We start from the raw sequence: 56826 nt of genomic DNA, 5'->3' as shown, positions 1-56826 counted from the left end.
TATGTGGCGAACTGGTTCTACCTCTCCTTCATTATCACCATCGCCATGCTGCATATCGTCAACAATCTGGCGATCCCTGTTTCCTTTCTTGGCGTCAAAAGCTATTCCGCATTTGCGGGCGTGCAGGATGCGGTGACGCAATGGTGGTACGGGCATAACGCGGTCGCCTTTTTCCTGACCGTGCCCTTCCTTGCGATGATGTATTATTTCGTGCCCAAACAGGCCGAACGTCCGATCTATTCGTATCGTCTCTCCATCGTGCACTTCTGGTCGATCATCTTCCTTTATATCTGGGCTGGTCCCCACCATCTGCATTACACGGCTGTTCCCGACTGGGCGCAGACGCTCGGCATGGTGTTCTCGATCATGCTGTGGATGCCGTCCTGGGGCGGTATGATCAACGGTCTGATGACGCTTTCGGGCGCATGGGACAAGGTGCGCACCGATCCGATCATCCGCCTGATGGTTGCAGCCATCGCCTTTTACGGCATGGCGACGTTTGAAGGTCCGATGCTCTCGATCAAGGCGGTCAATTCGCTCTCGCACTATACGGACTGGACCATCGGCCACGTTCACGCGGGCGCGCTTGGCTGGAACGGCATGATCTCGTTTGCCGCTGTCTACTATCTGGCACCTAAACTGTGGAACCGCCAGCGGCTCTATTCGATCCGCATGGTCAACTGGCACTTCTGGCTCGCAACGCTCGGCATCGTGCTCTACGCCGCCGCAATGTGGGTCGCCGGTATCCAGCAGGGTCTGATGTGGCGCGAATACGACGATCAGGGTTTCCTCGTCTATTCCTTCGTGGAAACCGTGGCTGCGATGTTCCCTTATTACGTCATCCGGACGCTGGGCGGTGTGCTTTATCTCGCTGGCGGACTGGTGATGGCCTGGAACGTCTATCAGACCATTCGCGGAAACCTGCGTCTCGAAGCGCCTATGGACGGACGCAAGACTGCCGCCCCACAGCTGCAGCCCGCCGAATAAGGAGCGTGTGATTTATGTCTATCTTGAAGAAACACTCCAAACTGGAGAAAAACGCAACGCTCCTGCTGATCGCCTCGCTTGCCGTGGTGACCGTTGGCGGTATCGTTGAAATCGCACCGCTCTTCTATCTCGAAAATACCATCGAGAAAGTTGAAGGCATGCGCCCCTATTCGCCGCTGGAACTGGCGGGCCGTGACGTCTATGTGCGCGAAGGCTGCTACCTTTGCCACAGCCAGATGATCCGCCCGTTCCGCGACGAGGTGGAACGCTATGGTCATTACAGCCTCGCAGCCGAATCCATGTATGACCATTCGTTCCAGTGGGGTTCCAAGCGCACAGGGCCGGACCTTGCACGTGTTGGTGGCCGCTATTCCAATGAATGGCACGTGCAGCATCTGGTGCGCCCGCGCGACGTGGTCCCGGAATCGGTCATGCCGAACTACGGCTTCCTGCGTGATCGCCCGCTTGAAGCCAGCAATATTGCGGCAAACCTCAAGGCCAATGTAGCGGTGGGCGTACCCTATACGCAGGAAATGATCGACAATGCTCTTGCCGATCTCCAGGCTCAGGCAACGCCGGATGCCGATACATCGGGCATTGAGGAGCGTTATCCCAAAGCGCGTACAGGCGACTTCGACGGCAACCCGCATATGATCTCGGAGATGGACGCACTGATCGCCTATCTCCAGATGCTCGGCACGCTGGTCGACTTCTCCACCTATGACCAGTCGCCCAAGGCGCGTTAAAGCGGAGGAAAAGCAATGGATTACACGACCTTGCGCACTTTCGCCGATAGCTGGGGCCTCCTGGCCATGGTGATCTTCGTCATCGCAGCAGTCCTTTATGCTTTCCGTCCGGGAAGCAAAGGACTGGCCGATGATGCCAAGAACATCCCATTCAAGGACGAAGAAAATGACTGACAAGCAAATTGATGAAGTCAGCGGCGTTGCCACAACCGGCCACGAATGGGACGGCATCAAGGAACTCGACAATCCCATGCCGCGTTGGTGGTTATGGACCTATTACGCTACCGTTTTCTGGGCGCTCGCCTATGTGATTGCCTATCCGGCGTGGCCGCTGATCTCCAGCTCCACGGCAGGTCTCCTCGGCTGGTCGAGCCGCGGCGAATTCTGGCAGGAGAACTCTGAGATCGCCGCCGGACGCCAGAATATTCTCGACCAGATCAAGGCAAAAGACGTGCATCAGATCATGGCCGATGAAAATCTGCGCCAATATGCGATCGCAGGCGGCGCGGCTGCCTTCCGCGTCAATTGCGTCCAGTGCCACGGCGTTGGTGCACAAGGCGCTCCCGGCTATCCGAACCTCAATGATGACGACTGGCTGTGGGGCGGTTCGGTTGACGACATCCTCCTGACGATCCAGCACGGCGTGCGCTCCAATGACGACGCTGACACGCGCGTTTCCGAAATGCCGGCTTTTGCCGATGTACTGGAACCGCAGGAGATACGCGACGTGAGCGCCTATGTGGTGAGCCTTTCGGGCACACCACGCGATGCAGCGATGGTACCGGCGGGCAAGCAGGTTTTTGCTGAAAACTGCGCGGTCTGCCACGGCGAGGATGCCAAGGGGCTGCGTGAGTTCGGCGCACCTAACCTCACCGACGCCATCTGGTTCTACGGTTCGGGCGAAGATGCCATTGCGCGTCAGGTGGCCCACCCAAAACACGGCGTGATGCCCGCATGGGAAACGCGGCTGGGTGACACAACCGTCAAGCAGCTCGCGATCTTCGTCCACTCTCTGGGCGGCGGTGAATAAAGCCAAGTTGAGATGAGCATGTCTCATTTCAACTTGGTTTAAGTCCATGTGGCGACTGAACATTTTCAAGGTGTGATGCAATAGCATCGGAGCCGCCTTGATATAAAAAGTCCCTGGCCCCTTTATCGGGGCCGGGGTTTACGGCAGCCGGTCACGGCCGATCGGCGACCCATCAGGCCGTGCGTTTAACGCAAGGCTCAGGAGCAAGACTATGTCAGACGATGTCGAGCGCATTGATGCTCAGGCAGTCAATTCCCCCAAGACCCGGCAAGCGCTCTACGCGGCACGGGTAAAAATCTTTCCCAAGCGTGTGCAGGGCGAATTTCGCCGCTTCAAATGGCTCATCATGGCAATCACGCTGGGCATCTATTATCTCACGCCATGGCTGCGCTGGGATCGCGGTCCCTATGCGCCCGATCAGGCAGTGCTGATTGATCTGGCCAACCGCCGCTTCTACTTCTTCTTCATCGAAATCTGGCCGCAGGAATTCTATTACGTCGCGGGTCTTCTGATCATGGCAGGTCTCGGGCTGTTTCTCGCCACTTCGGTGGCGGGCCGGGCATGGTGCGGCTATACCTGCCCACAGACCGTCTGGGTCGATCTTTATCTGGTTGTCGAGCGCGCCATCGAAGGCGACCGCAACGCACGCATGAAGCTCGACAAGGCACCCTATACCTTCGACAAAATCTGGAAACGCGTGACAAAGCACTCGATCTGGGTGGTGATCGGCGTACTGACCGGCGGCGCGTGGATTTTCTATTTTGCCGATGCGCCCAGCCTGCTCATGGATTTCGTCACCGGACAGGCGCCGACGATTGCCTATATGACGGTCGCGATCCTCACCGCCACGACCTACACATTCGGCGGGCTGATGCGCGAACAGGTCTGCACTTATATGTGTCCGTGGCCGCGCATTCAGGCAGCCATGCTCGATGAAAACTCGCTGACCGTGACCTATAATGACTGGCGCGGTGAGCCGCGTTCGCGTCACGCCAAGAAGGCAGCGGCTCTTGGTGAAACCGTGGGCGATTGCGTGGATTGCAATGCCTGCGTTGCCGCATGCCCGATGGGCATCGACATTCGCGATGGCCAGCAGCTTGAATGCATCACCTGTGCGTTGTGCATCGATGCTTGCAACTCGGTGATGGACAAGATCGGAAAGCCGCGTGGCCTCATCTCCTATGCGACGCTCGCCGATTATAACGCCAATATGGCGCTCGCCACCGATAATGGCGCGACGTCAATCCAGCCCTCCCGTGTCTATGAAGCGCCCAATAAGTTCTCCGACAAGGTCGAAAACCTTCAGTGGAAAAAGGTACTGCGCCCACGCAGCCTGTTCTATTTCATCGTCTGGGCGCTGATCGGTGTCACACTGGTGATTTCAGTCTCGACGCGCCAGCGCATCGGCATCAATGTGCTGCATGACCGCACACCGCAATATGTGCTTTTGTCGGACGGTTCGATCCGCAACGGCTATACGGTCAAGCTGTTGAACATGATCCCCGAACCGCGTACCTTCCGTCTGTCGATTGAAGGCCTGCCGGGTGCAAAGCTGACCGTGCAGGATGAAGCATCGGAAGCCGACGGCGATTACGATGTTCCGGTTGAGCCTGACCGGCTCAAGACCTTGCGCGTCTTCGTCACATTGCCGCGTGATGCCATTGCCGAACCGCGCAGAGATTACGAAATAGAAGTTCGCGACGCCAATGGTTCGGAACATGCCCGCTACAAGGCCACCTTCATGGCCCCTGAACGTCGATAAGAGAAGGTGAAAGCTATGACAGTTAAATCGAAAACCGCAGGCACCTTCACCGGCTGGCACATGCTGGCCATCATGGTGGTCTTCTTCGGCATTATCATCACCGTCAACCTGATCATGGCCTATAATGCGGTCAGTACCTGGAGCGGCTTCGTGGTGAAGAACACCTATGTCGCCAGTCAGGAATTCAACGAAAAGGCCGAGACCGGCAAAGAGCAGGCCGCACTCAACTGGCAGTCGAAGCCGACGCTTGCACAAGGCGTCTTCGTCTGGCGGTTGCATGACAGCGATGGTAAGCCGGTGGCTGTCACCGGCGGCACGGTCGAATTCAAGCGCCCGGTCGGCGACGCCCATGACACGAAGGCAACACTTGTAACCGGCGAACCCGGCATGCTGACCGCACCGCTTCAACTGGGCGAAGGCGCATGGATCATGGAAGTGAATGCTGATATCGGGGCTGCCGCCGGTCTTGATGATCCTTATCGCCACATCATCCGCGTTCTGGTCAAGGACGGGAGGATTTTATGAGCTGCTGCGTTGAAAGTGCCCAGATCGCTACAGTTCTCGGCACTGTTTCATCCGACGAGATGCTAATCGCCAGCCGTAGCCTTGGGGATGGTCTGCGACAGCTCGATCTCTCCGTTCCTGCCGTGCATTGCGGCTTGTGCATCAAGACCATCGAGGATGGGTTGAGCCAGATTGCAGGCGTTGCGTACGTCCGCGTCAATCTCACGGCACGCCGTGTCACCATCCGCTGGAAGGACGGTGAAACGCCGCCCGATGTCATCGACCCGCTGCGTAGGCTCGGCTATGAGGCGCATATTTTCGACAATCTACAGGAAAAAGACCCCGCCTTCACGCGACTTCTGATTGCGCTTGGCGTTGCAGCCTTCGCATCCAGCAATGTGATGCTGCTTTCGGTGGCCGTCTGGTCCGGTGCTGATGCTGCGACCCGCGACATGTTCCACTGGATTTCCGGCCTGATCGCACTACCCACGCTGATCTATTCGGGCCGCATTTTTTATGTCTCGGCATGGAATGCGCTGCGCGCGCGCCGCGTCAATATGGATGTGCCGATTGCGCTCGCAATTTCGCTGGCCTTTGCGATGAGCGTCTATGAGACGCTGAACCATGGCGAGCATGCCTATTTCGATGCTTCCGTGTCGCTTCTGTTCTTCCTGCTGATTGGACGCACGCTCGATTACCTGATGCGTGCGCGTGCCCGCTCCGCCGTGCGCGGACTTGCTCAATTAAGCCCCCGCGGTGCCGTTGTGATTGGCGAGGATGACGAGCGCAATTATCTGCCGGTCAATGAAATTCGTCCCGGCATGCGCATCATTCTAGCAGCAGGCGAGCGCGTGCCAGTCGATGCCAAGGTCGAGGACGGCCGCTCGGAACTCGATTGCGCCATAGCCTCGGGCGAAAGCGATGCCGTGCCAGTCGGTCCCGGTTCGGATATTCGCGCCGGAACGCTCAATCTCTCCACACCGCTCGTCATTCGCGCTGCCGCCGAAGCAAAGGATTCTTTCCTTGCTGAAATGGTGCGTCTCATGGATGTCGCGGAAAGCGGACGCGCCTATCATCAGCGCATTGCCGACCGCGCATCGGAGCTCTATGTGCCGATGGTGCATTCAATGGCGTTTCTCGCCTTTATCGGCTGGATGGTCTATACGGGCGGCGACTGGTATCGCTCGATCTATATCGCGATCTGTACGCTGATCATCACCTGCCCCTGTGCGCTGGCACTGGCTGTTCCAATCGTTCAGGTGGTCGCCGCGCGCCGCCTGTTTGAAAACGGCATTATGATCAAGGACGGCTCGGCCATGGAACGCATGTCCGAAATCGACACCGCCATTTTTGACAAGACCGGAACGCTGACGCTCGGCCAGCCGCGTCTTATCGATACGGACCACATCGACCCGCATCATCTCGAAATCGCCGCCGAACTCTCGCTTTATTCGCGCCATCCGCTTTCTCGTGCGCTCGCATTTTTTTCCGGCACCAAGCCGATGACCGCTTTCACCCGCATCGAGGAAATCCCCGGAGCAGGTATCGAGGCGGAATTTTCGGGCCAAGTCTATCGGCTGGGCAAGCGCGACTGGGCGACAACCACCGGGGCTCAGCCAACCGATGGTCCTGAAACGTGCCTGTCGCTTGACGGGCAATTGCTTGAAACCTTCCGTTTCGAGGACAGCCCGCGCGAAGATGCCGCCAACGCCATTGCCAGCCTGAAGAAAGACGGCATCAAGCTCAGCATTATTTCCGGCGACAAAAAGCCTGCGGTGGCAAAACTCGCAGATTACCTTGGTGTTGCGGATTATCGCAGCGAGGTTCTGCCTGCCGACAAATCGCAACTGGTGCAGGAATTGACAAGTGAAGGCCGCAAGGTGCTGATGGTCGGTGACGGCCTGAATGACGCGCCTGCGCTCGTTGCAGCCCATGTCTCCATGGCACCGGCAACGGCCGCCGATATCGGGCGCAATGCCGCCGATTTCGTCTTCCTGCGCACAAGCCTTTCGGCCGTACCGCTCGCCTTTGCCGTCTCCAAAGAGGCCGGCAAGCTCATTCGGCAGAATTTCGCGCTCTCCATTGGTTATAACATTATCGCCGTGCCGATTGCGATTTTTGGCTATGTGACGCCGCTGGTTGCTGCCCTTTCAATGTCGCTGTCCTCCATTGTGGTGGTAAGCAACGCTCTAAGGCTCAAGGCCGGAAAGCAGAACAAGCAGCAGGCCGTAATTAACGCGACATCCATTGGCGTCATGAAAGAAGCGCATAAATGAGTGGGCTTCTGTTCCTCATTCCCATAGCGCTTGGGCTTGGCGTACTTGGACTGGCCGGTTTTCTGTGGTCACTGAAAAACGGGCAGTATGACGATCTCGACGGGGCCGCGAACCGTATCCTGCTCGATGACGAGGCGCGACCGATTTCCGACGCTACTCCGTCACAAGAACAGCCCGCAGATCGTTGACATTGGTGCCGGTCGGACCCGGCACGAACAGATCACCGATGGCCGCAAATGCCGTCCACGCGTCATTGGCATTGAGCCGCGCCGCGCCATCCTCGCCCGCCTGTTGCAGCCGAAAAACGCTGCTGCCATCGGCAAACGCCCCGGCATTGTCTTCCGACCCGTCAATGCCGTCAGTGTCGGCAGCGAGCGCATGAATATTGTCATAGCCATCAATATCGAGCGCAAAGGACAGCAAAAACTCGCTGTTGCGCCCGCCCTTGCCGCCTTTCGCCTTGATCGTGACGGTGGTTTCGCCGCCCGACAGGATCACCACGGGCTTTTTAAATGGACGGTTACGGCTTGCCACTTCGCGGGCAATGGCCGCATGAACATGCGCAACTTCGCGTGCTTCGCCTTCGATTGCATCCGACAGGATTATGGCCTCCACACCGTGGGCGCTTGCTGCACGCGCAGCTGCCTCCAGCGATACGGCAGCGGAGGCAATCACCCGCACTTCATTGTTGACAAAAACAGTATCACCCGGCTTTGGCGCGTGCGCGCTCTCGCTTTTGATATGGGCGAGTACGCCTTGCGGCAATTCCAGCCGATAGCGTTCGATGATTTTCAGCGCATCGTCGCGGCTGGTCGCATCCGGCACGGTCGGACCGGAAGCGACAAAGGCCGGATTGTCACCGGGAATATCCGACACCACCAGCGAAAACACTTTTGCGGGATAAGCACTTGCTGCAAGCCTGCCGCCCTTGATGGTGGAAAGATGTTTTCGCACCGCATTCATTGCCGAGATGGGAGCGCCAGAAGCCAATAGCGCCTTGTTGACGGCAATCTCATCGTCGAGCGTCAGCCCTTCGGGCGGCGATGGCAGCAATGCCGAGCCGCCGCCGGAAACAAGCGCCACCACCAGATCGTCCTCGCTCAAATCCAAAACGGCTTCAAACAAACGCTTTGTGGCGGCAAGCCCAGCCTCGTCCGGCACCGGATGCGCGGCTTCGATGATTTCGATATGCTTACAGGCACAGGCATAGCCATAGCGTGTCACCACCACGCCTTCGAGCGGCGCGTCGTCATATTTTTCAGCCCAGGCCTTCTCGAATGCCGCTGCCATCTGTGCAGACCCCTTGCCCGCGCCGATCACGATCACGCGGCCTTTCGGCTTTTCCGGCAGATTATCGCGGATGACACGTTCGGGATCGGCAGCGGCAACGGCTGCTTCAAACAGGCTGGTCAGAAAGGCTTTTGGATTGGTTATAGCTGGCACGCGCTTCTCCTCTTGCTCCCGGCGCGCGCACCATGCCTCAAACCAACCGTCAGGCCAAGACGCTTTTCGATGCTTTTCCAGCGACATAGGTTTCGACCACCGCGCGATCATCCCCCAGCGTCTGCAAGAGGAACAATTCCTGCGCAAGGCTGGCACCGGCTGCCATACGAAGCCGCATCGCAGAGGTGGCGGATGAATCAAGCACCACCAGATCGGCTTCCGATCCTTCATCGAGCGTGCCGATCTTATCCTGCATCGAGAGCGCACGGGCATTGCCGAGCGTCATCATATAAAAGGACTGCAACGGATTGAGCCTTTGCCCGCGCAGTTGCAGCACCTTGTAACCCTCATCGAGCGTGCGCAGCATCGAAAAGCTGGTACCGCCGCCAATATCGGTTGCCACCGCCATCCGAACACCGGCTGCTTGCAAGCGGTCACGGTCAAAAAGGCCGGAACCCAGAAAGAGATTGGAAGTCGGGCAGAATACAGCCACAGCACCCGTTTCGGCCATCACGCCCACTTCGCGATCTTCCAGATGGATCGAATGGCCGAGCAGCGTCTTGTCGCCCAGAAGCCCGTAATGCTCGTAAATGCCGAGATAATCCGGCGCCTCAGGATAAAGTGATCTGGTGAAGGCGATCTCGTCGTGATTTTCCGACAGATGCGTCTGGATATAACAGTCGGGATGTTCACGGGCCAGCACCGCACTCGCCTCCATCTGCGCGGGCGTCGAGGTAATGGCAAAGCGTGGGCTGATCACATAATCAAGCCGGTCCTTGCCATGCCAGCGAGCAATCAGCGCCTTTGTATCGTCATAACCTGACTGTGCCGTGTCGCAAAGTGCGGGTGGCGCATTGCGATCCATCATCACCTTGCCGCCCAGCATTCTCATGCCGCGATGGTGTGAAGCGCGGAAATAGGCATCCGCGCTTTGGGCGTGCACCGAGCAATAGGCGACCGCCGTCGTCGTGCCATGGCGGATCAACTCGTCGAGAAAACGCTCGGCAATGAATTCGGCGTGCTGTTCGTCTGCAAATTTCTGCTCGGCGACGAATGTATAGGTGTTGAGCCATTCCAGCAGATTGGCCGCATAGGATGCCACGACCTGCGTCTGCGGATAATGGATATGCGTATCGATAAAACCCGGCAGGATGAGATGCGGACGATGGTCATCCACTTTCACGTCTACGCCAGCTTCGCCGCGCACTTTGGCGTAATCGCCCAGGCGCACGATGCGGCCTTGATCCACGAGCACGCCACCATCTTCGATATAATGATAGGATTGATTGTCATCCAGACTTTGCGGTTCATCGACAAAGGTCAGCACACGGCCACGGATGAGAAGCTTGGTCATTTCTATTCATTTCCTGTTTGCCGCTTTTTAGCGTTTATCGATGCCGCGATGCAAGAAACCGGAGCGAAGCGGTGACGGCGTGGTTCCGACAGGATACGGCGTAAGCTACGGACAAAATGTCTTTATATGAATATTCTAAAAGTATCGCTCAAATAAATAACCCCGGATATATAACTCTCTGAATCTAATAATATCTTATAAAGTGAAAATACATTGCTATTGAAGAGTGTCCTATTTTGTGATCAAGAATAGTCTGGGCGTCATATCCGCCAAGGCGGAATGACCGGGCAACATTCAATAGAGACTGTTTTATGAACACTTATCATAGCCTCGGCCTTGCAGCCGTATTTACAAGCCTTTTCAGCTTTTCCACAATTGCAGCCCCTCTTCCGGGCGGTGCCAGCACACTGCAGGAAACTTTTGAAGACTGGACCGTCTCCTGCCAGTCGCAAAAAGAAGTGACGACCTGTGCGATCCGCCAGGAACAGAGTAGTACACAGACCGGCCAGCGCGTTTTGACCGCCGAACTGCGCAACGTGGCAGGCAAGGTCGATGGCGTTATCCTTATGCCTTTCGGTCTTGATCTCGCCAAGGGCGCCAACCTCACGATCGATGAGGCTGCCGGGCCAGCCCTCACCTTCTCCACCTGCTTGCCGCAGGGTTGTCTGGCTCCGGTCAGCTTCGATACCAAGCAGGTCGCTGCTCTCAAGGGCGCTCAAAACCTGAACGTCACAACAACTGCACTCAATCCGAGCCAGCCGGTCGCCTTCAAGATATCGCTCAAGGGTTTCGGTGCAGCACTCGACCGCATCGTCGCGCTGACGAAATAAGCTTCGACCTTTCGCGGATACGGTATGATATCCGCAACATGCGACTTGGCCGCGTAGCATCGCGCTACGCGGCATTTCTTTTATCAGAGCGTATTTTTTATGTGTGCCAGATGCCTGCGCCAACGCAACGTCATCAGCACCGCCACCATCCCAAGCCCGGCAGCAAGACCAAGCCATATGCCTTTGCCTTGCATACCGAACTGAAAGGCCAGAAGCGCGCCAAACGGCAAGCCTACGCCCCAATAACCGAGCAAGGCCAGAAGCATCGGAACACGTGTGTCCCTGAGGCCCCGCAGCATACCGGCTGCCACAGCCTGCGCCCCGTCCACCGTCTGAAACAAGGCTACCAGCGCCAGAAACGTCGCCGCCAATTCGACAACCGCAAAATTATCGGGATCCTTCAGGTCGAGAAACACCCCAATGAACAGACGCGGAATGAGGAGCATCAACAGCCCCATCAGCCCCATGAAACCCACACCGAGCGCATAGGCACTCCAGCCCGCATAGGCGACGCCATGCGCATCACCACGGCCATAGGCGCGCCCGACACGCACTGTGGCCACCTGCCCAAAGCCCAGCGGCACCATGAAACTAAGCGATGCCACCTGGATCGCCACCGCATGTGCGGCCATCGCAGTCGAGCTGATATAGCCCATCATCACCACGGCAGCGTAGAAAATTGAGGTTTCGAAAGCGAAGGTCAGTGCCATAGGAAAGCCAATGCGCCAAAGCTCGATGAACCGCGGCCAGTCGGCCCGCCAAAAGCGCCCGAACAGGCGATAACGGCGGAAACGGCGATGACGCACGGTAATGAAGGCCATACCCAAAAACATCATCGTGCTTGAAAGTGTCGTGGCGATGCCGGCCCCGTGCAGTTCCATACGTGGAAAGCCGAAATGACCGAAAATAAGTGTCCAGCCAGCAAGAGCGTTGAAGCCAATGGCGAGAGCGGCCACCAAAAGCGTCCACATTGGTTTTTCCATCGCGGCAAAAAACGAGCGTAGCACGACGTAGAAAAGATAAGGAAGAAGCGCCCATTGCAACGTATGCATGAAGTCAGTCGAACGGGCAGCGACAGAAGGCTCCTGCCCCAGAAATAGAAAGATCGTCTCGCAGTGCCAAAGGATCAGCCATAGCGGAATGGAGATGATAATCGCCGACCATAACCCCTGACGCACGGTGCGCCGCACGTCGCGGACCGAATGCCGGTTGCGGCCAAGGGCTATGGCGATCATCGGCATAGTGGCTGAAACAAGCCCCATCGAGAAAATCATCATCGTATGATAAAAACTTGTGGTCAAAAGTGCCGAGGCCAGTGTTTCCTTGCCGAGGCGGCCAATGAAAATCACATCGGTAGCGGTCAGGGCTGCCTGCGAAAGATTGGTCAGAATGAGCGGCCAGCCGAGTTTCAGCGCGGTTGTTATTTCCCGCTTCCAGCGCTTTACGCCGTGCGGATACGGCTCCTGAAAGCCTGTCGCCAGTGTATCAACCACATTCTACTCCCTTGGCCCACTTTCGGGCTATCCCGGCAATCTGCGGGTAAGCCATAGCCAAATCACACGCCGAAACACCGAAGTCACGCATATTAGCCTGGAACGATCATCGCATGAACGATCGTATTCCGGGCTTTCTTCGAGATACTCAATGTCGATTGTGAACGTTACAAGTTCCAGAAACTTAATCGTGATGAATTGCGCATCAATCTGCACAAACAATATCCAATGGATAGCAGACCTAGCTGGAGAAGCAACTCATTGCGCAATCAGGTGTTCGTCTTCTGACGTGTCGCACAACTGCATTTTCTGTCAGCAGCTTTATTGACCGCGCTCCGAAACTGTCTACCAATGAGGAATACTTCATTTCACGAGGAACGCCATGCGCAGCAGCAAGCTCATTCATGTGATCGGCTGCCATGCCGAAGGCGAAGTCGGCGATGTGATAGTCGGTGGTGTCGCACCGCCTCCTGGCGACACACTCTGGGAGCAGTCGCGTTTCATCGCCCGCGACGAGACTTTGCGCAACTTTGTTCTTAATGAGCCGCGCGGCGGTGTGTTCCGGCATGTCAACCTGCTGGTGCCGCCCAAAGACCCGCGTGCACAAATGGGCTTCATTATCATGGAGCCTGCCGATACACCGCCCATGTCCGGCTCAAACTCGATCTGTGTTTCGACGGTTCTTCTTGATAGTGGCATAATCCCCATGAAGGAGCCGGTAACGCGCATGGCTCTCGAAGCGCCTGGCGGCATCATCGAAGTGGAAGCCGAATGCCGTAATGGAAAGGCCGAGCGCATCCATGTGCGCAACGTACCCTCCTTCGCCGACCGGCTTGATGCGACGCTTGAGGTGGAGGGACTGGGCACGTTTACCGTTGATACCGCTTATGGCGGCGATAGCTTTGTTATTGTTGATGCAAGCCAAATCGGCATGACGATAAAGCCGGACCAGGCACGCGAACTGGCTGAAATCGGCGTAAAGATCACTAAGGCCGCAAATGAACAACTCGGCTTTCGCCATCCGCAAAAGGACTGGAACCATATTTCGTTTTGCCAGATCACCGAGCCGGTCATACGAGAGAACGACGTCCTGACCGGCGTGAATACTGTCGCCATCCGCCCGGCCAAACTGGATCGTTCACCAACCGGAACCGGCTGTTCTGCGCGTATGGCCGTGCTTTACGCAAAAGGTCAGATGAAAGAAGGCGAGCGCTTCATCGGCAAATCCGTTCTCGGCACCGCGTTTCATTGCCGACTTGACCGGGTGCTGGAGCTCTGCGGAAAGCCCGCCATCAGTCCGATTATTTCCGGGCGTGCGTGGGTGACGGGAACATCGCAGCTCATGCTGGATCCGGGCGATCCGTTTGCGGGCGGCTATCGCCTGTCGGATACCTGGCCCAACCTTTCTTAAACCCTGCTATCGAAACTCTGCCGCCTCCAGCCCGACTTTAGAACGTACTTCGATCTGATTGGATCAAATCGGTGCATCTCAACCCCTTTTTAAAGCATAATCTTATCGCCCCTCTTTTCTTTCCGGTCGGACTATGCCCTACACCCTGCGATTAAGCTCTTCAGTTCAGATTTATTCTATATTGCTAAAATATCTCTAGCTAATTGGAGTTATATAAAACAAAATGAATTGAATAAGTCGCGGGGGCTAATATTACAATGGAAACGGATATATCTTTTTCAACGGACATGGTTGATGAAAAAAATCGCGACGATTTCTGGCGCGATACTTCCATTCTTATTTATAATGTTTCCCCGAGAGAGAAAGGCCTGACCGGAAGAGGAGATTCGCATCTTCTCGGACCGATGATGATCGGAACGGTTGGTTTCAACAGCCAGAATTTTGCCCGCACACGCTCGATCATTACCCATTCCGGACTTGATTTCCTCACCATCGGTCTGGCGCTGTCAGGCACTTCACAGGGCGATTACAATGGGGCAGACGTTTCCTTAGAGCCGGGCGACATCATCATCCATGACCTGTCCCAGCCCAGTACCGGGCAGGTCGAAGCAGGTGCCCGTCTTTGCATCGCGATCGACCGGGCGCATATCCAGCGCCTTGTTCCCAACCGCAACATCCACGGAGTGGTACTGAGCCATCACCGGCCAATCACCCATATCCTCGCCAATTACATGATCGGCATCAGCAATGTGCAGACTGATATCGATGAAAACTATATTCCAGCAGCACAGGAAGCCTTCCTGACGCTTCTTGCCTCAGCCATAAACGGCGAGGACAATTCCGATATCATCAACGATGCAGCCGTCAACCTGCCGTTGAAGCTGCGGATTATCGACTATATTTACGCCAGTATCGAGGACAGTGAGCTTGATGCACAATCCATCATGAAGCATTTTGGTGTTTCGCGGTCGAACCTCTACCGGTTGTTCGAGCAGGAGGGCGGCATCGCCAAGTTCATCCGCGATCATCGTCTGGATCTAGCATTTCAGTTTCTCACCGACAAGCGAACTGCCGACCAGCCGAACAAGGTTGCGCTCTACCGTTACGGGTTTTCTGATAATTCACGCTTTTCCCATCATTTCAAGAACCGCTTTGGTCTGCTTCCAAAGGATGTGCGCGCGCTCGATGTGCCTCTCCCGACCAATCAGCGGGGCATGGCACGGCTTCATGGCTATCTGCATAATCTGGTTTCGGCAATCGAGACGGAAAACACCACCGATGCGCACGAACCAACCGGATCAGATTAACACCCAATGTATCTCACTGCAGCTCCCAACGCAGGTACGAAAAGGACAGCAATCATTGCTGTGGCGCGTGACAGTCTTCACCAGACCACCGGTCTTTCTCCCCGGGAGCACTACATAAGGTGCAAACATAGCAATAGATTAAACAGGTATCGGAATCATCAAAGCCACAAAAAGCGCCCAGCGGTGCGACCATGGGCTTCTTATTTCCCTGCGACAAAACTTTCAGGATTTTTGGGGCATGGCCGCCCGCAGGCGCTGATATTGGATAACTCATCGGAGCAGAAGCCGGGACAACTTTGGCATAGGCTCCCACACTGTTTAAGAATACGGCACCAATAATCAAAGGCATGACATATTTTTTCATGACAACCTCCATCCGAGCGACGCATTAAAAACCCTTTCCGGAACTCATGCACTCCCAAGTCAAAGGCATCTATAAGGTGCTAACAAAAAAACCCCGCAAAAGCGGGGCTTTTCATGTAGGAATGCTATACCATCACGAAAAATCGAGAGCCCGGTCGCCCTTCTCATCCTTGATGCGCGAAGGCAGGCCGATCTGGTTCAGGATATGCAGGAACGGTTTTGGGTTGAGCTCCTCCACATTGACCATGCACTTTGCATCCCATTCGCCGGAAGCGATCAGGATGGCGGCTGCGACAGGCGGAACACCTGCGGTATAGGAAATACCTTGGCTTCCTACTTCCTCATAGGCTTGCTTGTGATCGGCGACATTATAGATGAAGACTTCGCTTTCCTTGCCGTCCTTCACCCCCTTGACGATATCGCCAATGCAGGTCTTGCCCTCGTAATCGGGTGCAAGTGAAGCGGGATCCGGCAATACAGCCTTGACGACTTTCAGCGGAACGACTTCCAGCCCTTCCGCTGTCTTCACGGGCTGTTCGGACAGAAGGCCGAGATTGTTCAGCACCGTAAAGACATTGATATAGTGGTCGCCAAAACCCATCCAGAAACGCACATCGGCATGGGGGTAATTCTTGGAAAGCGAATGCACCTCGTCATGGCCGGTCATATAGGCCTTGCTGGGCCCCACCACCGGCAGGTCAAAGGTCTGGCCGATCTCGAACATCTTGTTCGACTGCCATTGACCGTTTTGCCAGGAATAGACGGTGCCGGTGAATTCGCGAAAATTGATTTCCGGGTCGAAATTGGTCGCAAACCACTTACCGTGGCTCCCAGCATTGATATCGACGATATCGATGGATTTTACCTCATCAAGATAATCATCGGCTGCCAGACGTGCATAGGCGTTAACCACGCCCGGATCAAAGCCCACGCCCAGAATGGCGGTAATGCCCTTCTCTCTGCACTCTTCGAGATGCTTCCATTCGTAATTGCCGTACCATGGCGGCGTCTCGCAGATCTTCTTTGGATCTTCGTGGATCGCTGTATCCAGATAGGCAACGCCCGTATCGATACAGGCTCTTAAGACCGACATATTGAGGAAGGCCGAGCCGACATTGATGACGATCTGAACGCCGGTTTTTTGGATCAGTGCCTTCGTGGCCTCAACATCCATGGCGTCCAATGCATGCGCTTCGAGTTTTACCTCTGTCTTGAGACTGTTCTTCTCGCGCACGCTCTCGATAATCTTGCGGCATTTCTCAACCGTGCGGGACGCAATATGGATATCACCCAATAGGTCAGAGTTCTGCGCAGCTTTGTGCGCGACAACCTGTGCAACGCCCCCGGCGCCGATAATGAGAATGTTCTTCTTCATTTTCTGTCGATGCTTCCTCTTCCAGCGGTTTCCCGCATTTTCATGTTTTCACTCCGGCTCAGGAAAGAGCCGCTTCAAAATCCGCATAATCAAAATCACGGATAAGCTTGATCGTGCCGTCGAGTTCACGCACGGCAATTGATGGCATTTTCACGCCATTGAACCAGTTTTTCTTGACCATCGTATAACCGGCCGCATCCTCAAACGAGAGCCGGTCGCCGACTTTCAATTCTTGTTCGAAATTGAATTCGCCAAAAATATCGCCGGCAAGGCAGGATTTGCCGCAGACCATAATACGATGCTCACCATCATTCGGCGCCATCTTTGCGCTCTCGCGATAAATCAGCAAATCGAGCATATGGGCTTCGATGGAACTGTCGACAATGGCAAGATTCTTGCCATTATAGAGCGTGTCGAGCACGGTGACTTCCAGCGTCGTGGTTTTGGTGATCGACGCTTCGCCTGGCTCCAGATAGACCTGTACGCCGAATTTTTCCGAAAAGGCTTTCAGCCGCGCACAAAAATCATCGAGCGGGTAATCATCGCCGGTAAAATGAATACCGCCGCCGAGGCTCACCCATTCCACACGGGTGAGCAGGCTGCCGAACTTTTGTTCGATATCGGTCAAGACCTGATCGAACAGGCCGAAATCGGCGTTTTCACAATTGTTATGGATCATGAAACCGGAAATCCGCTCCATGACTGTTTCGATCTTTTCCACGTCCCATTCGCCCAACCGGCTGAACGGTCGCGCCGGATCGGCGAGATCGAAACTCGATGTCGAAACACCGGGATTAAGCCGAAGCCCGCACTTGATACCTGACGCCTTGTCGGCAAAGCGGGTCAGCTGGCTGATGGAATTGAAGATGATCTTGTCGGCATGCGAAATTACATTGTCGATTTCACTATCCGCGTAAGCAACGCTATAGGCGTGGGTTTCGCCTCCGAATTTCTCGTGTCCCAGTCGCACCTCATTGAGCGATGATGATGTGGTGCCGTCCATATATTCGCGCATGAAATCGAACACAGACCATGTGGCAAAACATTTGAGCGCCAGCAGCGCTTTTGCGCCGGATGTCTCGCGCGCATAGGCGATCTTTTCCATGTTGCGCTTCAGCTTCGTCTTGTCGATCAGGTAATAGGGCGTCTCAATCATGAACGTTCCGGCGTGTTCGGGAAAATCGGCCCCGTGCCAGCAAGGCTTTCGGGCGCGGGGGTCAGGCTTTGAAAGCCATTATCAAGACAGGCTTATAGGAAGCTTGTGACAGAAACACAAATCTGGCGCGGCCATTTTATGAAAATTCCCGGATACCAAGCTTGATCATGCCTGTTCATATTGGCGTTACTTATCCCTTCGCCCCATTTTCATGTCCAGAAAAGCATCCTATAGGGAGAATAGCGCGTGCGGACAGCAAGCATCAACTTGCCTCTGAAATGCGGGATAGGACCAAGAGAAAAATGCAGAATGATATTCCGACCACGACTGCGACAGCAGGCTGGGGAGAATTGTTTGCGGGCAAAAACGCAATCCGCTCGTTAACGCTGGTGGGCGGCGTCGCCCTTCACGCCATCAATGTTTTCATTGCAACGACCATATTACCGACCGTTGTCGCCGATATTGGTGGCATGGATTATTACGCCTGGAACACGGCGCTTTTTGTGGCCGCCTCCATCCTCGGCTCGGCGCTGGTGCCAAAGCTTCTTTCGCAAATGGGTCCGCGCAATGCCTATCTGCTGGCGGCCATCATCTTTGCCACAGGGACGCTGATATGCGGGCTGGCACCATCCATGCCTGTCATGCTTGGCGGGCGCACAGTTCAGGGATTGGGCGGCGGCATGATGCTGGCGCTTTCTTATGCGATGATCCGCATTGTCTTTCCCGAGGCGCTGTGGCCGCGTGCCATTGCACTCGTCTCGGGCATGTGGGGTGTTGCCACACTGGTGGGTCCGGCCATCGGTGGCATTTTTGCCGAACTCGGTGTATGGCGCGCCGCCTTCTGGTCGCTGGTGCCAGTGATCGGCATTTTCGCGATCATGGCCACTCTCATCCTGCCCAAAAGCGCGGGCGAAACGGAAACCAAAGACCGGCTGGCATGGCCGCAACTCATTCTCTTGACCGCTGCCGTGCTTATCGTTTCAGCAGCCAGTCTTTCTTCCGCGCCCATATGGAACATTGCAGGCTTACTTCTGGCTTTCGCGGTGCTGCTGCTGCTTTTCCTTGTTGAACAGCGAGCCTCACAGCGCATTCTGCCTGCCGGGTCATTCAACATCCGCCGCCTTGGCGCCCTCTATCTCACGATGAGTTTTCTTGGCGCGTCTGTCACCAGTTCCGAAGTTTTCACACCGTTGTTCTTTCAGGTTCTGCACAACCAGTCGCCGCTGGTGGCAGGCTATCTTGCTGCGATCATGGGTGCGGGCTGGACACTCGGCTCCATCAGTGCGTCGGGGGTGACGGCTGCACGTGTCAATCGCATCATAATTGCTGCCCCCATCATGGGCATTGTCGGCATGACCACCCTTGCCATGCTGGTGCCAATGGGAAGTGCTGGCCATTGGAGCGATCTTTTGCCGATATGTCTTGCCATGGTGCTGGTAGGCCTTGGCGTCGGCATGACATGGCCGCATCTTCTGACCCGCATTTTTAAACGCGCCGACAAAGCCGACCAGAATCTGGCCTCGGCTTCACTCACCACCGTGCAGCTTTTCACCACGGCCATGGGGGCCGCGTCAGCGGGCATGGTGGCCAATCTTGCGGGTTTAAGCAATCCCGGCGGTTTTGCCGGTACGGCCAATGCCGCACTCTGGCTATTCATCGTTTTCGCCGCCATGTCGACGATTGCGCTCATTTCTGCAATCGCCCTCATCAGAAGCGCGCGCTGAGTGGCACAACATACCCCAAAAGGGGCAGTGATTGGAAAATGGTTGCTTGAGGCTAGTCTCGATTTCCCATTAAGTGCGCGGCTAATGCGCCTGATTAGCTCTTGAAGTCAGGAGATAGAAGGATTATTCCCATGTCCGTAATCGCCAGCTTGGCGTGGGACGGTTTTTCGCCCCCGCCAGCTAATCACGAAGTCGCGGAAGCCACCCATGTGCAGGCTGTTTGACGGATAGAGCAGATGCGCGATTGAGACGAGGCAGCCTGACGCGATCCCCCCCATGATTGACGATGATTGCGACCAAGACATTCGCTTCGTATGAGGCGGATACCGTGCAAAGCGAGACAGAGACAATTTCCAAGATGAGCAGCAATTTCTACGAGGAAACCATTCTGGACGTTCACCACTGGACCGACAGGCTGTTTTCATTCCGCGCCACGCGTGATCAGGGTTTTCGCTTCCAGAGCGGCCAGTTCGTCATGATCGGGCTGGAAGTCAACGGCAAGCCGCTTCTGCGTGCCTATTCGGTGGCTTCCAGCGTCTATGACGACCAGCTCGAGTTCTTCTCGATCAAGGTGCAGGACGGACCGCTGACCTCACGCCTCCAGCATCTCAAAGTCGGCGACAAGCTCATTGTCGGCAAGAAGCCGGTCGGAACGCTTCTCTATGATAATCTCATTCCCGGCGACAGTCTGTGGCTGCTTGCCACCGGCACCGGCTTGGCACCCTTCCTGTCGATCATCCGCGATATCGAGGCCTATGAGCGCTACAAGAAGATCATCCTCGTGCATGGTGTGCGCGAAGTGAACGAGCTTGCCTATGCCGATCTCATCACCAAGGAACTGCCGGAAGACGAGTTCCTGGGTGAGATGGTACGCGAAAAACTTGTTTATTATCCGACGGTGACGCGTGAGGAATTCCGCAACAAGGGCCGTGTCACCGATCTCGTCACCTCGGGCAAGATTTTCGAGGATCTCGGCTTGCCGAAATTCAACAAGGAAGCCGACCGCATGATGCTATGCGGTAGCCCCGAAATGCTGGCCGACATGCGCCAGATTCTCGAAGGCCTCGGCCTTGAAGAAGGCAGTCAGAGCCAGGCCGGTGAATTCGTTATCGAAAAGGCATTTGTCGAGAAGTAATGCCTTTAGAGGATCATCAAGAGGGGGCTCTCCGCCCCCTTTTCATTGCTCAAAACTCAAAATCCAGTCCGATATCGAGATTGGGTGCGCTGTGGGTGATCCAGCCCACTGAAATAAGGTCAACCCCGCTTTTAGCAACTTCTGCCACCGTTTGTGGCGTGATGCCGCCGGATGCCTCCGCAATGGCGCGACCATCGATGATGGCAACGGCCTCGCGCAGACGCTCTGGCGACATATTATCTAGAAGCACTACATCGACGCCCACCTCCAGTGCCTCACGCAATTGCTCAAATGTGTCAACTTCTACCTCGATTTTCACCATATGCCCGGCATTGGTTTTTGCCTGCGTGATGGCTTTGCGCACACTGCCTGCAACCGCAATATGATTATCCTTGATCAGCACCGCATCATAAAGCGCAAAGCGATGGTTCATGCCGCCGCCTGCCCTCACTGCATATTTTTGCAAGGCACGCAGGCCCGGCACGGTCTTGCGCGTGCAAACGATCGAAGCCTTTGTGCCTTTGACGGCCTCGACCAGTCCGGCAGTGGCAGTGGCAACGCCTGACAAAAGCCCGAGAAAATTAAGCGCCGTGCGTTCGCCCGCCAGAATGGACCGCGAAGCCCCTGCAACACGCGCAATCACCGCGCCCGCCTCCAGCATTGCGCCATCGCGCGCAACGCGTTCAAAGCGCAGATCAGGATCAACCTGCCGGAAGGCGCTTTCTGCGACATCAAGGCCTGCAACCACACCCGGCTCACGCAAGGTGAACAGCATGGCCGAGCGATGACCCTCCGGCACCACCGCATGGCTGGTGATATCGCCCGCAAGACCCAGATCTTCAAGAATCGTCGCCCGGACTAGAGGTTCGATAACAAGCGGAGAAAGGCGAGGCAGGTTCATCAGGCGCTCCGTGACAGGCGTTCGCAAGCAGCAATGTCACATGCCTTTGCGAAAGCGGTTTCAATTGTGAGGTGACTGCGCAGGGCCGTGGCATTTTTCTGCGGATAGTCAATCCGCGCATGGGCACCGCGCGTTTCGCACCGCTCGAATGCTGCAACGGCTGCCACAAGCGCCACAGCTGCGGCATCGTCATTGTTGGCCGAAGCCAGAAGCGTGGAAATTGCCAAGCGCAAGCTTTCCGCATCGCGCAAAAGCCCAAGGTGGCGGGAAACCACGCTGCGGATGAGTGCCAAATTGGCAGTGCGTGGCCGAAAACCAAAGCCACGAAGCGGCGCGGTGACCGCGCCTTCTCCTGCAATCATGCGAGCGGCACGAAGCCCCATGAAAGCTGCTTCGAGCAGTGAATTGCTGGCAAGGCGGTTTGCGCCATGCAGCCCGGTTGCGGCTGCTTCGCCCACCGCCCAGAGACCAGGCAGACTGGTGCGGCCATACGCATCCGCCCTGACCCCGCCCATATGATAATGCGCGGCGGGTCGCACGGGGATCATGTCATGGGCGGGATCAAAACCATGCGCCTTGCACAAATGATCGATTGCCGGAAAGCGCTTTGTAAAGTTCTTGCCGAGCGCTGCACGCGCATCAAGAAAAACTCTGTTGCCTTGGGCAATTTCAGCGCCGATGGCGCGTGCCACAACATCGCGTGGCGCGAGCTCCTGTCCCGCAACATCGGCCATGAAACGTTGGCCGTGCTGATTGACGAGGATGGCGCCCTCGCCGCGCACCGCTTCGCTGATCAGCGGCAGGCGCGGCAGATCGACCGCCAAAGCGGTCGGGTGAAACTGCATGAACTCCATATCGGCAAGCACTGCACCCGCACGTCCGGCCAGTGCGGCCCCCTGCCCCAGATTGCCGGGCGGCGTGGTTGTCGCCGCATAAAGTCCGCCCATGCCACCTGTCGCCAGCACAACGGCACGGGCTGTAAAAAATCCAACTGCCTCCAACCATGCGCCAACCACATGACCGTCCTGTTTGACGAGATCAACGGCAAGGGTGTTTTCCATCACCGTAATGCTAGGCGCCGCCCATACTTTTTGTGTAAGTACCCGCATGATGCCCGCACCCGTCGCATCGCCATCGACATGAACGATGCGATGACGACCATGGGCTGCTTCAAGACCCAGCGCATAGGAGCCGTCCGCCTTACGGTCGAAATGCACGCCATGGCTTTCGAGCGCCGCAATGATCTCAGGCGATGCGCCGATAATGTCTGCGGCCACACCCCTGTCGCAAAGCCCGTCACCAGCCATAAGCGTGTCTGAAAGATGCTGTGCCGGACTATCTTGGAACCCAAGACTTGCGGCGATGCCACCTTGCGCCAATGCGCTGGAACCAGACTGACCGAGAGTCCCTGCCGTGACCAGCTGGACAGGCTGCGGCGCAAGGGTGAGCGCCGTCATCAGTCCGGCAACACCGCTGCCGATGATGAGAACCGGCCTGTCGCTCATATGGCCAGCATCCGCTCGACGGCACGACGCGCAGGTTCCATGATTGCTGGGTCAATTGTCACCGCATGGCGGTTTTGCTCCAGCGCCTCACGAATATTGGCAAGGGTGATGCGCTTCATATGCGGGCAGAGATTGCAGGGCCGGATGAATTCCACATCGGGATGATCAACAGCCACATTGTCGCTCATCGAACATTCGGTAAGCAACACGACGCGCTGCGGCTTTTTTGCGCCGACATAGTCCGACATATGCGCCGTTGAACCGGCGAAATCGGCAACTTCGACCACCTCCGGCGGGCATTCAGGATGCGCCAGAACAATGACGCCTGGATGCGCATCGCGCAATTCGCGAATATCATCGGGCGTAAAGCGCTCATGGACTTCGCAGTGTCCGTGCCATGCGAGGATTTCGACATCGGTTTCACGCGCAATATTTTGCGCAAGATACTCGTCCGGGATCATCAGCACACGCGGCACGCCAAGCGATTCCACCACTTTCTTCGCATTGCCGGAGGTGCAGCAGATGTCGGATGCCGCCTTCACTGCCGCCGATGTGTTGACATAGGTGATGATCGGCACACCCGGATGCGCTTGCCGCAAAAGCGCGATATCCTCGGGCGTGATCGAATCCGCCAAGGAGCAGCCCGCCGCCATATCGGGGATCAGCACGGTCTTGCCGGGGTTGAGCAGCTTGGCCGTCTCGGCCATAAAATGCACGCCAGCAAGCACGATCACGTCGACATCGACTTCCGCTGCCTTTCGCGCCAGCGCCAGACTGTCGCCCACAATATCAGCCACACAATGAAAGATTTCCGGGGTCTGGTAATTGTGCGCCAGAATGACGGCATTGCGCTCTTCCTTGAGACGCAGGATCGCCGCAACGTCATCCTCGAAACCCAGCCATTGCGCGCGCGGCATAACGCTCGACACCCGGTCATAGAGCCCCGATAGGCTGACATGCTCGTTCATACTGACCTCCACAATCATTTATGCTCATAAAGAGCATATCAAGGTTGCGAAGTTATACTCGATTCGAGTATATAGTCAATCGCGGGAAATAGGGAGTTTGGTTCCGCTCATATGGCGTTCGGAAAGGGCGCGCTCCTCAACGATGGAATAGCGAAAACGGAATAGTTTTGCCGGGCGTCCACCGGTTTCGCTGTCGCTCTCGCCGGTTTCCTCGACAAGATCCTGCTGCTCGATCAGGCGGCGGAAATTCTGTTTGTGCAGCCGCAAACCAGCAAGCGCCTCGACGGTGCGTTGCAATTGCAGCAGGGTAAAACTTTCAGGCATCAGTTCAAAGACGACCGGGCGGTATTTGATCTTGGCACGCAGCCGCGCAATGGCGGTTGCAAGAATGCGGCGGTGATCGGCAAACATGGCGCGACCGTTCTCGTCTTCGGTCATGCCCGCCTCTGCCACAAGCCCCGCCTCATAAAGCAGCTCATAACGCTGCAAAACAAGATCCTCGTTCCAGCGTCCGCTGCGCTCCCCGTCATCGAAACCGAAATTAAACGCAATGCGGCTCAGGCGCTGCGCCGTCAGCGCCCTCGTGTCGGCGCGATGCGCCCAGACAAGGAGCGCGTTGTTGAGGTGCTCCATGATCGCAGGCTCACCCTGTCGATGATCTTCCCACGGCAGATAGTCATACCAACCGCGCCACTCCGCCTGCCCTGATCCCGCATCGCTTTCATGAACAAGGCCGAGATAACTGATCGAAATGATGCGCTCGCCCTGCGGATGCCGGTCACGGTCGGCAAAAGTATAAAGCTGCTCCAGATAGCCAATCGGATGCGCCGTTTCCGCCTGCACCCATGCGCGCAGGCCCGATTGCAGCGAGCGATGCTCCGTCTCAAACGGACCGGAGGGCAGCGCCCGGATCTGTGATTGCCCATGCGTCACCGTCATGACACGGGGCTGTTCACCGGTTACAGAAACCAGCACGGCAATCAGTTCAGTATGAGCAATATCGTCGGTCACGGCCACTCCGGAAAACATTCCCGTCATTGAACGCGATTGACGAATAAAGACAAGGCGCTACCCGCGCTGCGGTGGAGATTTCACCGTCTAATTTTTTGGTTTTGGCGCAAACACATGTTCCGGCCCCGGAAATGTCCGTGCGTGAACCTCTTGCGCATAGGCACTCGCCGCATCGGAAATCTGGGGCGCAAGATGCGCAAAGCGTTTGACGAAACGCGGTGTGAAATCCTCGAACAGCCCCAACATGTCGTCCGATACCAATATCTGCCCGTCACAACCAGCTGACGCGCCGATACCGATCGTGGGGATGGCAAGGGCTGCAGTGATTTCGCGCGCGAGCGGTTCCAGCGTGCCTTCGATCACCAGTGCAAACGCGCCTGCATCCGTGATCGCCTTTGCATCGCGGCGGATGCGTGCAGCTTCGTCATCATTACGGCCAAGCGAACGAAACCCGCCAACCGTATTGACCTGTTGCGGCATCAGACCGATATGACCAAATACAGGAATGCCGCGCTGAACGAGAAACGCCACAGTCTCGGCCATTTCCGCACCGCCTTCTAGCTTCACGCCATCGCAGCCGGTCTCGGCCATGATGCGCGCCGCATTGCGAAACGCCTGTTCCTTGGATTCCTGATAAGAACCAAACGGCATATCAACGATGATGCAGGCATTGCGCGTACCGCGCATCACCGCCTGTCCGTGGGCGATCATCATCTCAAGCGTGACGGCAAGGGTCGAATCCATGCCATAAAGCACCATGCCGAGCGAATCGCCCACCAGCAGCAGGTCGCAATGCTGATCAAGCAGCCGCGCAATCGGCGTGGTGTAGGCAGTCAGGCTGACAATCGGGCGCTCGCCCTTGAGGGCAGCAATAGCCCTTGGCGTCATCCGCTTTTGTTGAACCGCAGCACTCATGATCAAACCTTTCCGACAACGCGATTATCGAGAAGCCGCGTGGTGCCGAAGCGCACGAACAGAGCGACAAGCATTGGGCCTTCTTCTTTTACACGTTCTAGTGTTTCTGGATCGCAAACCGCGACGACTTCGGCTTTCGCAAGCGGTTCTGTTGAGATAAAGCGCCGCAGCGCTTCTTCAAACTGTTCAGGATCCCTGACACCTGAACGATGCAGCCGCTCTGCCTCATCAAGGGCTTTTGGTACAATGCGCGCTGCAACCCGTTCTTCCGGCGTAAGATAGACATTACGCGATGAACAGGCGAGATCGTCGGCTTCGCGCACAGTTTCGACACCAACCACACGCACTGGAATCGCCATGTCGTCCGCCATGCGGCGGATGATGACGAGTTGCTGAAAATCCTTTTCCCCGAAATAGGCGGCATCAGGTCCGACGATGTTGAAAAGCTTGCTGACCACCGTCGCAACGCCTGCAAAGTGGCCAGGCCGCGCCTCGCCTTCCAGACGGCTTCCCAGTTTCGGCACATCGACCACGGTCAGCATCGGGCGCGGATACATGTCACTGACGGAGGGCGCAAAGATAAAATCAACATGCGCATCGCGCAAAAGCGTGGAGTCACGTTCCAGATCGCGGGGATATCGGGCAAGATCTTCATTAGCGCCGAATTGCAGCGGGTTGACGAAGATCGACACCACGCTCACATCGTTTTCATCCCGCGCCCGGCGCACCAGTTCAAGATGTCCCTTGTGCAGATACCCCATGGTGGGCACAAGGCCAATGCGCTTGCCCTGCCTGCGCAACGGTTCAAGCGCCTTGCGCAGCTCCTCGATGCTGTGAACGATCTGCACGATGCCGTTTCTCCCTGTTAACGACTGGCTTCATCGCACGACGCTCTAAAGCTTCAGCTCGCTTATGACAACAGGAAAGGTTTTTACTGCGGGGTAACAGCAGCCCCGACCGTATTACCGACAGCACGGCCGAAACGGTCGATCTGTTCTTCATAGGTCCTTCGCGTTTGCGGATCGAACACGGCAATCGGCGCCGTTACCACCAGCGAGGCAGCACTGCCCACACCTTGCGCCGTCCCGAGCGCCACGGCACCAAGACGGTCGCCGATACCAATATTGGAATCGGTAAGGGTCTGTCCTGTCACCAGACGTCTGCCGATCAGCTGTACCACTTCCGGGCTTGCGGCGAATTTGCCATGGTTGAGACCGTCACCGGCTTTAAGCTGCGTGAGATCGATAACGGTGATCCCAGCCTTTTCAAGGTTCGAGCGATAGGGTTCGCTCGAAGGATCGATCTGGCCAAGGCGGTCGATATTGCCGGAAATGCGCCGAGACACCGCAAGTGCCCGGTCATCACGCGACGTAAACAGCGTAAAGCGGGGATGGTCCTTGCCCATCGCCAGAAACTGCTTGCCGAATACATCCACGTCCAGATCAGGCGATGCGAGAATGACGTTATTGATCTTGCCATTCACACGTCCGTCACGGATCGCCATCTGACGCAGCGCCTCGACCGTCAGCCAGCTGCCCATCGAATGGGCCATGACAGTGATGTCCTTGACCTCGGGTTCACGCGCGATGGCCCTGAGAATCTGCTCCAGTGCATCGCGGGAATAATTGGTGCTTTCCTTGTCGTAATTATAATCGAAAACGCTGGCGCGCGACGGCCACGTGAAGATCACAGGTGCTACATCCGCACCGGAATCATGGATGATCTGCGCAAAACGATAGACCGAATCCTCATAGGTGTTGTTGAAGCCATGAATGAACACCATAACGCGGCGGCTTTTGGTCATATGCTTACGAATCCAGCCCGCCCGTTCCACATCGGTCTTGACCGGCGTGACGCTGACGGTGGTGAAATCCTTCTGCGGATCGGGCGGCAGCTTCTTAGGCCACTGCACTTCACCAGCCTTTCGGTTCTTTTCAGGCGGGATGGAAACCACGATATCGGTGATCGCAACCAGATTGTCACGCTCGCCGGAGAAAAGAATGCCCGGAGCCTCTGACGGGCGGCGCGTGGTCGCGACGAGAAGGTCAACCTTGGTGGTACCGGGGGAAAGCGTTTCACCGATCGGCACCAACACCCCTTCGGGGCGACTGGCGCAGCCTGCGAGCAGCGACAGAAAAACGAGCAAAGCAGGGACAACCCGATGAACGATACCGTGCAAAACCAACCTCTTTTTTGACGCCGCGCCAACAGACTTCTTTGGACTGTAAGCTTTTTAACAAGCTTTATTCTTCACCAGACTGCTTCTGCCAAGCCCCATTTGTTGAAACGGAGCAGATCGCACCACAGCTGCGGCTTATAGGGCACACACGATTGGCCTAAAAAACGGCTGACCGGCAAGCTTTAAAGCCGGGTTTTCAGCCATTCTCCGGTCCGGTGGACGTCTTCATCCGTCAGATTATGTCCGGCATCAACAATACCGATATCCAGAGTCGCACCACAATCCCGTAAGGCCTTTTCCAACAAGCCAGCGGAATCGCCAAAGGCATCATAAGCACCCTTGAGCAGCAGAACGCCAGCATCGGAAAGGGAGGCTTGCGGCGGCACCTCCAGCACTTCTGCGGCACGCAGCAGCACGGCATTTTTCACCACACGCGGATGTAATTGCATAAACGCCGCAAGCATGTTGGCCCCGTTGGAATTGCCGATGAACGCCGTTTTGTCGAGGTCGATTGCATAGGCCTGAACAGCCTCTTCCATAAAGGCCGCCAGCGCTTCGGCCTCAAAAGCAATATCCGCCTGATCGAACCGCGCCTGCCCATAGCGGCGAAACCAGCGCTGAATACCCTCTTCAGTGCTGCGTCCGCGCAGGCCCAGCAATGTAGAATTCGGCGCTGCCTTGGCTGCAAGCGGCATAAGATCGTTTTCATTACCACCGGTGCCGTGCAAAAGCACAAGCATCGTGCCGTCAGGATTTTCAGGCTGGTGAATACGATGCACGAATGGCAGATCGCGATAAATCACCCGCTCCTCGCCGGGACGTGCAAATTGCGGTAGGCGCACGCGGATGGCGTCCGCCTGCGCATCATTGCCCGGCGGCACGAACAGAATTTCACCTAAAGAATCCACCGCCTCATCAATCGTGAAACCGGGACCATCGGAGGCAAATTCAATGAGCGTCTCACCCGGCTCACGCACATAGAGCGAGGTGAAATATTTGCGGTCATGTACATTGATGTCACTTGAATTGCGCTTGAGCAGGTCTTCGCCAAGTTTTGTCACCGCATCAGCGCTGGCTGCGCGAAACGCCACATGATCGGCAATGCCGGTTCCGGGGATGCCCGGCCAGAAACCGCTTGCATCGCGCACATCAACCGCATCACCTGATTGCGAAACCAGCCGTTCGATGGTGCCTTCCCTTGCCTGCGAAGCGAACCCGAAATTCTGCGCAATGAAAGCGGAGGTCTGCTCCGGCACCTCGGAAAGAATCGTCGCGGAGTAAATGCGTTTGACGGCCAATTCCGGCGCAATGTCGTCAGCGTTCCATGGGTCATTGGCACGAAGATCGCTGCCGACCAGCTTGACGATTACACCGTCAGGATCGCGTAAGCGCAGAACCGGCGCACCGAATTCCTGCACCGGGCCTTCAGACGACACGTGATAGCGCAGCGCCCGCTCGAGCCAGAAGCCGATTGCGGTGCGATCAATGGCGAGCGCAATTTCGCTGACCTGGCCGTGGCCGACGCGGCCTTTCGAGCCATCTTCCCAGACAAGAAATGTTATAAGCGAGCCCGGTGAACCGGATCGATCGCCATAAAGGAGGTGAAGCTGTTCGGCATCCTCGAAACCGCCAGTCTGCTTGATCAGACGCAGGCCTAAAAATCCGACGTAGAAATCAACGTTGGCCTGCACCTTACGCGTGACAAGCGTGATGTGATGAATGCCACTGGTCATGGTTGTGCGCTCCCTTTTTAAATTCCGTTTCATAATACACAATGCGCAGCATGCCCATAAGCGCAGACAACCAGCGCAGGTTACGCATTGTTCACAAAGATAATCGGGAAATTCAGGCAAAGAAAAAGGCCGCGCGGGAGGAGGATGCGCGGCCTGATCTTGAATACGGCTTGGGAGGAGGAGTGCCGTATTCGTCACCGGGTTCTGGGAGGAGGAGTGAACCCGATGACCAAGTTTTAGCCGCTAGCTTGTTTGATCACAACGACCAATAATGCATATCAGTTATGCAAATACACCGCCGCTGAAAAAACAGGCAAAGAAAAAGCGCTGATAAAAAAACAGTGCCTTTTGTTTTTTTGATTTGAAATCAGCAGCTTACAGGAAACTCGCAATGAAGGGTGCCGCGAGAACATTCACCAACCCAACCAGCACCATCACCAGACCGGCAATTGAACCTTCCTCATTACCGATCTGGTGCGCCTTGGCGACGCCTGCGCCATGCGCACCCATGCCGAAAAGTGCACCCCGCGCAAGCGCCGAGCGGATCGGCAGCCAGTTGAGCATGAGTTCACCAAGGGCAGCGCCGAATACGCCGGTCAGCACGACGAAAATCGCCGTCAGGTCCGGCGTGCCGCCAATATCGCCAGAAACGGTCATGGCGAAAGGCGTGCTCATCGAGCGTGGCATGAGACTTAAGCTGATGGATTCATTCAGACCCAGAAGATGCGCCAGCCCCCAGGCCGAACCCATGGCGGCAGAGCTTCCGACCACCACACCGACTAGTAGAACTGGCCAGTAACGGCGGATCGTTATACGCTGCTGGTAAATCGGAATGGCAAACGCGACCGTTGCCGGACCCAGCAAGGCAACCAGCCAGTGAGTTGCGCCAAAATAGCTGCGATAGTTTTCATTGAGCGCGATCAGCAACGCCATCAGTAGAAGCGGTGTTACGGCAAGCGGCGTCAACCACCATAAGGTAAAGCGACGATAGACCCGCTTTGCCGCAAGATAAAGCAGGATGGTCGCCGCCGACCAGAACAATGTCGCTAGAAGCGGGTTTGCCAGAAGCGGGCTAGTTGCGAACATAGCGTAGGCTCCAACGGTAGCAGAGATCTACCGTGAGCGCGGTCACGCTCATCACCGTCAGCGTGCCGATGAGGATGACCGCCATGATTTTCAGCCCCAGCATGCCAATCAACTCGCGATGCTCAAGCACCGCCAGAACCGCAGGCACGAAGAACAAAAGCATTTCAGCCAAAAACCATTCCGCGCCGCGCTTCATGCTGAACAGGCTGATGCGCCCGCTCAACAACAACAAGAGCACCAGCACCATGCCGACGATGCCGCCGGGCAAAGGCAAGCCGGAGAGCCGGACCACAGCTTCGCCCATAAGCCAGAAGCCTGTTAGTGTCGCAATTTGCATCATACGGCTGTGATGGAGCGCATAACGAAAGCGAACAGCAAGATTATGGGCACTTCTGGAGAGTTTCATCGATAGGTCCGGTTCTGGTTCCAGCGGGAACGCGATCTGTTTTCAAGTCTCAACATAGGGTGCGTTGCACCATTCTAGAAATGAATTGATTTCATTGCAGCTATTCGGATATGGAATAGCTCATGAATTTGAGAAGTTTTCAGGCTTTTGCAGAAGTGGTGCGTCAGGGCGGTTTTTCGGCTGCCGCGCGCGCAATCAATGCAACCCAATCCACCGTCAGCAAGGCGGTAAAACAACTGGAGGAGGAGATGGGGCTTACCCTTCTCGACCGCGACACCTCCCCGCCGCGTCTGACCGTTGCCGGTGAGATCGTTTATCGCCGCGCCCTCAACATGCTGACTGAGAAGGACGATATGCTGGCGGAGCTGGACGAGCTGCGCGGGCTTAAACGCGGCCTTTTGCGCCTTGGCCTGCCCCCCATCGGCTCCAGTGTGTTGTTTGCACCACTTTTTGCCGCCTTCACCAAGCTTTATCCGGAGATTGATATCCAGCTTGTCGAGCACGGCAGCAAGCGGCTGGAAGAGTTGCTGCTTGCGGGTGATGTCGAGCTTGCCGCCTCGCTTCTGCCGGTCGAAGACAGTTTTGAATGGCAGGATGTGCGTTGCGAACCGGTGGTGGCACTGCTTCCCGCAGGACACTGCAGCGCGAAGACCGAAAGCGTCACGCTTGAGGCTATCGCACGCCTGCCCTTTATCCTGTTTGAAAGCGGTTTCGCGCTTAATCATATCATCCTCGATGCCTGTCATCAGCACGGTGTCACACCGCATGTGGCCGTACGCTCCAGCCAGATCGACTTTATCGTCGAGCTGGTCGCAGCCGGCATGGGCGTCGGCTTCCTGCCGCAGATGATTGCCGAACAAAGACCACACCCTGGCGTGAGCATTCGCAAAATCACCGACGCCTCGGTCAACTGGCACATGGCGCTCATCTGGCGCAAAGGCGCATTCCTGTCCCATGCCGCGCGGGCATGGCTTGCGCTTGCAACAACCTCAACACCTCTCCATACGTCTTGAAACCCGCACGCCTGCGCCTATTTTTAGAAGATGCATGTGCTTCACTGGAAATTCGCAAGCCGGGAAGGAGGCTGTGATGGACGGTCAGGTCATATTCTATAAAGGCGACAGAATACTCTATCGGCATCATATCGACGTGCAGGAAGACGATTATTCCAAGGGCGTCAACGACGCCCTCATCGCCTTTCAGCGCAATTATGCAGGGTTCGATCTCGCAAAAGACGATATTCACGTCCGCTTTAGAAAACCCGGCGACGTTTAATTGCAATGTCTAAGTCGTGCCGACGACAGCTGCGCCTGCATCCGTTTGTAAAACCGGGCGCAGGCAACGCCCCCATAGCTCTATGTTTCACACTCAGGCGTGGGTGTAAGCTGCCTCGCGTGCAACGCGTCGGATATCGTCGCGGCTCAGGCCAAGATCGCCCAGCTCGCGATCGGTGCAGCTTTGCAATTCGCGCACATTCTCGCAATATTGCATCCAAGACTTCAACTGCTGACGAAGGATGGTCGGAAGGCTCATCGGTGTATCCCCTTTTTATTGTTCCTCCCCAAAAGCAGCTTCTGCCTTTTTTTTGCGTTTGAGAATTGCAGATACTGCATGGCTGCCATGAAAACAGCGCCATGCAACGCTGCCCCGGGGACCGAAAAACATCACCAAAACCCAAATCTTGTCTAAAATTGTCTGATTTGAACCACTCTTTATTGCCCGCACTTTGCAAAGCGCTCATTTCCGGCTAGACCAGCTTTCAGAAACAGAATCTGGCTGGCTTTCATGAAAAAGACCCTGGTTATTGTCGGAAACGGTCCCTTGCCCGGTAATCTGTCACGACAGGTCGATGCCGCCGATTTCGTGGTCCGTTTCAATGAACCGAAACAATCGGTCGGTATGAGCGGGACGCGGACCGATCTGCTCATTCTCGCCACGTCGGGCAAGCCCGCGCAACGGCGCTTCACTGACCCGGCCTTTCTGCAAACGCCAACCTTTCGCGCAGCTCGTGAAGTGATGCTTGCCTATCATCCCAGCATTATTCGCCGCTACCACCCGCAACCTAATTTTCTCTCACGCCTGAAAGGCCGCAAGGCCGACTGGACGCATGAAACAATCGAGGTGGTGGGCAATGCGGGCAAGGAAATCCGCATCATGCCGCCGCAATTCTATCTGGAGGGCTGCAAGGAACTGGGTGTGCGCGAAGAACATATGGGGCAGGTTTTTCCGAGTACCGGCTTTTTCGGTATCTGGCACCTGCTCAAGCAATGTCCGGCGTCCCACTGGAACGTCCTGCTTTGCGGGTTCTCGTGGGAGGGCTGGAAACGCCACGCTTGGGCTGACGAGCGCACTTGGGTGGAACGCAAGGTCGCGACGGGCCGCATCCAGCTTATGGAGGGTGCCGTAGCAGAGCACGACGCGCAATCATTGTCTGAACATCTTGCATAGAGGGAGTTTTCGAATGACTGAACCATTACGCATTTTCATCGGATGGGATTCACGCGAACCCATTGCCTACGAAGTCGCGAAGGCATCGGCCCTGAAACACGCGTCCATCCCGCTCGACATCGTGCCGATCAAGTTACAGGATCTGGTGGATCAGGGTGCCTATACGCGCGATGTCGATCCGCTGGCCTCAACCGAATTCACCTATTCGCGCTTTTTTACCCCCTGGCTTGCCGGCTATAAGGGATGGGCACTTTTCTGCGATTGCGATTTTCTATTCCTGGGCGATATTGCCGGATTGAAATCCTTCAATGATCCTTCCAAGGCTGTTTACTGCGTCCAGCACGACTACCAGCCGAAAGACAGCGTCAAGATGGACGGCAAAGTGCAGACGAGTTACCCGCGCAAGAACTGGTCTTCGTGCATGTTGTTCAATTGTGAACATCCCTCAACGCGCAAGCTGACGCCTGAACTGGTCAATAGCGAATCCGGTGCCTATCTGCACCGCATGCAATGGGCAGCAGACGACGAAATCGGCGCATTGCCGACCGATTACAACTGGCTTGAAGGCTGGAACGAGAAGCCAGAAACCGGTACGCCCAAGGTCGTCCACTATACGCGCGGCGGTCCATGGTTCAAGGATTGGCAGGATGTCGAATATGCCGATCTGTGGCGCGCAGAAGCCGATGCCGTGCAACCCGGCTGGAAGCCACTTTAATAAAGCCCTTGGATCATGTCGCTCTTCGAAAGCCACTAAAGCAGATGAACGAAACGCTTCATGACACACTATCGCCGGACGGGCCGCAACGGTCCGTCAAGGCATTCATCATCCACCTGGCGCGCGCGACCGACCGCCGTGCGCAGGTGATGCGCCTGATCAAAAGTCTGCCTGTCGAGGCAGAGATTATCGATGCTGTAGACGGTAAAACGCTTTCAGCTGAAAGGGTCTCGCAGGTTTACAGGCGTTCGCTGCACCGTCCGCGCTATCCCTTCGCACTCGGCATCACCGAAATTGCGTGTTTTCTTTCGCATCGCAAGGCATGGCAAGCGATCATCGACCAGAATCTTGACGCCGGACTGGTTCTTGAAGACGATGTCGAACTGACCGAGCAATTCCCGGCGTCATTTCGGGCCGCACTTCAAATAGCAGACAGCAAAACCTTCATTCGCCTGCCATTTCGTGAACGCGAGAGTGGCCGTGAAGTGCTCGTTATTGACGCAACGCGTGTCATCGCGCCCGTACCGGTCGGACTTGGCATGGTAGCGCAACTGGTCGGGCGCGACGCTGCGCGCAAACTCCTTGCTGCCACGGAAGTCTTCGACCGGCCGGTCGACACCACGGCACAGATGAACTGGGTGACGGGCCTGACGCCTCTTTCCGTCCTGCCGGGCGGTGTCCGCGAAATTTCCGCCAATCTTGGCGGCAGCACTATTCAGAAGTCCCGCACTCTGCCCGATAAGCTGAGGCGGGAAATTCTTCGCCCCATATATCGCTGGAGAATAAAGCGCCGCTCAAGCATATTTTAGAAATTTAACGGTTCACATGGAGTAATCCTTTGTCAGTGCCAATATTGCTTTATCACCAGATCGATATTCCTCCGCGTCATAAATCGCCATTTCGCAGTATGACCGTGCATCCCGATCGCTTTCGCAACCAGATGGCATGGTTGAAACGGCTCGGTTTCCAGGGCCTGTCGCTGAAAGACGCCCTGCCCTACATTTATGGCCAGAAAACCGGCAAGGTTGCCGTCATCACCTTTGACGATGGTTTTGAGAACGTGTTGCGCAATGCTGCGCCAGTCCTGCACGAACACGGCTTCACCGCGACAAACTTCTTCGTCGCAAATCAGGTCGGCGGCTCCAATCTCTGGGATCAGCCAGGGGGCGTTTTACCCGCCAGCTGCATGGACGTCGCACAATTGCGGGAATGGGCAAAGCTCGGCCACGAGGTCGGCTCACACACACTCGATCATATCTTTCTACCAGATGCTGATGCCGGCGAGGCTGCGCGACAGATGACGCAATCACGCGAAAAGCTACAGGATATGCTGGGCGCGGCCGTCACCTCCTTCGCCTATCCATACGGAGGTGAAAATGCCGTAGTACGCCAGATCGCAGCAGAAGCCGGATACGACCATGCGGTGACGACCGAAAAGCGGCGCACTGATGCGAACGACGATCCGTTCGGTATTCCGCGCTTCACCATTCGCCGCAACGACATTATGCTGCAATTCCTGCGCAAGCTGCTTATCGGTTAAGAGCTATCTGTTTCAGATCCGCCATAAAGCCGTACTTTACAAGAAGCTCCGGTCCCGTGTAGCGCAGAGAGCCTTGATACATCAACGACAGGTCCTCGGAGAAGCTGGCATTGCCAAGGATAGCGCGGTAATGATCCGATTCACCAGCATGGCTTTTTTCATCAGCAATGCGGCGAAACTCTTCCAGAGAACGCGACGAAAAACGATAATGCAATAACGCGCCAGTCGCAGGCAGACAATTTCGCAAGCACGGACCCGGACCGTGAATACTGCCGCGTCGATAGTCGGTGCCTTTATCTACCCGAAGCAATGGGAACTTTGACAGTCGCATGCTTCGCCCGAAAAGGCGCTGTCGAGGCCCGCCACGTACGGCAACACCAAACCGCTCCAGTTTGGCCGTGTAACCATCGCCATCGAAACAGCATGAAACCTCGAACGGATAGCGTGTTCCATCATCCTCGAAAATCCCATCGCGCAACCGGCCTGACGGATACATATCGATCATTGGTGCCAGGCAACGCGACATGCCGTTCTGCGTCAGTTCCTCGATGAAATCACGAATGCTGCGCTCGTGCATACGGGGAAAGACGAAAAACTCATCAGAGTCGACCGAGATATACCAGCGGTCGCGCCCATAAAGGTCAAACAACGCATCGCGCCAGACCCGACCGGCATCCGCTTCGCGATAACGCATGGCCGAGCCGAAAAGGTCAACGTCGGGCGCTCCGGCCAGCATTTGTCCTGTGCCATCCTCAGACATGTCATCGACCATGATAAAGCGGGTGACGCCCATCTCACGATAATAACGCAGGAAAGCCTCCAAATACGGCGCGGCATTACGCACCACACAAACCAGCGGCAGATCGTCCTCGCGCAACGGCGCAAAGTTGCCGGATGTGCGCTTGAGCCGAGGATCGGAAGCTTTCTTTGATACAGAAAGCTGCGCGTGCCGCCAGCGAAGCTTAAACTCGCGCAGAGATGGGACGTGCCAATAGGCATCCCAGCCCGACGGCGTTGAAGCAGGATAACGCATTGCCGATGGTGCTGATTTCATCTGCGATCGATCTTTCAGAAAAAAATAAAAATATGAAGATCGTGGATTTAAGTACTCAGCAAAGCCTTATCAAAGGCGATCTCGCACTCCTTGGCTCAAATATTATGATCAACATTAATCCAGCTTGATCTGGATCAATGAAGTATGCCGCAAACGTGGCAAATTGCCCGCGCACTCGCCGTGGACGCAACGGCCCAAAAGCGTTAATAAGGCGAGGAATAAGGAGCGTATAATGGACTATCGCAAGTTTTTTGAAGAAGCGATCGACCAGCTGCACGCCGAGAAACGTTACCGCGTTTTTGCCGATCTTGAACGCATCGTTGGACGTTTCCCCCGCGCTATCTGGCGGAACAATGGCACCCCCCGTGAAATCACTGTCTGGTGTTCCAATGATTATTTAGGCATGGGCCATCATGCCGATGTCATAAAAGCCATGTGCGACACGGCAAGCAATGCCGGGTCGGGTTCTGGCGGAACGCGCAATATATCAGGCAACAATCATCCGCTCGTCGAGCTGGAAACCGAACTCGCCGATCTGCATGGCAAGGAAGCAGGGCTCGTCTTCACGTCGGGTTTCGTCTCCAATGAAGCCTCGATCTCGACCATTGGCCGTCTTCTGCCCAACTGCCTCATCCTCTCCGACGAATTGAACCACGCCTCGATGATCGAGGGCGTGCGCCGTTCGGGTGCCGAGAAGAAGATTTTCCGTCACAATGACGTGGCTCATCTCGAACAGCTTTTGAAAAATGCCGATCACTCGCGCGCCAAGCTGATCGTATTCGAATCGGTCTATTCGATGGATGGTGATGTTGCACCAATCGAACAGATTGCCGATCTCGCCGACAAGTACAACGCCATGACCTATATCGATGAGGTCCATGCGGTCGGCATGTATGGCGGGCGTGGGGGCGGTATCACCGACCGCGACGGTCTTGCACATCGCATCGACATTATTGAAGGCACTCTTGCCAAGGCATTTGGTGCGATGGGTGGTTACATCACCGGCTCACGCGCCATCATCGACGCCGTACGCTCCTATGCGCCGGGCTTCATCTTCACCACCTCGCTGCCGCCTGCGGTTGCCGCAGCCGCCACAGCCTCGATCCGTCACCTGAAGGTCTCGCAGTCCGAACGCGACGGCCAGCAACGGCAAGCGCAACGCACCAAGGACGTGCTCTCGGCAGCGGGTTTTCCGATCCTGGCGTCTGAAACCCATATCGTGCCAATTCTGGTCGGCGATCCCGAGCTTTGCAAGAAGGCGAGCGATCGGCTTCTGGACATGCATGGCATCTATATCCAACCGATCAACTATCCGACCGTGCCGCGCGGCACCGAACGCCTTCGTATCACGCCATCGCCTCTGCATGATGATGCGCTGATTGATGGCCTCAAAGACGCGTTAACAGAAGTGTGGACCGCGCTCGGTATTCCTTTTGCCGAACCTGCCATACCGCAGGTGGCCCAGTCCGGGCGCGTGGTGCCGCTGATGGTCTCCAAGGCTGGCGGTTAAAAATAGAAATAAACAAAAAACCGGGGCATGGCCCCGGTTTTTTATTAGAGCACCGGTTTTAATGAATCAGATCGGTGCTCTCATTGTTCGAACTAATGTGCATTTTATTCGAAAACCATTTCAAACGTTTCAGAATACGCTCTAAGCAGCCGACTGCAGTCGGCTTTTTAACGCCCGCATGTCACGGGCGGGGGGCAGGCCAAACAAGCGGCCATATTCACGCGTAAACTGTGACAGGCTTTCGTAACCCACCGCATAGGCGGCGTTGCTGATCATCGCCCCCTCCGACACCATCATCCGACGCGCCTCGATCAAGCGGAGCTGCTTTTGAAATTGCAATGGCGTCAGCGATGTGACTGACCGAAAATGCTCATGAAACGAAGAGGGACTCATCCCTACCGCATCGGCAAGATGCCCGACGCGAAGCGGCTGGTCAAAATTCTCGCGAATCAAGGCGACTGCCCGCCCCACGCGCTGCGCATAGCTTTCCGCCAATCCAAGCTTGCGAATGGCTGCGCCATGACGACCGGACAGCAACCAGAAATGCAGTTCGCGGTTCAATTGTCCTTGTAAGACGGTCATGGCCGTAGGCCTGTCCAATAACCGAAGCAGGCGGAGTGCTGTATCCGCCACCGCCATCTCTGTCGGATCGACGTGAATCGGCTGATCGTTTGCTGTAGGCACAGCCTCAATTTCGCTGACGAGCCCCTCGATCATCGCAATATCAAGATCAATGACCAGCGAATAATAGGGTGCATTGCGGCTCGCCTGCGTGATCTGGCTCACTGTCGGTACATCAGCGGTGATCAGGAGAGAATCGCCTGCGCCAAAATCAAATGTCCGGTTGCCCATACTCACACGCTTGCTACCCTGAAGCACCAGCGCCACCAGAGGTCTGGAGATCGCATATTGCAGTGCACTCGGCGCAATCTCGCGCAGGATCGTCAAGCCCGGGACGGGTGTGCGGGCAACACCGTATTCATCGGCACAAGCATCCGCATAGCGGCGTGTGATATCAAGCAGGAGTTGTTCCATGGCGCAACGGTAGTCGACGCATCGGCAAACCGCAATAACTCTTGGAGGAATAGGCAAGACACAGCGAGGTTTCGGCAACACTGCCACACATATTCGGGCAATGGTTCGCTCAATCAGATAAGCTGAAGGAACAAACCCATGACGACCATCTCACTTGTAACCGGCGCAAGCCGCGGCCTTGGCAGAAACACGGCGCTGAACATCGCCCGCCATGGCGGCGATGTGATCCTCACCTATCGTAGCGGCGCGGAAGGCGCCAAAACCGTGGTCGCGGAAATCGAGGCGCTGGGGCGCAAGGCTGTGGACCTGCAACTCGACACCAGCGACACTTCCGGCTTTCCGGCCTTTGCCGATAGTGTAAGCTCGGCACTCGCATCGCTCTGGCAACGCAATGACTTCGACCATCTCGTTAACAATGCAGGCCATGGCGAAATGGCGGATTTTGCCCAGACAACAGAAGAACAGTTCGATCTTTTGTTCAATGTCCATGTGAAGGGTGTGTTCTTTCTCACCCAAACCCTGCTGCCGCTTCTGGCCAATGGGGGGCGGATCGTGAATTTCTCCACCGGACTGACGCGCGTGTCCTTCCCCGGATTTGCCGCCTATTCAGCCGCCAAGGGTGCTGTGGAGGTGATGACACGCTATATGGCAAGAGGATTGGGCAACCGCGGCATCACCGCCAATACAATTGCGCCGGGCGCGATCGAAACCGATTTTCTGGGCGGTGCGGTTCGAGACACGCCAGCCTATAATGAAGCATTCGCAGCCATGACAGCCCTTGGCCGCGTCGGACTTCCCGACGATATTGGCCCTGCCGTCGCAAGCCTGCTTGGCGCGGGCAATCGCTGGGTCAACGCTCAGCGCATTGAAATATCGGGCGGCCAGAATATCTGATGCAGACCAGACACCGGAAAGTTTAAGATGGTTTTCGGAGAAGACGTACGCAAAATAAAAGGCCGCTGCGTAAAACGCAGCGGCTCATTTTTTATAGACCTTCGATCCATTCAACGAACCGATTTGCGGCCTCATCGATCTGGTGCGGATCGCGGCAGAAGCAAAGGCGGAAAAAGCCTTCGCCGCCCCGACCAAAAGCCGGTCCCGGTGCAAGACCGACATTGACGCTATCAATCAGCTCAATCGCTGCTCGGGCCGAATCCTCAACACCATCGACACCAAAGAACAGATAGAAAGCTCCTTGCGGCGGCGACAAGCGCACCTTGCCGGTTGCCTGCAAGGTGGCACAGAGACGATCACGCGCCACACGCGCCCGCTCGACCTGCATTGCGACAAAATCGTCGCCCTGATCAAGCGCTGCAACTGCTCCGCGCTGCATAAAATGGGCAACGCCTGAATTGGAATATTGAATGAGCTTCTGGATCACAGGGCTCAATTGCGTATGCACATTGAGCCAACCAACGCGCCAGCCGGTCATGGCCCAGTTTTTGGAAAAGGAATTGACAAAAATGATGCGATCATCCGGCTCCATGATATCCATGAAGGATGGCGCACGTCCGCCGCCATAGTAAAAATGGCTATAGATTTCATCGGCGATGATCCACAAGCCTTTTTCACGCGCCAGATTGAGAATGAAGCGCAGCGTCTCCATATCCGCCGTCCAGCCGGTCGGATTGGATGGCGTATTGATGAACAGCGCGCGCGTGCGCGGGGTAATGGCTGCGGCAATCTTTTCCGGGTCAAGCACCCAGCCATTGGCACCGAAATCCAATTCGACCGCAACAGGTTTCGCCCCTGCAACGCTTGCTGCACCGACAAAATTAGGCCATGCGGGCGAAAGATAAATCGCTTCTTCGCCCGGCCCCGTCGTCGCTTTGATAGCAATCTCGATGGCGTGCATGCCCGATCCGGTGACGAAAAAATTATCGCTTTTAAACTCCATGCGCGGGAAATGACGCGCATGATAATTTGCCAGCGCCTGACGCAATTCGGGAATACCCGACTGCCACGTATAGAAGGTTTCACCCTTGGCGATACTCGCGCTCGCCGCATCGCGAATGAAATCAGGCGTCGGCAGATCACCCTCGCCCACCCAGAGTGGAATGATTCCCTCGCGACCGCGTCCGTAATTGGCTACAGCCATGATGCCGCTGGTCGGGGCTTCCACAGCCTCGCGGCGCAAATTGGTCATGAATGTCATGGTCTTCCTGCAAAGCTAAGCGTCGTAGCGCATAGCAATAGCAAGATGTACCGACGAAATCACCCGCCATTTTGTGATGACAGGATCAATTTCATTCATGAACGAAAAAGGCGAAGCGTTCCAGTGTGGAGGCTTCGCCCTTGTTTATTGCTGTTTTATTTCTTGGTAGCCAAAAGATCACGGATTTCGGTGAGAAGCACTTCTTCACGCGGCAGTTCCTGCTCGGCGACAGGCTCTTCCTGCTGCTTCTTCTTCATACGGTTCATGCCCTTGACGACAAGGAACAGCACCCAGGCAATGATCAGGAAGTTGATCAAAAGGGTCACGAAATTACCATAGGCAACGGTTGCACCGGCTTCACGCGCGGCAGCAAGCGTTGTCTGCGGAGTGCCAGCCAACTGGATGAACATATTTGAGAAATCGATACCGCCAGTGATCAGGCCGATAATCGGCATGATAATGTCGTTGACCACCGAATTGACGAGCCCACCGAACGCGCCGCCAATGATGACACCGATAGCCAGATCGACCATGTTGCCTTTGAGAGCAAACTCCCGGAATTCTTTCAACATTTCTGTCTCCCTCGCAAATACACTGCATTACCGGGCCGTCGCAACAGCAGGTGTATTCGCCGCATATGAGCGTCAGATGGTTTCTGACGATAAAAGATGAGCGGCTCCTGACTAGGGGGGCTCGAAGAACAGCAGCATCCGAATTGTCTTATTCATCACAAATCCATGAACGTATTCTGAAACTTTAGGGCGAAAAGCTGCAAAGGAAAGATAAACTGTCCGTTTTGCAGTGTAATCCCCCTGTTTCTTATCAATATTCTTGCACGACGCTGTGGAAAGTGCTTGCCTCTGTAGGTGCAGAACCTAAAGTTCGCTGAAATACGGGGAGGAAAAGGCCGCCAATGCACGGCTGGGGAATCATCGGCGCTGCCTTTTTTTATCTATTGCTGCTTTTTGCCGTCGCCAGTATCGGTGACAGCAGGGCCTCGCGCTGGAACAGCGCACCGCGCCCTTATATCTATGCGCTGAGCCTTGCCGTCTATTGCACGTCCTGGACCTTTTTCGGTTCGGTCGGCCTGTCTGCGCAGCGCGGACTGGAATTTCTCGGCATCTATATCGGCCCGATTCTCGTCTTTACGCTCGGCAACCGGCTACTCAGGCATATCGCGCGACTTGCAAAGGCCGAACATATCACCTCCATCGCCGATTTCCTTGCCGCACGTTACGGCAAGAGCTTTGGCGTGGCACTGCTTGCCACATGTATCGCAGCCGTGGGCTCAATCCCCTATATCGCGCTGCAACTCAAAGCGGTTGCCGGCAGCGTAGGCCTCGTCATGGATCACTATGGCAACACGCCTGCAATGCCAGTTCCGGTGTTTGGCGATATATCGCTGGTTGTCGCAGCGGTTCTTGCCGCCTTCGCCATCCTGTTCGGCACCCGCCATACGGATGCCACCGAGCATCAGAACGGGCTTATTCTGGCTATTGCGCTTGAATCGGTCATCAAACTTTGCGCGTTCCTGACAGTCGGCATCGCCTGCACGTTTTTTCTGTTCGGCGCCCCATCGCAGCTTATCGACGGCATATCGCAATCCTCTGAAGCTTTGCAGGCTTTTCATTACCAGACCTCTATCGGCACATGGATCATCCATACCGCCTTGAGTGCTGCGGCCATCATCATGCTGCCGCGCCAGTTCCACGTCACCGTGGTTGAAAGCCGTAGCGAGAAAGAGTTAAAAACCGCTTCCTGGCTGTTTCCGCTTTATCTGGTGCTGATCAATATTTTTGTGTTTCCCATCGCACTCATTGGCGTGATGACGTTGGGAGACAGCGTCAGCGGCGATCTTTACGTGCTTGCGCTTCCGCTTTCAGCCGATGCGCACTGGCTGGCCATGATCGCCTTTCTGGGCGGCTTGTCGGCGGCCACAGCCATGGTCATCGTCGCCTGCGTGGCGCTGTCGATCATGATTTCCAACCATCTCGTGCTGCCGCTGTTCATCCGGCGCATGGCCAAGCGCCATCCTTCCGAGCAACCGGATCTGACCAGTCTCATTCTCAATACGCGACGCGCGACTATCGTCGTCATTCTGGCGCTGGCCTTTGCTTATTACCGCTTTACCTCGGACAATATCCACCTTGCATCCATTGGCATCGTGTCCTTTGCAGCGATTGCGCAATTCGTCCCCGCCTTTCTCGGCGGGCTGTTCTGGCGCAATGCCAACGCGCGCGGCGCAATGCTGGGCCTATCAACAGGATTTCTCGTCTGGGCCTATACGCTGCTTCTGCCGACCATGGCCTCTGAAGATGCCGCCATCCTGCGCGACGGATTTTTGGGCTTTACAGCCCTTCGTCCTGAAGCACTGTTTGGCACCAACGCACTGCCGCTGACCAATGGTGTCATCTGGAGCCTTGCCGCCAATACGTTATTTTATGTACTGGGGTCATTGTCACGTGCCTCGACCCCGCTCGAACGCATTCAGGCCAGCGTATTTCTCCCGCGCCATTTCATTGCAACACCGGCCCTTAAGCGCTTTCGCACCACGGTAACGGTGGCAGAACTCAAAGCCACCATGGCCCGCTATCTGGGAACCGAGCGCGTCGAACGCGCTTTTGTGCGTTTCGAGGTTCGCGAACAGCGCAGCCTCGATCCCAACATGACCGTCGACACGCCGATGATCCGCTATGCCGAACAATTGCTCGGCACCGCCGTCGGCTCGTCCTCTGCCCGACTTGTTTTATCGCTTTTATTGCAACGCGACGAGGCGTCGGGTGCCGATACACGGCAATTGCTCGATGATGCTTCCGCCGCCCTGCAACAAAACCGCGACCTCTTGCAGATAGCGCTCGACCAGATGGAACAGGGCATTACGGTTTTTGACAAGGACTTCCGCCTCGCCTTCTGGAACCGCCAGTTCCGCACCCTGTTCGACCTACCAGATGAGGTCATGCAGGTCGGCATTCCCGTGTCGGAAATCGTTGAGCATCTGACCGCGCGCAATGATATTACATTTGGTACCCGCAATAGCTTCATGCATTCGTTGACTGTCATGCGCAAACCGTGGCGCATGGAGATGAAAACCACCGGAAAGGTCCTGGAAATCCAGTCCAATCCCATGCCCGATGGCGGTATTGTCGCAACCTATACAAATGTGACGGCCGAAGTCGAAGCCGACCTGATGCGCCAGAAGGCGGCTGAAATGTTGGAGCAGCGCGTGGCCGATCGCACCGCCGAACTCACCCATGTCAATCAGGAACTGGCAAAGGCGCGTGCGGATGCCGAAGAAGCCAATCTCGGCAAGACGCGCTTTCTTGCTGCCGCCGGTCACGACATCCTGCAACCGCTTAATGCGGCGAGGCTTTACTCAACCGCATTGTCTGAAAAGCTTGGAGCTTCCCAGATGAGCGAATTCACGCGCAATATCGATTCGTCCCTTGAAGCGGTAGAGGCGATTTTGGGCATGGTTCTCGATATTTCCCGCCTCGACACCAGTTCGCTCAAACCCGACATATCGGTGTTTCGCCTTGATAAGCTCATGAACCAGATCACCACTGATTTCACCCCACTTGCGCGCAAGAAAGGGCTTGAATTGCGCGTGGTGCCATCCCGTGTGGTCGTCAGGACGGACCGCAACATGCTGCGCCGCCTGATCCAGAATCTGGTTTCAAATTCGATCAAGTATAGCCGCAACGGCGGCATTCTGCTCGGCGTGCGCAGGCGCGGCGATCATATCGATCTACAGGTTATCGATACCGGGATCGGTATTCCAAAGAACAAGCTGAAACTGGTTTTCCGTGAATTCACCCGCCTCGATGAAGGAATACGCGAGGCGGAGGGGTTGGGGCTGGGGCTTTCCATTGTTGATCGTATTGCGCGGCTTTTATCGTTTCCGCTGTCCGTAGCCTCGGTTCCGGGCAAGGGCACCAGCTTTACGCTCAGCATGACACCAAGCTTTGAAACAGTGGCTACGGAGAAATTAACAAACCGGCGTGGACTTCAGCCAGCACTGGAACTGACAGGGCTTGATGTGCTCTGCATCGACAATGACGCCAATATTCTCACCGGTATGCAGACGCTTCTCAGCGGCTGGGGCTGTCATGTCGCCACATTGCAAAACGGCGCGGCGCTAAAACACTTCTGCGCCAGCCGCACAACGCCGCCCGATGTGATTATCGCCGACTATCATCTCGTTCACGAAAACGGTCTCGACATGGTCGGCTTTGCGCGTGAACATTTTGGCAGCGAAATCCCCGCCATCCTGCTGACCGCCGATCGTTCCAAAGAGGTCCGGCTGCGTGCTACAGAAGAAGGCATCACGCTTCTGAACAAACCGCTCCGGCCCGCCGCCTTGCGCTCTCTGCTCTCGCACGTGTATCACAGTCATGCGGCAGCCGATGAATAAGTTCCGAACGAGTGTGGCAAATCTGAAATTCGGATCACTTTGGAGCAGGGCTTTGATCGAATTTCAGATTCAAAGCCACACTCTCAAATTATTGAATCTAGTGTGGTTTACGGATTTGAAGTTCCTAAACGAGGATGCCATGGCAATGATAGGAACTTCAAATCCACCACACTAGTCCGCAAATGCCTCGCTACCGATACGCGACAGCATGATTACCGCCTGCGTACGACTATCGACGCTGAGTTTCTGCAAAACAGCAGACACATGCGCCTTGACGGTTGCCTCCGACACATGGAGCTCATAGGCGATCTGCTTGTTGAGAAGGCCCTCCGCCAGCATGGTCAGAACGCGGGTCTGCTGCGGCGTCAGTGTTCTCAGCCGCCCAATCAATGCCTCTATCTCCGGGTCGCGCGGATGATCGACGTCAACATCTGCAGGTATCCAGATATCACCCGCCAGCACGGCACGCACGGCGTCGCTGATTGTTTCCATGCCTGCCGACTTGGAGATAAACCCGGAAGCACCCAGTTGCACTGCGTGGTGAATGGTTGCCGCATCGTCTGTGGCAGACACGATGACAACCGGAAGCGCGGGTTGCAAAGCTTTCAGCGCCACAAGACCCGACAGCCCTGTCCCGCCGGGCATTGTGAGATCGAGCAGCAGAAGATCGATATCGTCGCGTTCTGCAACAAGCTTTTTGACCGAATCGAAATCGCCGACTTCCACGATTTCAACGTCTCCCGCCTGCCCCGACAAGGCCTGACGCAATGCCCCGCGAAACAGCGGATGATCGTCAGCAATAATGAAATGCATGTGCCTCGCGCGCCATTCTCGTGGTTCCTCCCCGTGCGGTGCATACCCATACTGTTTAGGCTGATTTTGCCGCCGGGCAAAGAAAAATAATGCTCGCAATATTTTTTCACATTTCTTCTTGCCGCCATGTGGCCGCATTGTAGGGTAGAATTTAACATCTGAATTGAGGAAAATATTTCAACAGACGGGTTCAGGAAGGCACTGATGACACGCAATACGCTCTATCCCGAGATCGAACCTTTCGAGCAGGAAATGTTGCAGGTCTCACCGTTGCATCGCATTCATGTCGAGCAATGTGGCAATCCGGAGGGAAAACCTGTCATTATGATCCATGGCGGACCCGGTGGTGGCATAACGCCTGCCATGCGCCGCCTGCACGATCCAGCCCATTATCGGATCATCTTGTTTGACCAGCGCGGATGTGGCCACTCTACGCCCCATGCAGAATTGCGCGAAAACACAACCTGGGATCTCGTGTCCGACATGGAGCAGATCCGTACCCATCTCGGCATTGAAAAATGGCAGGTCTTCGGCGGATCATGGGGATCGACGCTTGGCCTAGCTTATGCGCAGACCCATCCCGATCATGTGTCGGAACTTGTCCTTCGCGGTATCTTCATGTTGCGTCGCTTCGAGATCGACTGGCTTTATACCAATGGCGCCAGCATTCTTTTTCCCGACCATTTCGAAGCCTATCAAAACCATATTCCCGAAGCTGAGCGTGGCGACATGGTGAGCGCCTATTACAAGCGCCTGACCGATCCCGATCCACAGGTGCAGATCGAAGCTGCAAGGCTCTGGGCGCAATGGGAAGGTTCGGTCATTTCGCTGCTTCCCGATCCGGCACGCGTCGCGGCCTTCGGCGAGGATCAATACGCCATCGCTTTTGCGCGTATCGAATGCCACTATTTCCAGAATCGTGGTTTTCTGGAAAGCGACGACCAGCTTTTACGCAACGTCGAGCGCATCCGCCATATTCCGGGCGTGATCGTGCATGGCCGCTATGATGTCTGCACACCGCTTATCAATGCCTGGCAATTGAAGAAATTATGGCCGGAAGCCGATCTCAAAATCGTCGAGGATGCAGGCCATGCCGTCACCGAACCCGGCATCACGCATGAACTGATCGAGGCCACGAAACGGTTTGCTTCCTGATGAAAAGGCACTGATTGGTGCTTTTTTAGGCTGACCTACATCCGACCCGGCACAGCCCCTTCATCGGGCTTTGCTGGCTTATCATCAAAGCTTTTTGCTATATCCATGAAGCGGCGCATGAAACGCTCCATATAACTCATGGATTGCTCGAATTCCTGTTCGCTCGGAAGGTCGGATTTTGATGCGCTGCCACCCTTTTGCAGATCCGTCACGTTTTCTTCGAGTTTTTTAACCCGGTCCTGCAAAGCTGCGATGTCGTTTTCATACGCCTCACGGTCTTCGGTCGCCATCTTGCAGACAAGCTGTGCCTGCTGCTCGGTGCACACAGAGATTGCGCCAGTGCGCGTATCCAGACGCACATAGCCGTTTTCCGTACCTTCAAGGCGATAACGGCCATTTTCCTGAGCACCTGCGCCCGTTGTCCAGCTCAATGCAACCAGCAGCATTCCGCCCGCCATGAGGCCGAATTTCGGGGGATTCTTGCTCGCCATATTCCCAGTCTCCTGTTGCTTCGTACTCACTATATGGCATCTTTGCGACGAAAATCGAACGAACGGCTTTGATTCCTGATAAATTCGGTTTAGAGAGCAGCCATGAGCAACAAGATCATCTATAAGATCGTTCCGCGCGACCTCTGGGCACACGCGCAGAAAAGCGGAAGCTTTACGGGCGCACCAATTGATCTCGCCGATGGCTATATCCATTTTTCCATGGCCGAACAGGTTCGCGAAACCGCCGCGAAACATTTCGCAGGCGAAAGCGATCTCCTGCTTGTGCAGGTGAATACTGCCAGCCTCGCGCCCGATCTTAAATTCGAAGTCTCGCGCGGCGGGGCGCTCTTCCCGCATCTTTATGCCGACCTGCCGCTTTCTGCTGTCGTCCATGTCGCGCCTTTGGCCCTTGGCGACGATGGTCTGCATATTTTCCCGGAGCTTAAAGACCAATGAGCGCATTGTTTGAAACTCTCGGGCGCAGTGCCCTGTTCGCACTTGATGCCGAACAGGCACACGGGCTTTCCATTGCTGGCCTTAAAACCGGCCTTCTCAGCAGCAGCGCGCCCACCGATCCCGCGCTCTGTCTGAAAGTGGCAGGGCTCAAATTTCCCAATCCGCTCGGCATGGCTGCCGGTTACGACAAGAATGGCGAAGTACCCGATGCGGTTTTGAAACTCGGCTTCGGCTTCACGGAAGTCGGCACCGTCACGCCGCGCCCGCAAAGCGGCAATCCACGCCCGCGTGTTTTCCGGCTCGTGGAAGACAATGCGGTTATCAACCGGCTCGGCTTCAACAATGAAGGGCATGAAGCGGTTTTCAAGCGCCTGTCCAATCGCGCAACCAGCGGTATTGTCGGTATAAATATCGGTGCCAACAAGGATAGCGAGGATCGCGTTGCCGATTACGTAGCGGGTATTCGCAAGTTCTACCAGCTTGCACGCTATTTTACCGTCAATGTTTCCTCGCCCAATACGCCGGGCCTCAGAAACCTTCAAGCACGTGAATCCTTACGCGAACTTTTAAGCCGAATTCGTGAAGCGCATCATGAGGAAGGCGGCAAATGCACACTCAAACGCCCGGTGTTTCTGAAGATCGCGCCTGATCTGGACGATGACGAGCTCGATGATATCGCAGCCGAAGCCGTCGCACAGAAACTTGACGGTATCATTGTGTCCAATACGACGCTTTCGCGTGCCGGGCTTAAAAGTCCGAAGCACCAGGAGGAAACGGGCGGCCTGTCCGGCACGCCGTTGTTCGAGCGCTCGACGGTCGTTCTGGCGCGTATGCGCGAACGCGTCGGGGCTGACATGCCACTGATCGGCGCGGGTGGGATTGACAGCACTGACACTGCCCTGACCAAAATCAGGGCAGGTGCCGATCTTGTGCAGCTTTATACTGGTATGATCTATCGCGGCCCCGGCCTTGCCGGCGACATCCTGCGCGGACTGTCTGAAGCAGTAAAGCGCGAAGGGGTTGCTTCCATCGCAGAACTGCGCGACCGCGACACCAAGGACTGGGCATCGCGCGCACTTTCCAACTGATACAAAACGTTTTTTGTTGAGACAGCATTCCGAAAACCGTTTCGCGCTTTTCGGGATGCTTTTTGTCGCTCAATGCGCGGGAATGCGCGCAATGACCTTGATTTCGAAATCAAAACCGGCAAGCCAGTTGACGCCGACAGCCGTCCAGTTCGGATAGGGTTTTTCAGCGAATACACGGCTTTTCACGTCCATGATCGCTGGGAATTGCTTCTCAGGATCTGTGTGGAACGTCGTCACATCGACAATGTCATCAAAGGTGCAATCGGCGGCGGCCAACACGTTGCGCAGATTGGCGAAGGCCAGTTCGACCTGTGCGGCAAAATCCGGCTCGGGCGAACCGTCTTCTCGGCTACCAACCTGCCCTGAAACGAACAGCAGATCGCCAGAGCGAACGGCTGCGGAATAGCCATGCTGTTCGTAAAGCGCGTGCCGATTGGGTGGGAATACGGCCTCACGTGTCATGATGTATCCTTTCTTAGAGTTTTTCGGCTTTGCGGGCCTGTTACAAATTTGATATACGTAGCGTATGTTTAATTCACATACGCTGCGTATGTCAATGGGAAGAGGTTCATGCCCCCGAAACCCCGCGCTCAAACCATGCAGGAAAACCGGCGATTCCTGCTGGCGGCAGCTAGAAAAGCTTTTGCAGACAAAGGCTTTGCCGCATCCTCGATGGATGAGTTAACAGCTGAAGCGGGGCTGACGCGTGGCGCCCTCTACCACAATTTCGGTGACAAGAAGGGCTTGCTTGCCGCAGTCGTAGCGCAGATCGACGGCGAGATGGCAACACATGCAAGAAAGGCTGCCGCGCTTAAAGCGGATCCGTGGGAAGCCTTGATGACGGAAGCAGCGGTCTATATCGAGATGGCACTGGAACCGGAAGTGCAGCGCATTGTTCTGCTAGACGGTCCGGCCTTTTTGGGCGACCCTTCGCAATGGCCGAGCCAGAATGCCTGTCTTGAAATGACCCGTGAAGCCGTAGCAGGTCTGATTGCACAAGGGGTGCTGAAAACCCTTGATATAGACGCTGCCGCACGGCTTTTGAGTGGGGCTGCCTTCGATGCAGCGCTTTGGGTGGCTGCAAGCGACGATCCCAAATCAGCGCTTAAAAAATCTATCGATGTGTTCCGACACCTTGCATCAGGTCTTTTGGCGGAAAAATAGCCGCCATCAAGCAAGTTGCACTGAGCCAGAAAATCCGTACCATTGTCCTATGACACGAGACCAATTATCCGATCTTTATCGCCGCTATATCGAATGTCTCAACCGGCAGGACTGGGAACGACTTCACCAGTTCGTTCATGATGAAGTCGAGCACAACGGAAATGCTTTCGGTCTGAGCGGCTATCGCAAAATGCTGCAAAGCGATTTTCGCGCCATTCCCGATCTCAATTTCAAGGTCGACCTTCTGGTGTCCGATCCGCCGCGTGTTGCAAGCCGACTGCTGTTTGATTGCACGCCCAAAGGCATGCTGTTCGACCTGCCGATCAATGGCAAACGGGTGAAATTCTCTGAAAATGTCTTCTATGAATTTTCCAATAGACGCATTCGCAAAGTATGGTCAATCATCGACAAAACAGCCATCGCGCAGCAGCTTTAAAATTCAACGCCCCAGCATCATCGCCCAGTATATGCGCCTCGACTTGTCTTCGGGCGTTGCCCACGCAAGGCCGTAATGACCAAACGTCGGGTCGAGCATATTCTTGCGGTGGCCTGGCGACTTCATCCACGCATCGAAAACGGCTTGTGTATCCGGTTGCCCGGCAGCAACGTTTTCCGCAGCTGGTCCCCGGATGCCCGCCTTGCGCAGCCGCGCCACAAAACCATTGCCCCAGCCGACACTGTGACCGATCTTTCCAAAACTTGCCATGCGCCGCGCCTGATAAAGTGCTGCCTGTTCCAACCGCGTGTCCGTTGCCATCGGAGACAGTCCATTCGCCTTGCGAATGGCATTGAAAATAACTGTCGGGTCAGTTGTAAAAGTCCGGGCTCCCGCCGCCTGCGAAAGCTCCAACGGCAGCGTCACATAAGCCATAGCGCCGCCCGCCAATACCAGAAACCGACGACGGGAAAGCATAGAATAATCTGTTTTCATGGCGTGAGCGTATCTGCGTTTTGATGTTGCGTTACTTACGGTAACTCAGGATACGGAGCAGAATAAAGGCGGGAATGACCACCGCCGCGCCTAAAATGAGATAGTCAACAAAGCCCGAGATTGCCGAAAAACCCATGTTCCACAAGCGCAGGAAGAAATCGCGAATGCCATAAAAAATGTCATAGGGCGTCCAGTGAAAAGCGCTCATGACCACACCAACAACGAGCGAGATCAGCACCAGCTTGACAATAACGCGTGCTGGCGTATCGCCCAGAAAACGGTTCACACCATCGGCCATGCAAGTCTCTCCCGACTCTCAAATTCACGTGTATTCGCGCAAGACATAAGCTGCCAGCGCTCTATTCGCAAGTTTAAGCCTTAGCGCTGCCTGCGATAATCGCGCGGTGCTTTTTGCTTCTGGCGAGAAAACGAGCGGTTCATGCTACGCGTATCGGTAAAGCCACAGGCCACCGCCACTTCCAGCAGTGAGAGTGTGCTTTCCGCAAGCAGCTCCTTTGCTTTTCTCACTCGCAATTCCTCACGCACTTCGAATGCCGTCCGATCGAGCGCCGTGCGAAAAGCACGCTCCATCTGCCGCACGGAAATGCCTAATCTGCGCGCCACGTCGATCATCGCGACCGGCTCTTCCAGCGTTTCCTCGAAAATACGGATCGCCTTGCGGATCAATGGCGAGCGCACGCCGTTGAAACTGAGTGCGGGCTGCTCGGATCGCACCAGTTCATAAGGGATCAACAAGATCGATGCGCTCTTGCGTGCCAATTCCTCAGAAATCTCGTTCTGGATGATCGAGAGCGCAAGCGACGCCGCGCCCAGACCACCGGCGCACGTATAATGCCGCCCGCTTTTATGAAAAAGGCTGGTCGTGTCAGCGGTGTGGCCGTCAAAAAGTTCGAGGAAGTCATCGCGGTGAAACCAGCTCACGCAGCAGTTGCGATCATCGAGCAGGCCGCCCTCGGCCAGCAGAAAAGCCGCAGTGCATAGGCCCACGACCGTCTGGCCGCGCTTGTCGGCGCGCTTGATGAGGTCGACCAGCGCCTGCTGGCGCGGGCGATATTGCGCAATTAAACCGCCGACCACCGCCACATAATCGCATTCATCGAGTTCGCCGATAGGCACGGTCGGTTCGATCACCATGCCGGAGCTGGAGGTGACGGGATTGCCAGAAAGAGTACAGATTTTCCATGCGCAGCGAATCTGGCGGCTTTTGTCGCGATCATCGGCTGCAAGGCGAAAAGGATCAAGAAACAGGCTTAGCGCGGTCAGTGTAAAGCCTGGCAGCGCGATAATACCAACCGATAGCCGACGTTTTTGATTATCCGCTTCGCGTTCGTGTTCTGGACTCACCAAAGCTCTCCTCCACTTTTGTTATATCTGCGCGGAGGGAGCCGATCCAGTCAACGAAAATGCTTGGAGAGCTTCAATTGCTGCGCCTGATAATTGGAACCAAGATCAATGCCATAGAGCGCCTTGGGGCGATTGAGCATATGTTCGTATATGAGTCTGCCGACAATCTGGCCATGTTCAAGAATGAACGGCACTTCGTGGCTTCTGACTTCCAGCACCGCACGGCTGCCGGTGCCGCCTGCAGCGCTGTGGCCGAAACCGGGATCGAAGAAACCGGCATAATGCACGCGAAACTCACCGACCAGCGGGTCGAAGGGCGTCATCTCAGCGGCATAAAGCGGGGGCACATGCACCGCCTCACGCGAAACCAGAATGTAGAATTCGTCCGGGTCGAGCACCAGTTCGCGTGCACCGCGATCATAGATCGGCTCCCAGAAATCAAGCACGTCATGCGCACCGCGTTTGTCGACATCGACCACGCCGGTGTGATGCTTGCCGCGATAGCCGATCAGCTTGTCCTGCCCCCCAGAAATATTGCCAGCAAGATCAACTGAAAGTGCAATGCCGCCGCCCGAAATATTAGGCTGCTCAGAAGCAACCAGTGTTTCGGCTTCATGCAATGCCCCAAGTTCAGCCTCGTCCAATTGCGCGCGACCTTGACGGAAGCGTATCTGCGACAGCCGTGATCCTGCGCGCGCAACGATGGGGAAAGTCCGCGGGCTGACCTCAAGATAAAGCGGGCCGTTATAGCCCGCCGGCACCTTGTCGAATTCCTGCGCACCATCGACAATCACGCGTGTGAATATGTCGAGCCGCCCGGTTGAGCTTTTCGGGTTGGCGGATGCGGACAGGTCGGGTGCAAGCGCAAGACTTTCCAACAGCGGCACGATATAGACACAACCCGTTTCGAGCACCGCACCGGCGCTCAGATCAATTTCGTGCAGTTTAAGACGTTCAAGCTTATCAATGACCGGGGTGCCGGGACCGGGCATGAAAGAGGCACGCACGCGATAGGCTTTTGTGCCGAGCCGGAGATCAAGGCTCGCGGGCTGTATCTGGTCCGCATCGAGCGGTCGGGCTGTTTTGAGCAAACCGCTTTCAAAGAGGGCTGCAATATCCGCATCCGCCAGAATTCCCGCTTCTCTTTGCGTCATCGACCCGCCACTCCATCACATAGGTATTTCTTGATGAAGACCATTGACCGTTCACAGCCCCGCTGCCAAGCCTTGGACGGCACAGAAACGCGGTTTTCCGCAGGAATCGGCAGTTTTTAATGCGGCCATGCTCACGCTTTTCACGGAAACGCAACAATCCAGCATTGACGACCCTTTGCAACAGGCATAAGAAAAAACAGTTCCGTGGTGATTTGGCCGGCCGGCTTGCAGCCACGTTAAAGAATTCGCTAAAACAGGGCCGCGGTTCGATACCGGCCTTTTGCGCGTTCGCAAGGCCGGTTTTTTTTAAGCATTTCCAGCAAAAGTGCGTAAGCCTTTTGGGTAGGACAATGCGACGAAACGAAGAATGGCCGCCGAGATATGCAACTATCCCGGCCGACCAGCTTTTGACAGGTTGGAAAAATGACGACTGAGAATACCCGCAAATTTCGCCCTGCAACCCAGCTCGTGCATGCCGGATCGCTGCGCTCCAGTTTTGCCGAGATGTCAGAAGCTATGTTCCTGACACAGGGCTTCCTGTATCCAAATGCTGAAGCTGCGGAAGCGCGCTTCAAGGGTGAAAATCCGGGTTTCATCTATTCGCGTTATGCCAACCCGACCACAGATATGTTTGAAAAGCGCATGTGTGCGCTCGAAGACGCTGAAGAAGGTCGCGCCACGACATCAGGCATGGCAGCGGTGGCCGCGGCCATTCTGTGTCAGGTGCAGGCGGGCGATCATGTGATTTCCGCGCGCGCCGTTTTTGGCTCGTGTCGCTACATCGTCGAGACGCTTCTGCCCAGATACGGCGTTGAAATCTCGATTATCGATGGCTCTAAAGTCGAGAACTGGAAAGCGGCTGTTCGTCCCAATACCAAAGTGCTGTTTCTTGAAAGCCCATCAAACCCGACGTTGGAAGTCATCGACATTGCCGCCGTTGCCGACATTGCCAATGAAGCGGGTGCAAAACTCATCGTCGACAATGTTTTCGCCACACCACTTTACCAGAAGCCGCTAGAACTGGGCGCGCATATCGTCATCTATTCGACCACCAAGCATATTGATGGACAAGGGCGTTGCCTTGGCGGCATTGTTTTGTCGGATCGCGAATGGATCGAAGACACGTTTCAGGAGTATTATCGCCATACCGGCCCCGGCATGAGCCCTTTCAATGCATGGATCATGCTCAAAGGTCTTGAAACGCTGGCCGTGCGCGTGCGCCAGCAAACGCAGTCGGCACAAGCACTGGCCGATTATCTTGCAGGCAAGCCCGGCGTGAACAAGGTCATCTATCCGGGCCGGGCCGACCATCCGCAGGCCGATATTATCGCAAAGCAGATGAGTGGTGGTTCGACGCTGATCGCGCTTGAACTTGAAGGCGGAAAGGAAGCCGCGTTCAAATTCGAAAATGCGCTTCAGGTTTTCAGCATTTCCAACAATCTGGGCGATGCCAAGAGCCTGATCACCCATCCCTCCACCACCACGCACAAGAACCTTTCCGATGAGGCTAAGGCGGAGCTTGGCATTTCCGATGGCGTGCTGCGCGTTTCGGTCGGCCTGGAAGATACCGATGATCTGATCGAAGATGTCGAAGCAGCGCTCAAGGCCGCTCGCAGCTAGATCATTCTGTCCAAAATTGCTGTTGCACCATCCCGAAAGTTATTTCTAGACTTTCGGGATTTTTTCGACTGGAGATTGTGACCTTTTAGTTTCAATGCCTGAAAAGAACACCGTATCAGGT

At 55.8% G+C, this 56826-nt stretch carries 56 protein-coding genes and 1 riboswitch (1 of these 57 cut by a window edge); of the genes, 28 read left to right on the top strand and 28 right to left on the bottom strand.

What is annotated here, in order from left to right; genetic code table 11:
- The 8 genes from ccoN to ccoS form a co-directional block, all read left to right on the top strand.
- Positions 1-987 carry the 3' portion of a cytochrome-c oxidase, cbb3-type subunit I gene (ccoN, locus tag AAIB41_RS00540; protein WP_343313645.1) on the top strand. It extends 648 nt beyond the left edge of the window, so 987 of the gene's 1635 nt are visible here — the last part of the coding sequence; its start codon lies beyond the left edge, outside the window; the stop codon is at positions 985-987.
- A 14-nt stretch (positions 988-1001) separates the two neighbouring features.
- Positions 1002-1733, top strand: a complete 732-nt coding sequence (gene ccoO, locus AAIB41_RS00535; protein ID WP_343313643.1) for a cytochrome-c oxidase, cbb3-type subunit II — start codon at positions 1002-1004, stop codon at positions 1731-1733.
- Positions 1734-1748: 15 nt separating this feature from the next.
- Positions 1749-1907, top strand: a complete 159-nt coding sequence (locus AAIB41_RS00530) for a cbb3-type cytochrome c oxidase subunit 3 (RefSeq protein ID WP_343313641.1) — start codon at positions 1749-1751, stop codon at positions 1905-1907.
- The gene (gene ccoP, locus AAIB41_RS00525; protein ID WP_343313639.1) at positions 1900-2763 is read left to right on the top strand and encodes a cytochrome-c oxidase, cbb3-type subunit III; all 864 of its coding nucleotides are present in this window, start codon (positions 1900-1902) and stop codon (positions 2761-2763) included. Before AAIB41_RS00530 ends, ccoP begins: the two co-directional genes overlap by 8 nt.
- Before the next feature lie 211 nt (positions 2764-2974).
- On the top strand, positions 2975-4525 hold the full coding sequence (gene ccoG / locus AAIB41_RS00520; protein ID WP_343313637.1) for a cytochrome c oxidase accessory protein CcoG: 1551 nt from the start codon (positions 2975-2977) through the stop codon (positions 4523-4525).
- A gap of 15 nt (positions 4526-4540) precedes the next feature.
- Positions 4541-5050 carry a FixH family protein gene (locus AAIB41_RS00515; RefSeq protein WP_343313635.1) on the top strand — a complete coding sequence of 170 codons (510 nt, stop codon included), beginning with the start codon at positions 4541-4543 and terminating at the stop codon, positions 5048-5050.
- Positions 5047-7305 (top strand): cation-translocating P-type ATPase, encoded by a 2259-nt coding sequence (locus AAIB41_RS00510; protein ID WP_343313633.1) that lies wholly within the window; start codon positions 5047-5049, stop codon positions 7303-7305. Before AAIB41_RS00515 ends, AAIB41_RS00510 begins: the two co-directional genes overlap by 4 nt.
- The gene (gene ccoS / locus AAIB41_RS00505) at positions 7302-7493 is read left to right on the top strand and encodes a cbb3-type cytochrome oxidase assembly protein CcoS (protein ID WP_343313631.1); all 192 of its coding nucleotides are present in this window, start codon (positions 7302-7304) and stop codon (positions 7491-7493) included. Before AAIB41_RS00510 ends, ccoS begins: the two co-directional genes overlap by 4 nt.
- Here ccoS and AAIB41_RS00500 read toward each other — a convergent pair.
- Positions 7459-8748 (bottom strand): glycerate kinase, encoded by a 1290-nt coding sequence (locus AAIB41_RS00500; RefSeq protein WP_343313629.1) that lies wholly within the window; start codon positions 8746-8748, stop codon positions 7459-7461. The two genes, ccoS and AAIB41_RS00500, sit on opposite strands and share 35 nt — an antisense overlap.
- A 49-nt stretch (positions 8749-8797) precedes the next feature.
- Entirely contained in the window at positions 8798-10102 is a 1305-nt protein-coding gene (guaD, locus tag AAIB41_RS00495; RefSeq protein WP_343313627.1) for a guanine deaminase, read from the bottom strand.
- A 311-nt stretch (positions 10103-10413) separates the two neighbouring features.
- Here guaD and AAIB41_RS00490 point away from each other — a divergent pair, with 311 nt between their 5' ends.
- Entirely contained in the window at positions 10414-10932 is a 519-nt protein-coding gene (locus AAIB41_RS00490; protein WP_343313624.1) for an invasion associated locus B family protein, read from the top strand.
- Positions 10933-11015: 83 nt separating this feature from the next.
- Here AAIB41_RS00490 and AAIB41_RS00485 read toward each other — a convergent pair whose 3' ends face one another.
- Positions 11016-12425 (bottom strand): MATE family efflux transporter, encoded by a 1410-nt coding sequence (locus AAIB41_RS00485; RefSeq protein WP_343313622.1) that lies wholly within the window; start codon positions 12423-12425, stop codon positions 11016-11018.
- A 382-nt stretch (positions 12426-12807) separates the two neighbouring features.
- Here AAIB41_RS00485 and AAIB41_RS00480 point away from each other — a divergent pair, with 382 nt between their 5' ends.
- Together AAIB41_RS00480 and AAIB41_RS00475 are read left to right on the top strand one after the other, a co-directional pair.
- A complete protein-coding gene (locus AAIB41_RS00480) occupies positions 12808-13836 on the top strand; it encodes a 4-hydroxyproline epimerase (protein WP_343313620.1) in 1029 nt (342 codons plus the stop codon).
- 257 nt (positions 13837-14093) lie between these two features.
- Positions 14094-15143 (top strand): helix-turn-helix domain-containing protein, encoded by a 1050-nt coding sequence (locus AAIB41_RS00475; protein WP_343313618.1) that lies wholly within the window; start codon positions 14094-14096, stop codon positions 15141-15143.
- 52 nt (positions 15144-15195) lie between these two features.
- On the opposite strand, the gene AAIB41_RS00470 is transcribed toward AAIB41_RS00475, so the two are convergent.
- From AAIB41_RS00470 to nspC, 3 genes are all read right to left on the bottom strand, one after another.
- Entirely contained in the window at positions 15196-15507 is a 312-nt protein-coding gene (locus AAIB41_RS00470; protein WP_343313616.1) for a hypothetical protein, read from the bottom strand.
- Positions 15508-15639: 132 nt separating this feature from the next.
- The gene (locus AAIB41_RS00465) at positions 15640-16881 is read right to left on the bottom strand and encodes a saccharopine dehydrogenase family protein (RefSeq protein ID WP_343313614.1); all 1242 of its coding nucleotides are present in this window, start codon (positions 16879-16881) and stop codon (positions 15640-15642) included.
- A gap of 58 nt (positions 16882-16939) precedes the next feature.
- Positions 16940-18037, bottom strand: coding sequence for a carboxynorspermidine decarboxylase (gene nspC / locus AAIB41_RS00460; RefSeq protein WP_343313612.1), 1098 nt, complete (start codon positions 18035-18037; stop codon positions 16940-16942).
- Between the two features lie 302 nt (positions 18038-18339).
- Here nspC and AAIB41_RS00455 point away from each other — a divergent pair, with 302 nt between their 5' ends.
- On the top strand, positions 18340-19761 hold the full coding sequence (locus AAIB41_RS00455; RefSeq protein ID WP_343313610.1) for an MFS transporter: 1422 nt from the start codon (positions 18340-18342) through the stop codon (positions 19759-19761).
- Positions 19762-20119: 358 nt separating this feature from the next.
- Complete coding sequence (locus AAIB41_RS00450) at positions 20120-20896, top strand: ferredoxin--NADP reductase (protein WP_343314757.1); 777 nt, start codon at positions 20120-20122, stop codon at positions 20894-20896.
- Positions 20897-20945: 49 nt separating this feature from the next.
- Here the strand turns inward: AAIB41_RS00450 and nadC are convergent, their stop codons facing one another.
- The 10 genes from nadC to AAIB41_RS00400 all read right to left on the bottom strand — a co-directional run bounded on the left by nadC (position 20946) and on the right by AAIB41_RS00400 (position 31600).
- A complete protein-coding gene (gene nadC, locus AAIB41_RS00445) occupies positions 20946-21797 on the bottom strand; it encodes a carboxylating nicotinate-nucleotide diphosphorylase (RefSeq protein ID WP_343313608.1) in 852 nt (283 codons plus the stop codon).
- Positions 21797-23302 carry an L-aspartate oxidase gene (locus AAIB41_RS00440; RefSeq protein WP_343313606.1) on the bottom strand — a complete coding sequence of 502 codons (1506 nt, stop codon included), beginning with the start codon at positions 23300-23302 and terminating at the stop codon, positions 21797-21799. Before AAIB41_RS00440 ends, nadC begins: the two co-directional genes overlap by 1 nt.
- Positions 23299-24270, bottom strand: coding sequence for a quinolinate synthase NadA (nadA, locus tag AAIB41_RS00435; protein WP_343313604.1), 972 nt, complete (start codon positions 24268-24270; stop codon positions 23299-23301). The genes AAIB41_RS00440 and nadA overlap by 4 nt, the downstream gene beginning before the upstream one ends.
- A 75-nt stretch (positions 24271-24345) precedes the next feature.
- Positions 24346-25308, bottom strand: a complete 963-nt coding sequence (locus AAIB41_RS00430; RefSeq protein ID WP_343313602.1) for a hypothetical protein — start codon at positions 25306-25308, stop codon at positions 24346-24348.
- A 60-nt stretch (positions 25309-25368) separates the two neighbouring features.
- Positions 25369-26196 (bottom strand): 3-methyl-2-oxobutanoate hydroxymethyltransferase, encoded by an 828-nt coding sequence (panB, locus tag AAIB41_RS00425; protein ID WP_343313600.1) that lies wholly within the window; start codon positions 26194-26196, stop codon positions 25369-25371.
- A gap of 2 nt (positions 26197-26198) precedes the next feature.
- Complete coding sequence (gene panC / locus AAIB41_RS00420; RefSeq protein ID WP_343313598.1) at positions 26199-27044, bottom strand: pantoate--beta-alanine ligase; 846 nt, start codon at positions 27042-27044, stop codon at positions 26199-26201.
- An 83-nt stretch (positions 27045-27127) separates the two neighbouring features.
- Positions 27128-28381 (bottom strand): alpha/beta hydrolase, encoded by a 1254-nt coding sequence (locus AAIB41_RS00415; RefSeq protein WP_343313597.1) that lies wholly within the window; start codon positions 28379-28381, stop codon positions 27128-27130.
- A gap of 176 nt (positions 28382-28557) precedes the next feature.
- Positions 28558-30108, bottom strand: a complete 1551-nt coding sequence (locus tag AAIB41_RS00410; RefSeq protein ID WP_343313596.1) for a VOC family protein — start codon at positions 30106-30108, stop codon at positions 28558-28560.
- Positions 30109-30483: 375 nt separating this feature from the next.
- Positions 30484-31194, bottom strand: coding sequence for an LrgB family protein (locus tag AAIB41_RS00405; RefSeq protein ID WP_343313594.1), 711 nt, complete (start codon positions 31192-31194; stop codon positions 30484-30486).
- Positions 31181-31600 carry a CidA/LrgA family protein gene (locus tag AAIB41_RS00400; protein WP_343313593.1) on the bottom strand — a complete coding sequence of 140 codons (420 nt, stop codon included), beginning with the start codon at positions 31598-31600 and terminating at the stop codon, positions 31181-31183. Before AAIB41_RS00400 ends, AAIB41_RS00405 begins: the two co-directional genes overlap by 14 nt.
- Before the next feature lie 122 nt (positions 31601-31722).
- On the opposite strand from AAIB41_RS00400, the gene AAIB41_RS00395 reads away from it, so the two are divergent.
- The gene (locus AAIB41_RS00395) at positions 31723-32613 is read left to right on the top strand and encodes a LysR family transcriptional regulator (RefSeq protein ID WP_343313591.1); all 891 of its coding nucleotides are present in this window, start codon (positions 31723-31725) and stop codon (positions 32611-32613) included.
- A gap of 76 nt (positions 32614-32689) precedes the next feature.
- Positions 32690-32875 carry a hypothetical protein gene (locus AAIB41_RS00390; protein ID WP_343313589.1) on the top strand — a complete coding sequence of 62 codons (186 nt, stop codon included), beginning with the start codon at positions 32690-32692 and terminating at the stop codon, positions 32873-32875.
- A gap of 93 nt (positions 32876-32968) precedes the next feature.
- On the opposite strand, the gene AAIB41_RS00385 is transcribed toward AAIB41_RS00390, so the two are convergent.
- Positions 32969-33133, bottom strand: coding sequence for a DUF1127 domain-containing protein (locus AAIB41_RS00385; protein WP_343313586.1), 165 nt, complete (start codon positions 33131-33133; stop codon positions 32969-32971).
- A gap of 252 nt (positions 33134-33385) precedes the next feature.
- Between AAIB41_RS00385 and AAIB41_RS00380 the strand changes: the two genes are divergently transcribed.
- Genes AAIB41_RS00380 through AAIB41_RS00365 form a run of 4 tightly spaced genes read left to right on the top strand, consistent with a single transcriptional unit; the run spans position 33386 to position 36303 of the window.
- Positions 33386-34048: a hypothetical protein gene (locus AAIB41_RS00380; RefSeq protein WP_343313584.1), complete on the top strand. Its 663-nt coding sequence runs from the start codon at positions 33386-33388 to the stop codon at positions 34046-34048.
- 13 nt (positions 34049-34061) lie between these two features.
- The gene (locus tag AAIB41_RS00375; protein ID WP_343313582.1) at positions 34062-34763 is read left to right on the top strand and encodes a glycosyltransferase; all 702 of its coding nucleotides are present in this window, start codon (positions 34062-34064) and stop codon (positions 34761-34763) included.
- A gap of 44 nt (positions 34764-34807) precedes the next feature.
- Positions 34808-35572 carry a glycosyltransferase family 25 protein gene (locus AAIB41_RS00370; protein WP_343313580.1) on the top strand — a complete coding sequence of 255 codons (765 nt, stop codon included), beginning with the start codon at positions 34808-34810 and terminating at the stop codon, positions 35570-35572.
- Between the two features lie 29 nt (positions 35573-35601).
- Entirely contained in the window at positions 35602-36303 is a 702-nt protein-coding gene (locus AAIB41_RS00365) for a polysaccharide deacetylase family protein (protein ID WP_343313578.1), read from the top strand.
- Here the strand turns inward: AAIB41_RS00365 and AAIB41_RS00360 are convergent.
- Positions 36293-37357: a glycosyltransferase family 2 protein gene (locus AAIB41_RS00360; protein WP_343313577.1), complete on the bottom strand. Its 1065-nt coding sequence runs from the start codon at positions 37355-37357 to the stop codon at positions 36293-36295. The genes AAIB41_RS00365 and AAIB41_RS00360 overlap by 11 nt on opposite strands.
- A 232-nt stretch (positions 37358-37589) precedes the next feature.
- Between AAIB41_RS00360 and hemA the strand changes: the two genes are divergently transcribed.
- Positions 37590-38867, top strand: a complete 1278-nt coding sequence (hemA, locus tag AAIB41_RS00355; protein ID WP_343313575.1) for a 5-aminolevulinate synthase — start codon at positions 37590-37592, stop codon at positions 38865-38867.
- Positions 38868-39008: 141 nt separating this feature from the next.
- Here the strand turns inward: hemA and AAIB41_RS00350 are convergent, their stop codons facing one another.
- Entirely contained in the window at positions 39009-39902 is an 894-nt protein-coding gene (locus AAIB41_RS00350; RefSeq protein ID WP_343313573.1) for an AraC family transcriptional regulator, read from the bottom strand.
- 138 nt (positions 39903-40040) lie between these two features.
- Between AAIB41_RS00350 and AAIB41_RS00345 the strand changes: the two genes are divergently transcribed.
- On the top strand, positions 40041-40796 hold the full coding sequence (locus AAIB41_RS00345; protein WP_343313572.1) for an SDR family oxidoreductase: 756 nt from the start codon (positions 40041-40043) through the stop codon (positions 40794-40796).
- Between the two features lie 91 nt (positions 40797-40887).
- On the opposite strand, the gene AAIB41_RS00340 is transcribed toward AAIB41_RS00345, so the two are convergent.
- Together AAIB41_RS00340 and mscL are read right to left on the bottom strand one after the other, a co-directional pair.
- Positions 40888-42057, bottom strand: coding sequence for a pyridoxal phosphate-dependent aminotransferase (locus AAIB41_RS00340; RefSeq protein ID WP_343313570.1), 1170 nt, complete (start codon positions 42055-42057; stop codon positions 40888-40890).
- A 155-nt stretch (positions 42058-42212) separates the two neighbouring features.
- The gene (mscL, locus tag AAIB41_RS00335) at positions 42213-42629 is read right to left on the bottom strand and encodes a large conductance mechanosensitive channel protein MscL (RefSeq protein ID WP_343313568.1); all 417 of its coding nucleotides are present in this window, start codon (positions 42627-42629) and stop codon (positions 42213-42215) included.
- A gap of 341 nt (positions 42630-42970) precedes the next feature.
- Between mscL and AAIB41_RS00330 the strand changes: the two genes are divergently transcribed.
- Entirely contained in the window at positions 42971-46468 is a 3498-nt protein-coding gene (locus AAIB41_RS00330; RefSeq protein WP_343313566.1) for a PAS domain-containing hybrid sensor histidine kinase/response regulator, read from the top strand.
- Between the two features lie 171 nt (positions 46469-46639).
- On the opposite strand, the gene AAIB41_RS00325 is transcribed toward AAIB41_RS00330, so the two are convergent.
- Entirely contained in the window at positions 46640-47281 is a 642-nt protein-coding gene (locus AAIB41_RS00325; RefSeq protein WP_343313565.1) for a response regulator transcription factor, read from the bottom strand.
- Positions 47282-47485: 204 nt separating this feature from the next.
- Here AAIB41_RS00325 and pip point away from each other — a divergent pair, with 204 nt between their 5' ends.
- A complete protein-coding gene (gene pip, locus AAIB41_RS00320; protein ID WP_343313564.1) occupies positions 47486-48436 on the top strand; it encodes a prolyl aminopeptidase in 951 nt (316 codons plus the stop codon).
- 35 nt (positions 48437-48471) lie between these two features.
- Here pip and AAIB41_RS00315 read toward each other — a convergent pair whose 3' ends face one another.
- Positions 48472-48894, bottom strand: a complete 423-nt coding sequence (locus AAIB41_RS00315; protein ID WP_343314756.1) for a hypothetical protein — start codon at positions 48892-48894, stop codon at positions 48472-48474.
- Positions 48895-49029: 135 nt separating this feature from the next.
- Here AAIB41_RS00315 and AAIB41_RS00310 point away from each other — a divergent pair, with 135 nt between their 5' ends.
- Both AAIB41_RS00310 and AAIB41_RS00305 read left to right on the top strand, forming a co-directional pair.
- Positions 49030-49383, top strand: a complete 354-nt coding sequence (locus AAIB41_RS00310; RefSeq protein WP_343313562.1) for a DUF952 domain-containing protein — start codon at positions 49030-49032, stop codon at positions 49381-49383.
- Positions 49380-50471, top strand: coding sequence for a quinone-dependent dihydroorotate dehydrogenase (locus AAIB41_RS00305; protein WP_343313560.1), 1092 nt, complete (start codon positions 49380-49382; stop codon positions 50469-50471). Before AAIB41_RS00310 ends, AAIB41_RS00305 begins: the two co-directional genes overlap by 4 nt.
- A 69-nt stretch (positions 50472-50540) precedes the next feature.
- Here AAIB41_RS00305 and AAIB41_RS00300 read toward each other — a convergent pair whose 3' ends face one another.
- The gene (locus tag AAIB41_RS00300) at positions 50541-50936 is read right to left on the bottom strand and encodes a RidA family protein (protein WP_343314755.1); all 396 of its coding nucleotides are present in this window, start codon (positions 50934-50936) and stop codon (positions 50541-50543) included.
- A gap of 105 nt (positions 50937-51041) precedes the next feature.
- Here AAIB41_RS00300 and AAIB41_RS00295 point away from each other — a divergent pair, with 105 nt between their 5' ends.
- Positions 51042-51635: a TetR/AcrR family transcriptional regulator gene (locus tag AAIB41_RS00295; protein WP_343313558.1), complete on the top strand. Its 594-nt coding sequence runs from the start codon at positions 51042-51044 to the stop codon at positions 51633-51635.
- A 49-nt stretch (positions 51636-51684) separates the two neighbouring features.
- Positions 51685-52071, top strand: a complete 387-nt coding sequence (locus AAIB41_RS00290; protein WP_343313556.1) for an ester cyclase — start codon at positions 51685-51687, stop codon at positions 52069-52071.
- 3 nt (positions 52072-52074) lie between these two features.
- Here the strand turns inward: AAIB41_RS00290 and AAIB41_RS00285 are convergent, their stop codons facing one another.
- The 4 genes from AAIB41_RS00285 to AAIB41_RS00270 form a co-directional block, all read right to left on the bottom strand.
- Positions 52075-52566 (bottom strand): CAP domain-containing protein, encoded by a 492-nt coding sequence (locus AAIB41_RS00285; RefSeq protein ID WP_343313554.1) that lies wholly within the window; start codon positions 52564-52566, stop codon positions 52075-52077.
- Between the two features lie 31 nt (positions 52567-52597).
- On the bottom strand, positions 52598-52864 hold the full coding sequence (locus AAIB41_RS00280; protein WP_343313553.1) for a DUF6460 domain-containing protein: 267 nt from the start codon (positions 52862-52864) through the stop codon (positions 52598-52600).
- An 80-nt stretch (positions 52865-52944) separates the two neighbouring features.
- A complete protein-coding gene (locus AAIB41_RS00275; protein ID WP_343313551.1) occupies positions 52945-53931 on the bottom strand; it encodes a GlxA family transcriptional regulator in 987 nt (328 codons plus the stop codon).
- 50 nt (positions 53932-53981) lie between these two features.
- Positions 53982-55085: a 2'-deoxycytidine 5'-triphosphate deaminase gene (locus AAIB41_RS00270; protein ID WP_343313550.1), complete on the bottom strand. Its 1104-nt coding sequence runs from the start codon at positions 55083-55085 to the stop codon at positions 53982-53984.
- 194 nt (positions 55086-55279) lie between these two features.
- Positions 55280-55360, top strand: a riboswitch (SAM riboswitch).
- A 148-nt stretch (positions 55361-55508) separates the two neighbouring features.
- Between AAIB41_RS00270 and AAIB41_RS00265 the strand changes: the two genes are divergently transcribed.
- Positions 55509-56705, top strand: coding sequence for an O-succinylhomoserine sulfhydrylase (locus tag AAIB41_RS00265; RefSeq protein WP_343313548.1), 1197 nt, complete (start codon positions 55509-55511; stop codon positions 56703-56705).
- The last annotated feature ends 121 nt before the right edge of the window (positions 56706-56826 follow it).

Origin of the sequence: Brucella sp. BE17 (assembly GCF_039545455.1) — a bacterium.
Lineage (GTDB): Bacteria > Pseudomonadota > Alphaproteobacteria > Rhizobiales > Rhizobiaceae > Brucella.
The sequence above is the reverse complement of the archived record's forward strand: the minus strand, read 5'-3'. Positions and strand labels throughout refer to the sequence as shown.

Excerpts from the sequence above, each read along its gene's own strand:
- ccoO (WP_343313643.1), top strand. The coding sequence starts at position 1,002 with ATGTCTATCTTGAAGAAACACTCCAAACTGGAGAAAAACGCAACGCTC.
- AAIB41_RS00530 (WP_343313641.1), top strand. The coding sequence starts at position 1,749 with ATGGATTACACGACCTTGCGCACTTTCGCCGATAGCTGGGGCCTCCTG.
- ccoP (WP_343313639.1), top strand. The coding sequence starts at position 1,900 with ATGACTGACAAGCAAATTGATGAAGTCAGCGGCGTTGCCACAACCGGC.
- ccoG (WP_343313637.1), top strand. The coding sequence starts at position 2,975 with ATGTCAGACGATGTCGAGCGCATTGATGCTCAGGCAGTCAATTCCCCC.
- AAIB41_RS00515 (WP_343313635.1), top strand. The coding sequence starts at position 4,541 with ATGACAGTTAAATCGAAAACCGCAGGCACCTTCACCGGCTGGCACATG.
- AAIB41_RS00510 (WP_343313633.1), top strand. The coding sequence starts at position 5,047 with ATGAGCTGCTGCGTTGAAAGTGCCCAGATCGCTACAGTTCTCGGCACT.
- ccoS (WP_343313631.1), top strand. The coding sequence starts at position 7,302 with ATGAGTGGGCTTCTGTTCCTCATTCCCATAGCGCTTGGGCTTGGCGTA.
- guaD (WP_343313627.1), bottom strand. The coding sequence starts at position 10,102 with ATGACCAAGCTTCTCATCCGTGGCCGTGTGCTGACCTTTGTCGATGAA.
- AAIB41_RS00490 (WP_343313624.1), top strand. The coding sequence starts at position 10,414 with ATGAACACTTATCATAGCCTCGGCCTTGCAGCCGTATTTACAAGCCTT.
- AAIB41_RS00480 (WP_343313620.1), top strand. The coding sequence starts at position 12,808 with ATGCGCAGCAGCAAGCTCATTCATGTGATCGGCTGCCATGCCGAAGGC.
- AAIB41_RS00475 (WP_343313618.1), top strand. The coding sequence starts at position 14,094 with ATGGAAACGGATATATCTTTTTCAACGGACATGGTTGATGAAAAAAAT.
- AAIB41_RS00470 (WP_343313616.1), bottom strand. The coding sequence starts at position 15,507 with ATGAAAAAATATGTCATGCCTTTGATTATTGGTGCCGTATTCTTAAAC.
- AAIB41_RS00465 (WP_343313614.1), bottom strand. The coding sequence starts at position 16,881 with ATGAAGAAGAACATTCTCATTATCGGCGCCGGGGGCGTTGCACAGGTT.
- nspC (WP_343313612.1), bottom strand. The coding sequence starts at position 18,037 with ATGATTGAGACGCCCTATTACCTGATCGACAAGACGAAGCTGAAGCGC.
- AAIB41_RS00455 (WP_343313610.1), top strand. The coding sequence starts at position 18,340 with ATGCAGAATGATATTCCGACCACGACTGCGACAGCAGGCTGGGGAGAA.
- AAIB41_RS00450 (WP_343314757.1), top strand. The coding sequence starts at position 20,120 with ATGAGCAGCAATTTCTACGAGGAAACCATTCTGGACGTTCACCACTGG.
- nadC (WP_343313608.1), bottom strand. The coding sequence starts at position 21,797 with ATGAACCTGCCTCGCCTTTCTCCGCTTGTTATCGAACCTCTAGTCCGG.
- AAIB41_RS00440 (WP_343313606.1), bottom strand. The coding sequence starts at position 23,302 with ATGAGCGACAGGCCGGTTCTCATCATCGGCAGCGGTGTTGCCGGACTG.
- nadA (WP_343313604.1), bottom strand. The coding sequence starts at position 24,270 with ATGAACGAGCATGTCAGCCTATCGGGGCTCTATGACCGGGTGTCGAGC.
- AAIB41_RS00430 (WP_343313602.1), bottom strand. The coding sequence starts at position 25,308 with ATGACGGGAATGTTTTCCGGAGTGGCCGTGACCGACGATATTGCTCAT.
- panB (WP_343313600.1), bottom strand. The coding sequence starts at position 26,196 with ATGAGTGCTGCGGTTCAACAAAAGCGGATGACGCCAAGGGCTATTGCT.
- AAIB41_RS00410 (WP_343313596.1), bottom strand. The coding sequence starts at position 30,108 with ATGACCAGTGGCATTCATCACATCACGCTTGTCACGCGTAAGGTGCAG.
- AAIB41_RS00405 (WP_343313594.1), bottom strand. The coding sequence starts at position 31,194 with ATGTTCGCAACTAGCCCGCTTCTGGCAAACCCGCTTCTAGCGACATTG.
- AAIB41_RS00400 (WP_343313593.1), bottom strand. The coding sequence starts at position 31,600 with ATGAAACTCTCCAGAAGTGCCCATAATCTTGCTGTTCGCTTTCGTTAT.
- AAIB41_RS00395 (WP_343313591.1), top strand. The coding sequence starts at position 31,723 with ATGAATTTGAGAAGTTTTCAGGCTTTTGCAGAAGTGGTGCGTCAGGGC.
- AAIB41_RS00390 (WP_343313589.1), top strand. The coding sequence starts at position 32,690 with ATGGACGGTCAGGTCATATTCTATAAAGGCGACAGAATACTCTATCGG.
- AAIB41_RS00385 (WP_343313586.1), bottom strand. The coding sequence starts at position 33,133 with ATGAGCCTTCCGACCATCCTTCGTCAGCAGTTGAAGTCTTGGATGCAA.
- AAIB41_RS00380 (WP_343313584.1), top strand. The coding sequence starts at position 33,386 with ATGAAAAAGACCCTGGTTATTGTCGGAAACGGTCCCTTGCCCGGTAAT.
- AAIB41_RS00375 (WP_343313582.1), top strand. The coding sequence starts at position 34,062 with ATGACTGAACCATTACGCATTTTCATCGGATGGGATTCACGCGAACCC.
- AAIB41_RS00370 (WP_343313580.1), top strand. The coding sequence starts at position 34,808 with ATGAACGAAACGCTTCATGACACACTATCGCCGGACGGGCCGCAACGG.
- AAIB41_RS00360 (WP_343313577.1), bottom strand. The coding sequence starts at position 37,357 with ATGAAATCAGCACCATCGGCAATGCGTTATCCTGCTTCAACGCCGTCG.
- hemA (WP_343313575.1), top strand. The coding sequence starts at position 37,590 with ATGGACTATCGCAAGTTTTTTGAAGAAGCGATCGACCAGCTGCACGCC.
- AAIB41_RS00350 (WP_343313573.1), bottom strand. The coding sequence starts at position 39,902 with ATGGAACAACTCCTGCTTGATATCACACGCCGCTATGCGGATGCTTGT.
- AAIB41_RS00345 (WP_343313572.1), top strand. The coding sequence starts at position 40,041 with ATGACGACCATCTCACTTGTAACCGGCGCAAGCCGCGGCCTTGGCAGA.
- AAIB41_RS00340 (WP_343313570.1), bottom strand. The coding sequence starts at position 42,057 with ATGACATTCATGACCAATTTGCGCCGCGAGGCTGTGGAAGCCCCGACC.
- mscL (WP_343313568.1), bottom strand. The coding sequence starts at position 42,629 with ATGTTGAAAGAATTCCGGGAGTTTGCTCTCAAAGGCAACATGGTCGAT.
- AAIB41_RS00330 (WP_343313566.1), top strand. The coding sequence starts at position 42,971 with ATGCACGGCTGGGGAATCATCGGCGCTGCCTTTTTTTATCTATTGCTG.
- AAIB41_RS00325 (WP_343313565.1), bottom strand. The coding sequence starts at position 47,281 with ATGCATTTCATTATTGCTGACGATCATCCGCTGTTTCGCGGGGCATTG.
- pip (WP_343313564.1), top strand. The coding sequence starts at position 47,486 with ATGACACGCAATACGCTCTATCCCGAGATCGAACCTTTCGAGCAGGAA.
- AAIB41_RS00315 (WP_343314756.1), bottom strand. The coding sequence starts at position 48,894 with ATGGCGGGCGGAATGCTGCTGGTTGCATTGAGCTGGACAACGGGCGCA.
- AAIB41_RS00310 (WP_343313562.1), top strand. The coding sequence starts at position 49,030 with ATGAGCAACAAGATCATCTATAAGATCGTTCCGCGCGACCTCTGGGCA.
- AAIB41_RS00305 (WP_343313560.1), top strand. The coding sequence starts at position 49,380 with ATGAGCGCATTGTTTGAAACTCTCGGGCGCAGTGCCCTGTTCGCACTT.
- AAIB41_RS00295 (WP_343313558.1), top strand. The coding sequence starts at position 51,042 with ATGCCCCCGAAACCCCGCGCTCAAACCATGCAGGAAAACCGGCGATTC.
- AAIB41_RS00290 (WP_343313556.1), top strand. The coding sequence starts at position 51,685 with ATGACACGAGACCAATTATCCGATCTTTATCGCCGCTATATCGAATGT.
- AAIB41_RS00285 (WP_343313554.1), bottom strand. The coding sequence starts at position 52,566 with ATGAAAACAGATTATTCTATGCTTTCCCGTCGTCGGTTTCTGGTATTG.
- AAIB41_RS00280 (WP_343313553.1), bottom strand. The coding sequence starts at position 52,864 with ATGGCCGATGGTGTGAACCGTTTTCTGGGCGATACGCCAGCACGCGTT.
- AAIB41_RS00270 (WP_343313550.1), bottom strand. The coding sequence starts at position 55,085 with ATGACGCAAAGAGAAGCGGGAATTCTGGCGGATGCGGATATTGCAGCC.
- AAIB41_RS00265 (WP_343313548.1), top strand. The coding sequence starts at position 55,509 with ATGACGACTGAGAATACCCGCAAATTTCGCCCTGCAACCCAGCTCGTG.